Origin of the sequence: Vibrio owensii CAIM 1854 = LMG 25443 (assembly GCF_000817815.1) — a bacterium.
GTDB classification, from domain to species: Bacteria; Pseudomonadota; Gammaproteobacteria; order Enterobacterales; family Vibrionaceae; genus Vibrio; species Vibrio owensii.
In genome coordinates this window covers 1-49,043 of sequence record NZ_JPRD01000029.1, presented here as the reverse complement: position 1 = coordinate 49,043, position 49,043 = coordinate 1, and the positions used below count along the sequence as shown (strand labels likewise).

At 40.8% G+C, this 49,043-nt stretch carries 47 protein-coding genes and 2 pseudogenes; 13 read left to right on the top strand and 36 right to left on the bottom strand.

The window, feature by feature from the left end; translation table 11 throughout:
- Nucleotides 1-55: 55 nt before the first annotated feature.
- Nucleotides 56-385, bottom strand: a complete 330-nt coding sequence (locus H735_RS17475) for a hypothetical protein (protein WP_005440588.1) — start codon at nucleotides 383-385, stop codon at nucleotides 56-58.
- 110 nt (nucleotides 386-495) lie between these two features.
- The gene (locus H735_RS17470; RefSeq protein WP_009707688.1) at nucleotides 496-837 is read right to left on the bottom strand and encodes a DUF2799 domain-containing protein; all 342 of its coding nucleotides are present in this window, start codon (nucleotides 835-837) and stop codon (nucleotides 496-498) included.
- Nucleotides 838-1,153: 316 nt separating this feature from the next.
- On the opposite strand from H735_RS17470, the gene H735_RS17465 reads away from it, so the two are divergent.
- The 3 genes from H735_RS17465 (at nucleotide 1,154) to btsR (ending at nucleotide 5,207) form a co-directional block, all read left to right on the top strand.
- Nucleotides 1,154-2,638, top strand: a complete 1,485-nt coding sequence (locus H735_RS17465; RefSeq protein ID WP_005440585.1) for a carbon starvation CstA family protein — start codon at nucleotides 1,154-1,156, stop codon at nucleotides 2,636-2,638.
- Between the two features lie 138 nt (nucleotides 2,639-2,776).
- A complete protein-coding gene (locus H735_RS17460) occupies nucleotides 2,777-4,447 on the top strand; it encodes a sensor histidine kinase (protein WP_020196204.1) in 1,671 nt (556 codons plus the stop codon).
- 31 nt (nucleotides 4,448-4,478) lie between these two features.
- Nucleotides 4,479-5,207, top strand: a complete 729-nt coding sequence (btsR, locus tag H735_RS17455; RefSeq protein ID WP_020196205.1) for a two-component system response regulator BtsR — start codon at nucleotides 4,479-4,481, stop codon at nucleotides 5,205-5,207.
- An 81-nt stretch (nucleotides 5,208-5,288) separates the two neighbouring features.
- Here btsR and ispH read toward each other — a convergent pair whose 3' ends face one another.
- From ispH to murJ, 6 genes are all read right to left on the bottom strand, one after another.
- Nucleotides 5,289-6,254: a 4-hydroxy-3-methylbut-2-enyl diphosphate reductase gene (gene ispH, locus H735_RS17450; protein WP_005440578.1), complete on the bottom strand. Its 966-nt coding sequence runs from the start codon at nucleotides 6,252-6,254 to the stop codon at nucleotides 5,289-5,291.
- A gap of 24 nt (nucleotides 6,255-6,278) precedes the next feature.
- Complete coding sequence (fkpB, locus tag H735_RS17445; protein WP_020196206.1) at nucleotides 6,279-6,710, bottom strand: FKBP-type peptidyl-prolyl cis-trans isomerase; 432 nt, start codon at nucleotides 6,708-6,710, stop codon at nucleotides 6,279-6,281.
- Nucleotides 6,711-6,870: 160 nt separating this feature from the next.
- A complete protein-coding gene (gene lspA / locus H735_RS17440; RefSeq protein WP_005440576.1) occupies nucleotides 6,871-7,377 on the bottom strand; it encodes a signal peptidase II in 507 nt (168 codons plus the stop codon).
- Between the two features lie 73 nt (nucleotides 7,378-7,450).
- Nucleotides 7,451-10,279, bottom strand: a complete 2,829-nt coding sequence (gene ileS, locus H735_RS17435) for an isoleucine--tRNA ligase (RefSeq protein WP_020196207.1) — start codon at nucleotides 10,277-10,279, stop codon at nucleotides 7,451-7,453.
- Between the two features lie 64 nt (nucleotides 10,280-10,343).
- Entirely contained in the window at nucleotides 10,344-11,279 is a 936-nt protein-coding gene (gene ribF, locus H735_RS17430) for a bifunctional riboflavin kinase/FAD synthetase (RefSeq protein WP_020196208.1), read from the bottom strand.
- Nucleotides 11,280-11,349: 70 nt separating this feature from the next.
- A complete protein-coding gene (gene murJ, locus H735_RS17425; protein WP_027726694.1) occupies nucleotides 11,350-12,912 on the bottom strand; it encodes a murein biosynthesis integral membrane protein MurJ in 1,563 nt (520 codons plus the stop codon).
- 294 nt (nucleotides 12,913-13,206) lie between these two features.
- Here murJ and rpsT point away from each other — a divergent pair, with 294 nt between their 5' ends.
- On the top strand, nucleotides 13,207-13,467 hold the full coding sequence (gene rpsT / locus H735_RS17420; protein ID WP_005440571.1) for a 30S ribosomal protein S20: 261 nt from the start codon (nucleotides 13,207-13,209) through the stop codon (nucleotides 13,465-13,467).
- A gap of 130 nt (nucleotides 13,468-13,597) precedes the next feature.
- Here the strand turns inward: rpsT and H735_RS17415 are convergent, their stop codons facing one another.
- Together H735_RS17415 and nhaR are read right to left on the bottom strand one after the other, a co-directional pair.
- Nucleotides 13,598-13,900 carry an ArsR/SmtB family transcription factor gene (locus tag H735_RS17415; protein WP_005440568.1) on the bottom strand — a complete coding sequence of 101 codons (303 nt, stop codon included), beginning with the start codon at nucleotides 13,898-13,900 and terminating at the stop codon, nucleotides 13,598-13,600.
- 126 nt (nucleotides 13,901-14,026) lie between these two features.
- Nucleotides 14,027-14,917 (bottom strand): transcriptional activator NhaR, encoded by an 891-nt coding sequence (nhaR, locus tag H735_RS17410; protein WP_005440567.1) that lies wholly within the window; start codon nucleotides 14,915-14,917, stop codon nucleotides 14,027-14,029.
- Nucleotides 14,918-15,303: 386 nt separating this feature from the next.
- Between nhaR and H735_RS17405 the strand changes: the two genes are divergently transcribed.
- Complete coding sequence (locus H735_RS17405) at nucleotides 15,304-16,449, top strand: Na/Pi symporter (protein WP_027726695.1); 1,146 nt, start codon at nucleotides 15,304-15,306, stop codon at nucleotides 16,447-16,449.
- Between the two features lie 314 nt (nucleotides 16,450-16,763).
- Here the strand turns inward: H735_RS17405 and H735_RS17400 are convergent.
- A pseudogene (locus H735_RS17400) lies at nucleotides 16,764-17,291 on the bottom strand (thymidylate synthase); the annotation flags it as partial.
- A gap of 177 nt (nucleotides 17,292-17,468) precedes the next feature.
- On the opposite strand from H735_RS17400, the gene H735_RS17395 reads away from it, so the two are divergent.
- Entirely contained in the window at nucleotides 17,469-18,320 is an 852-nt protein-coding gene (locus H735_RS17395; RefSeq protein ID WP_020196700.1) for a thymidylate synthase, read from the top strand.
- Nucleotides 18,321-18,400: 80 nt separating this feature from the next.
- Here H735_RS17395 and H735_RS17390 read toward each other — a convergent pair whose 3' ends face one another.
- The 7 genes from H735_RS17390 to H735_RS17360 form a co-directional block, all read right to left on the bottom strand.
- Nucleotides 18,401-19,309, bottom strand: coding sequence for a hypothetical protein (locus H735_RS17390; RefSeq protein WP_020196701.1), 909 nt, complete (start codon nucleotides 19,307-19,309; stop codon nucleotides 18,401-18,403).
- Nucleotides 19,309-21,102, bottom strand: coding sequence for an ORC-CDC6 family AAA ATPase (locus tag H735_RS17385; RefSeq protein WP_020196702.1), 1,794 nt, complete (start codon nucleotides 21,100-21,102; stop codon nucleotides 19,309-19,311). The genes H735_RS17390 and H735_RS17385 overlap by 1 nt, the downstream gene beginning before the upstream one ends.
- Nucleotides 21,095-22,291 (bottom strand): metallophosphoesterase family protein, encoded by a 1,197-nt coding sequence (locus H735_RS17380; RefSeq protein WP_020196703.1) that lies wholly within the window; start codon nucleotides 22,289-22,291, stop codon nucleotides 21,095-21,097. The genes H735_RS17385 and H735_RS17380 overlap by 8 nt, the downstream gene beginning before the upstream one ends.
- A gap of 118 nt (nucleotides 22,292-22,409) precedes the next feature.
- On the bottom strand, nucleotides 22,410-22,772 hold the full coding sequence (locus tag H735_RS17375; protein ID WP_020196704.1) for an HVO_A0114 family putative DNA-binding protein: 363 nt from the start codon (nucleotides 22,770-22,772) through the stop codon (nucleotides 22,410-22,412).
- Between the two features lie 232 nt (nucleotides 22,773-23,004).
- Entirely contained in the window at nucleotides 23,005-23,202 is a 198-nt protein-coding gene (locus H735_RS17370; protein WP_020196706.1) for a hypothetical protein, read from the bottom strand.
- A 64-nt stretch (nucleotides 23,203-23,266) separates the two neighbouring features.
- Entirely contained in the window at nucleotides 23,267-24,586 is a 1,320-nt protein-coding gene (locus H735_RS17365) for a HipA domain-containing protein (protein WP_020196707.1), read from the bottom strand.
- A complete protein-coding gene (locus tag H735_RS17360) occupies nucleotides 24,576-25,115 on the bottom strand; it encodes a hypothetical protein (RefSeq protein ID WP_020196708.1) in 540 nt (179 codons plus the stop codon). Before H735_RS17360 ends, H735_RS17365 begins: the two co-directional genes overlap by 11 nt.
- Nucleotides 25,116-25,220: 105 nt before the next feature.
- Here H735_RS17360 and H735_RS17355 point away from each other — a divergent pair, with 105 nt between their 5' ends.
- From H735_RS17355 to H735_RS17345, 3 genes are all read left to right on the top strand, one after another.
- Nucleotides 25,221-25,430, top strand: coding sequence for a helix-turn-helix domain-containing protein (locus H735_RS17355; RefSeq protein ID WP_020196709.1), 210 nt, complete (start codon nucleotides 25,221-25,223; stop codon nucleotides 25,428-25,430).
- Between the two features lie 158 nt (nucleotides 25,431-25,588).
- Nucleotides 25,589-26,482 carry a hypothetical protein gene (locus H735_RS17350; RefSeq protein ID WP_020196710.1) on the top strand — a complete coding sequence of 298 codons (894 nt, stop codon included), beginning with the start codon at nucleotides 25,589-25,591 and terminating at the stop codon, nucleotides 26,480-26,482.
- Nucleotides 26,475-26,876 (top strand): hypothetical protein, encoded by a 402-nt coding sequence (locus H735_RS17345; protein WP_020196711.1) that lies wholly within the window; start codon nucleotides 26,475-26,477, stop codon nucleotides 26,874-26,876. The genes H735_RS17350 and H735_RS17345 overlap by 8 nt, the downstream gene beginning before the upstream one ends.
- A gap of 326 nt (nucleotides 26,877-27,202) precedes the next feature.
- On the opposite strand, the gene H735_RS17340 is transcribed toward H735_RS17345, so the two are convergent.
- Complete coding sequence (locus tag H735_RS17340; protein ID WP_020196712.1) at nucleotides 27,203-27,391, bottom strand: hypothetical protein; 189 nt, start codon at nucleotides 27,389-27,391, stop codon at nucleotides 27,203-27,205.
- 325 nt (nucleotides 27,392-27,716) lie between these two features.
- Here H735_RS17340 and H735_RS17335 point away from each other — a divergent pair, with 325 nt between their 5' ends.
- Both H735_RS17335 and H735_RS31430 read left to right on the top strand, forming a co-directional pair.
- Nucleotides 27,717-27,926 carry a cold-shock protein gene (locus H735_RS17335; RefSeq protein ID WP_005380677.1) on the top strand — a complete coding sequence of 70 codons (210 nt, stop codon included), beginning with the start codon at nucleotides 27,717-27,719 and terminating at the stop codon, nucleotides 27,924-27,926.
- 202 nt (nucleotides 27,927-28,128) lie between these two features.
- Nucleotides 28,129-28,284, top strand: a complete 156-nt coding sequence (locus H735_RS31430; protein ID WP_020196713.1) for a hypothetical protein — start codon at nucleotides 28,129-28,131, stop codon at nucleotides 28,282-28,284.
- 805 nt (nucleotides 28,285-29,089) lie between these two features.
- Here H735_RS31430 and H735_RS31425 read toward each other — a convergent pair.
- The 15 genes and pseudogenes from H735_RS31425 to rppH all read right to left on the bottom strand — a co-directional run bounded on the left by H735_RS31425 (nucleotide 29,090) and on the right by rppH (nucleotide 45,378).
- Nucleotides 29,090-29,248 (bottom strand): hypothetical protein, encoded by a 159-nt coding sequence (locus H735_RS31425; protein WP_020196714.1) that lies wholly within the window; start codon nucleotides 29,246-29,248, stop codon nucleotides 29,090-29,092.
- Nucleotides 29,249-29,313: 65 nt separating this feature from the next.
- Nucleotides 29,314-29,514 carry a hypothetical protein gene (locus tag H735_RS17330; protein WP_020196715.1) on the bottom strand — a complete coding sequence of 67 codons (201 nt, stop codon included), beginning with the start codon at nucleotides 29,512-29,514 and terminating at the stop codon, nucleotides 29,314-29,316.
- 119 nt (nucleotides 29,515-29,633) lie between these two features.
- Nucleotides 29,634-29,846, bottom strand: coding sequence for a transcription antiterminator/RNA stability regulator CspE (gene cspE, locus H735_RS17325; RefSeq protein WP_005380667.1), 213 nt, complete (start codon nucleotides 29,844-29,846; stop codon nucleotides 29,634-29,636).
- Nucleotides 29,847-30,366: 520 nt separating this feature from the next.
- The gene (locus H735_RS17320; protein ID WP_020196716.1) at nucleotides 30,367-30,795 is read right to left on the bottom strand and encodes a hypothetical protein; all 429 of its coding nucleotides are present in this window, start codon (nucleotides 30,793-30,795) and stop codon (nucleotides 30,367-30,369) included.
- On the bottom strand, nucleotides 30,785-31,717 hold the full coding sequence (locus tag H735_RS17315) for a hypothetical protein (RefSeq protein ID WP_020196717.1): 933 nt from the start codon (nucleotides 31,715-31,717) through the stop codon (nucleotides 30,785-30,787). Before H735_RS17315 ends, H735_RS17320 begins: the two co-directional genes overlap by 11 nt.
- 376 nt (nucleotides 31,718-32,093) lie before the next feature.
- Nucleotides 32,094-33,878, bottom strand: coding sequence for a hypothetical protein (locus H735_RS17310; protein ID WP_020196718.1), 1,785 nt, complete (start codon nucleotides 33,876-33,878; stop codon nucleotides 32,094-32,096).
- A gap of 374 nt (nucleotides 33,879-34,252) precedes the next feature.
- Nucleotides 34,253-35,602, bottom strand: a complete 1,350-nt coding sequence (locus H735_RS17305) for a tyrosine-type recombinase/integrase (protein WP_020196719.1) — start codon at nucleotides 35,600-35,602, stop codon at nucleotides 34,253-34,255.
- Between the two features lie 8 nt (nucleotides 35,603-35,610).
- Nucleotides 35,611-36,189, bottom strand: coding sequence for a hypothetical protein (locus tag H735_RS17300; protein ID WP_115385741.1), 579 nt, complete (start codon nucleotides 36,187-36,189; stop codon nucleotides 35,611-35,613).
- Nucleotides 36,179-38,305, bottom strand: a complete 2,127-nt coding sequence (locus H735_RS17295; protein ID WP_020196721.1) for a site-specific integrase — start codon at nucleotides 38,303-38,305, stop codon at nucleotides 36,179-36,181. The genes H735_RS17300 and H735_RS17295 overlap by 11 nt, the downstream gene beginning before the upstream one ends.
- 13 nt (nucleotides 38,306-38,318) lie before the next feature.
- Nucleotides 38,319-40,538 (bottom strand): hypothetical protein, encoded by a 2,220-nt coding sequence (locus tag H735_RS17290; protein ID WP_020196722.1) that lies wholly within the window; start codon nucleotides 40,536-40,538, stop codon nucleotides 38,319-38,321.
- A gap of 67 nt (nucleotides 40,539-40,605) precedes the next feature.
- Nucleotides 40,606-40,935 (bottom strand): annotated as a pseudogene (locus tag H735_RS17285) (thymidylate synthase); the annotation flags it as partial.
- A gap of 9 nt (nucleotides 40,936-40,944) precedes the next feature.
- The gene (lgt, locus tag H735_RS17280; RefSeq protein ID WP_005434890.1) at nucleotides 40,945-41,766 is read right to left on the bottom strand and encodes a prolipoprotein diacylglyceryl transferase; all 822 of its coding nucleotides are present in this window, start codon (nucleotides 41,764-41,766) and stop codon (nucleotides 40,945-40,947) included.
- Between the two features lie 39 nt (nucleotides 41,767-41,805).
- Nucleotides 41,806-42,597: a sulfite exporter TauE/SafE family protein gene (locus tag H735_RS17275; RefSeq protein ID WP_005434891.1), complete on the bottom strand. Its 792-nt coding sequence runs from the start codon at nucleotides 42,595-42,597 to the stop codon at nucleotides 41,806-41,808.
- A 6-nt stretch (nucleotides 42,598-42,603) separates the two neighbouring features.
- The gene (gene ptsP, locus H735_RS17270) at nucleotides 42,604-44,850 is read right to left on the bottom strand and encodes a phosphoenolpyruvate--protein phosphotransferase (protein WP_027726738.1); all 2,247 of its coding nucleotides are present in this window, start codon (nucleotides 44,848-44,850) and stop codon (nucleotides 42,604-42,606) included.
- Nucleotides 44,851-44,859: 9 nt separating this feature from the next.
- Nucleotides 44,860-45,378 carry an RNA pyrophosphohydrolase gene (gene rppH / locus H735_RS17265; RefSeq protein WP_005434895.1) on the bottom strand — a complete coding sequence of 173 codons (519 nt, stop codon included), beginning with the start codon at nucleotides 45,376-45,378 and terminating at the stop codon, nucleotides 44,860-44,862.
- Nucleotides 45,379-45,996: 618 nt separating this feature from the next.
- Between rppH and mutH the strand changes: the two genes are divergently transcribed.
- Nucleotides 45,997-46,677 (top strand): DNA mismatch repair endonuclease MutH, encoded by a 681-nt coding sequence (mutH, locus tag H735_RS17260; protein WP_020196724.1) that lies wholly within the window; start codon nucleotides 45,997-45,999, stop codon nucleotides 46,675-46,677.
- Here mutH and H735_RS17255 read toward each other — a convergent pair whose 3' ends face one another.
- Entirely contained in the window at nucleotides 46,678-46,989 is a 312-nt protein-coding gene (locus H735_RS17255) for a DUF6482 family protein (RefSeq protein ID WP_005434899.1), read from the bottom strand.
- Between the two features lie 154 nt (nucleotides 46,990-47,143).
- Here H735_RS17255 and H735_RS17250 point away from each other — a divergent pair, with 154 nt between their 5' ends.
- Entirely contained in the window at nucleotides 47,144-48,178 is a 1,035-nt protein-coding gene (locus H735_RS17250; RefSeq protein WP_020196725.1) for an NADP(H)-dependent aldo-keto reductase, read from the top strand.
- Between the two features lie 119 nt (nucleotides 48,179-48,297).
- On the opposite strand, the gene H735_RS17245 is transcribed toward H735_RS17250, so the two are convergent.
- Nucleotides 48,298-48,549, bottom strand: a complete 252-nt coding sequence (locus H735_RS17245; protein WP_005434903.1) for a hypothetical protein — start codon at nucleotides 48,547-48,549, stop codon at nucleotides 48,298-48,300.
- Nucleotides 48,550-49,043 lie beyond the last annotated feature (494 nt).

Below are 49,043 nucleotides of genomic sequence, written 5' to 3'. Positions count from 1 at the left end.
TTAAGTGAACGGCATTAGACCTCGTGGTCTCCTTTTTTGTTTTAGGTATCAAGATTTAATCTTCATACAACCATTCATCAAACTCTTGGTTAAGCTTGTCATTTGCTTTACGTTTGATGTGATCAGGATTCGTTATGTTCTTAACGTTCTCTACTTTATTGGTGTACTTGCGAGTGGTTTGGTTTACTTCTCGCTTCACTTGGTTCTCGACATAAGTACCGTCAGTGACTTCTTTAATATTACGCTTGGTATTGTTGATGGTATTGGTAATACGATGCTTATCGTGATCGTATTTACGCTTCATCTTAATCGACTCTTTCAACACGTTGGTCGCACCGACCGTTAAGGGCAACAATGCTAATGCGACCAAAAAATACTTCTTCATGTTTTCATTTCACTTCTGATTGAATCTCAAGCCATAAGTACAGCAAAGCAATAAAATTCAAATGTCAGAAGATCAACAAGCAAAACCACAGTCTTGATTATGAAACAGATCTAGTTGCTGTATTCATTCCAGCCACGTTGCCATTCCATACGGAATTTTTGTGCCCCAGGCGTTCCCTCACATACACCTTCATAATACTGACCAGACAGGCCCATTTGGTAAGCAAAATCAGGATTACAATATTCCGTTACCCCTTCGAGGTAACCTTGGTCATAATCGCCTTGCTTTACATTTCCTAACGAGCGAAGTTCTTTCATGGTACGAGAGGTATGCCCAGCGACACCATCTTGATAACCGATCTGGTACCAATCTCCGGACTGCGCCAGTTCTTCCGTTGTTGCTGCACACCCTGCTAGTAAAGCCAGCGCCAAGCCTAACGTTGCCTTTTTCATCATTCTTCCTTAACTAATTGTTTTCAAAACAAGCTTACCACTAAAGCCTGTGCTTTGCCGCTTATCTGTTGATTTCACCACTTAACTCTTGAGCTCGCCGCTCACTCTTAATAACCACCGCTTAATGGTTAATAGAACCACTCAGTCCTAAGCACGACCACTAAGCAAACGATAAAACCACTTAACCGTTATATCGACCACTCGCTTCTCTATTCGACCACTCATCCATAGAGCGAATGCACTTAACAAAAGAGATGAATACCATAAATCCTGAGCTTAAAAAATTACCCTACCTAACAAACCAAGGACAATTGCTATGATGTGGTTTCTAACCTGTGTCGCAGCCCTCATCGGCGGATACTTCATCTACGGTGCTTTCGTTGAGAAGATTTTCGGCATCAATGAGAATCGTCAAACGCCAGCTCATACTAAAACGGACGGCGTTGACTACGTTCCAATGTCAACCAAGCGTGTTTACCTTGTTCAGCTTCTGAACATCGCAGGTGTTGGTCCTATCTTTGGCCCAATTATGGGTGCCCTATACGGCCCTGCTGCAATGCTTTGGATTGTTGTTGGCTGTATCTTTGCAGGTGCGGTACACGATTACTTCTCAGGCATGCTTTCTGTTCGTAACGGCGGTGCATCAGTACCAACGATTACGGGTCGCTACCTAGGTAATGGCGCAAAACACTTTATGAACATCTTTGCCATTGTCCTATTGCTTCTTGTTGGTGTGGTATTCGTATCAGCGCCAGCAGGCATGATCACAAACCTAATCAACGACCAAACTAGCTTTAGCGTAAGCATGACAACCATGGTTGTGCTGATTTTCGCTTACTACATCATCGCGACAATTGTTCCTGTAGACAAAATCATTGGTCGTTTCTACCCATTGTTTGGTGCGCTACTGATCTTCATGTCTGTAGGCCTAATGACTGCTATTGCTTTCTCTAGCGAACACACTGTGATGGGTGACTTCCAAGTAAGCGACATGCTAACTAACTTAAACCCGAACGATATGCCTCTATGGCCTGCACTATTTATCACTATCGCATGTGGTGCTATCTCTGGCTTCCACGCAACTCAGTCTCCACTGATGGCGCGTTGTATGGAGAATGAGAAGAACGGTCGCTTCGTATTCTACGGTGCAATGATTGGTGAAGGCGTTATCGCGCTAATCTGGTGTGCTATCGCTCTGTCTTTCTTCGGTACGCTTGATGGTCTTGCAGAAGCAGTGAAAAACGGTGGTCCTGGTAACGTGGTATACAGCGCTTCATTCGGTCTACTGGGTGTATTCGGTGGTGTGATTGCTTTCCTTGGTGTTGTTATTCTGCCAATCACATCAGGTGACACAGCATTCCGCTCAAGCCGCCTGATTCTTGCTGAGTACTTCGGTATGGAACAGAAAACACTGCGTAACCGTCTTCTAATGGCTCTACCATTGTTCGTTATCGGTGGCATTCTGACTCAAGTAGACTTCGGTATCATCTGGCGCTACTTCGGCTTCGCAAACCAAACAACAGCAGTAATGATGCTTTGGACTGCATCGGCTTACCTACTACGTCACAACAAACTGCATTGGATTACGACTATCCCAGCAGTATTCATGACAACCGTGTGTGTAACTTTCATTCTAAACAACAGCACGCTAGGTTTTGGTCTGCCAATGCAAATCTCAACCATCGTAGGTATTGTGTTCTCACTAGCGGTAACGGCTTACGTTATCAAGATTTCTAAAGGCAAAGGTGAGACTGAGCTAGCAGATGACGAGAAGCCACAAGCAGCCTCAGAAACCGCATAATGAATACCTTCGCTTGCTAACCGATTCATTATCGATGTCTGGATAAACCAAGAGCCTGCCCTTTGCAGGCTCTTTTTGTTTCTCTTCGAAGATTTAATTCACTTACAATAAAAACATCATTTTTAGGTTAGGTTCGTTATGGAACTGGTCATCTCCCTTCTACAACAAATGTGTGTTTACTTAGTGTTGGCTTACATGCTGAGTAAAACGCCGATCATTTTGCCCCTGCTGAGCATCTCTTCACGCCTCAGCCATCGGCTCATTTGTTATGTACTCTTTTCTGGCTTTTGTATCCTAGGCACCTACTTCGGCTTACAGATTAACGACGCCATCGCCAACACGCGTGCTATTGGTGCGGTAATGGGCGGATTGTTTGGCGGGCCTGTTGTCGGCTTTGCGGTTGGCCTTACTGGCGGTATCCATCGCTACACATTAGGGGGGTTTACAGACTTAGCCTGTGCTATATCGACCACAGCAGAAGGCTTAATTGGCGGTTTATTGCATGTTTACCTGATTAAACGCAACAAAGGCGCAATGCTGTTTAATCCAAGCGTGGTGTTCAGCGTGACCTTCGTAGCAGAGATCGTACAGATGATTCTGTTGCTTGCCGTTGCCAAACCATTCGACCAAGCCTATGAACTCGTTTCAGCGATTGCTGCCCCAATGATCATCGCGAACTCCGTTGGTGCTGCTCTGTTTATGAGCATTCTGCAAGATCGTAAAACCATTTTTGAAAAGTACTCGGCGACCTTTTCCCGCCGAGCATTAAGCATCGCTGACCGCTCAGTTGGTATTCTTAGCACCGGCTTTAACAGCGAAAACGCCGATAAGATTGCCCGCATCATTTATGAAGAAACCAAAGTAGGCGCAGTCGCCATTACTGACCAAGAGAAGATTCTGGCTTTCGTTGGCATCGGTGATGATCACCATAGGCCAAATACTCCAATCTCGTCGCAAAGCACACTCGATTCAATGGAGAAGAATGACATCATCTACCTTGATGGCAGTGAGCGCCCTTACCAATGCTCATTAGCGAAAGATTGTAAGTTGGGCTCTGCGCTGATCATTCCTTTGCGCGCAGGTAAAGAGGTAGTGGGAACCATCAAACTCTATGAGCCAAAACGCAAACTGTTCTCTACTGCGAACATGTCAATGGCAGAAGGCATTGCTCAGCTTCTATCGAGCCAAATCTTGTATGGTGATTATCAGCAACAGCAAACCCTATTAGCTCAGGCAGAAATCAAACTGCTGCACGCTCAAGTGAACCCACACTTTTTGTTCAATGCTCTTAATACCATCAGTGCCATTACTCGTCGTAACCCTGATAAAGCACGAGAACTGATCCAAAACTTGTCGCACTTCTTCCGCAGTAACTTAAAACAGAACATCAATACGGTGACGCTGAAAGAAGAGTTAGCACATGTGGATTCTTACCTTTCGATTGAGAAAGCGCGTTTTACTGATCGTTTGGAAGTCGAGATCGACATTGAACCAGAACTGCTCGATATCAAGTTACCGAGCTTTACTCTTCAACCGCTAGTTGAGAACGCCATCAAACATGGTATTTCCAATATGCTAGAAGGTGGCAAGGTAAAGATTTACAGCCAAACACACCCGCAAGGCGCACTGATAACGGTTGAGGACAACGCAGGAAGCTACCAGCCGCCAAAAGAGAATCATTCTGGTTTAGGCATGGAAATTGTCGACAAGCGCTTATCGAATCAATTTGGGCGTGATTCAGCGCTAAAAATTACCTATCAGCAGCACCAATTTACTAAAATGAGTTTTATCATTCCCCACTCGCGATAAGCACAGTTAAAACGCATAAAGGTAATTTTGGATGTTAACCGCTCTCGTCATTGATGATGAACAGTTTGCTCGTGAAGAGCTGGCAGAACTATTGGCTGAAACGGGTCACATAGAAGTGATTGGCGATGCGTCAAACGCCATTATGGGGCTTAAGAAAATCAATGAGCTGAAACCGGATGTGGTTTTCCTAGATATCCAAATGCCTCAGGTGACGGGCATCGAGCTACTGGGCATGTTAGATCCAGAGACCATGCCCTACGTGGTATTTGTGACCGCTTACGACCAATATGCGATTCAAGCTTTCGAAGACAATGCGTTTGATTACCTGCTGAAACCCGTCGATCCATGTCGTTTGACGAAAACAGTAAAACGCCTTAATAAAGTCATGAGTCAATCCGCGCTCACTCAGCAACTGTCTGCCATTGCCCCAGAGAGCCTAGATCAGATTCCTTGCATTGGACACAACCGCATTGTGATCATGGCAACCGAAACGGTTGAGTGTGCTTACAGTGACATCAGTGGAGTGCATGTACGTTCCACCAGCCAAACAGCCAGCACACAGCTCACGCTAAAAACCTTGGAAGAGAAAACCCCATTGGTGCGTTGTCATCGACAGTATCTGGTTAGCATCAAAACCATCAGCGAGATCAAGCTATTAGAAAACGGATTGGCCGAAATCATTACCAAAACAGGTTTTGAGATCCCGGTGAGCCGTCGTTACCTAAAGGTGCTCAAAGAGCTGTTAGGTATCAGTCACTAAGCGCAAATTCTGGCGAAATCGTGTAGAAATTCCCAATGAAAAAGGCGACCTTGTGGTCGCCTTTTTGGTGTTTGATTCGTCTTAATCGACTTGCTTGATTTGCAGTTCTTTTGGTACTTCGAAGAACATGTTCTCTTCACGACCAAGCACTTCATCAACGGCTTCTGCGCCAACCAACTCTTTAATGCGATCTAAGATTTGATTCACCAACTCTTCTGGTGCAGATGCACCCGCCGTCACGCCAACTTTTACTTTACCCTCAAACCACTCAGGCATGATGTCTTCTGGGCAATCTGTTAGGTAACCCGGTGTGCCTAGCTTTTCAGCCAGTTCTTTTAAACGTGTTGAGTTCGATGAGTTTTTAGAACCCACAACAACCATCACATCTACATCAGCAGATAGCTCACGCACCGCATCTTGGCGGTTTTGCGTCGCGTAACAGATGTCATCTTTACGAGGACCTTGAATGTCTGGGAATACGCGGCGTAGCTCTTCAATTACGTCAGCGGTTTCATCAACAGACAGTGTCGTTTGACTCACGTAGTGCAGATCCGATGGATCTTTCACGATCGCTTTTAGCTTCTCAACATCGGCTGGCGTTTCCACAAGGTACATGCCGCCTGTATCACTTGAATACTGACCCATAGTGCCTTCCACCTCAGGGTGACCAGCATGACCGATCAGTACCACTTCCATATTGCGACGGCTTGCACGTGCCACTTCCATATGTACTTTGGTTACCAGCGGACAGGTCGCATCGAATACCGTTAGATCACGAGACTTCGCTTCTTGGCGAACAGCTTGAGATACACCATGAGCGGAGAAAATCACAATGTTGTTGTCTGGCACTTCATGCAGTTCTTCAACGAAGATAGCACCACGCTGTTTTAGACCTTCAACCACAAAACGGTTATGCACCACTTCATGTCGAACATAGATAGGTGGCTGATACATCTCTAGCGCACGCTCTACGATGCTAATCGCGCGGTCAACACCAGCACAGAAACCACGTGGGTTAGCTAACAGGATTTTCATTTCATTGCTCATGGAAGTTATCTTTTATTTGGTTCGCTATTCTACTGACAAAATTTCGACTTCGAAAGTCACGTCTTGTCCCGCGAGTGGATGGTTGAAGTCCACAGTTACTGAGTCGCCAGCAATTTCAGTAATGATGCCCGGGATTTCCATTCCATCAGGACCGCTAAATGCCATGACTGTGCCGACTTCAACTTCCGCTTCGCCAACAAATTTAGTGCGGTCCATGTGGTGGATATGGTCTGGGTTTGGCATGCCAAAAGCGTCCGCCGCTTTTAGTTCAATTGCTTTCTGCTCGCCTACTTGTAAGCCTAGTAGGCATTGCTCAAAGTTTTCACTCAAGCTGCCATCGCCCATAATGAACTTAGCAGGCTTGCCCATATTATGTGTGCTGTCCGCTACAGAGCCATCTTGCATTTTGATGGTGAAGTGCAGCGTTACTGCTGAATCTTGATTTATTGTTGTCACGTTACTGCTTCCTTGTTCTTGGGTTTCCTGCGCTCTATCTGATCACGTACTGTGATTGCTTTTTATTGTACGAAGATGCGCGGATTGGGCTCCAACATAATAAAAAGCGTCGTCCGAATCAACGGACGACGCTTAGGGTTATTCGATATATCGCAAAAGATTACTTGTCAGCGTCCTTTTTGCGGAAGCCATCAAGAATGATCATTGCCGCACCAATACAGATAGTTGTATCTGCAAGGTTGAATGCTGGCCAGTGGTAGTTACCCCAGAAGAAGTCTAGGTAATCAACAACAAAGCCGTGAACAACACGGTCAAACACGTTGCCCACTGCACCACCAATAATCAGTGCGTAAGCGATGTTGTTCCATTTTTCTTTGGCTGGAAGCTTGCTCATCCAGTAGGTCAAAAGACCTGTAACAACAAACGCGATGCCTGTGAACAACCAGCGCTGCCAACCCGCTTGATCGCTCAAGAAGCTGAATGCTGCACCGTAGTTATGAACATAAAGTAGGTTGAAGAATGGCAGCACCTCAATTCGGTTTGCCCATCCGTAGCCCATGTTGTCCATCACCACCAATTTGATGCCAATATCTGCAATAAATACCAGAATTGCTAACCAAAGCCAGCGAACTCCAGATTGCTTTAACGTCAGTGCTTTTTCACTCATTACTTTACCTACAAACAGCCCCAGTAAATACTGGGGCTGTTAATTTTAAAAAAAGTTCAGTCGTTCTAGGCAATTACGCGAATTTACGTACTTCACCTTCGCCGTCTACGTTAGACACACAACGACCACAGATCTTCTCGTGACCTTCGATTGTGCCTACGTCTGGCGTGTGGTGCCAACAACGGTCACACTTCTCGCCTTCAGCTGCTGCTACTTCAACAAACAAGCCTTCGATATCTGTCGCTTGTGCTGCATCCGTCTTCTCACCTAGAGGCTTAACTTTCGCAGCAGATGTTAGTAGAACAAAGCGCAGTTCATCTTCAAGCTTGTTGATCTTCGCCGCTAGTGCGTCATCAGCAAATAGAGTCACTTCAGCTTGTAGTGCACCACCAATGGTTTTCTCTTTACGCGCATCTTCTAGAAGTTTGTTTACTGCACCACGAACCGCTTGGATCTCAGTCCAGAATTCGTTGTTCAGCTCTTCACCTTCGGCAAGACCGAATAGGCCGTCGAACCACTCACCAGTGAATACGAACTTGTCGCGTTGACCTGGCATTTCGTTCCAGATTTCATCTGCAGTGAACGACATGATTGGCGCCATCCAACGAACTAGCGCTTCTACGATGTAGTAAAGTGCTGTCTGACAGCTACGTTGAGCGTTGCCGCCACGTTTTGCTGTGTACTGACGGTCTTTAATTACGTCTAGGTAGAAAGAGCCCATTTCGATTGAACAGAATTGCATTAGACGCTGAGTTACACCGTGTGTGTTGTACTCTTCGTATGCTTTAACGATCTCTTCTTGTGCTGCTAGTGCACGACCAACCGCCCAGCGATCTAGCGCAACCATCTCTTCAACAGGAACGATGTCTGTTTCAGGGTTGAAGCCGCTTAGGTTAGCAAGGAAGAAACGCGCTGTGTTACGGATACGACGGTACGCATCTGCGCTGCGTTTTAGGATTTCATCAGAAACCGCAACTTCACCAGTGTAGTCAGTAGATGCAACCCATAGGCGAAGAATGTCAGCACCTAGCTTGTTCGTTACGTCTTTTGGCGCAACCACGTTACCGATAGATTTCGACATCTTACGACCGTGACCATCAACCACGAAACCGTGTGTCAGTACTTGTTTGTAAGGCGCTTCGTCTTTCATCGCGATAGATGAAATTAGAGAAGACTGGAACCAACCGCGGTGTTGGTCAGAACCTTCTAGGTATAGGTCTGCACTGTTGCCGTTGTACTCTTCACGAGCATCAACAACAGAGAAGTGTGTTACACCAGAATCGAACCATACGTCTAGCGTGTCTAGTACTTTTTCGTACTGGTCTGCTTCGTCACCTAGTAGTTCTGCTGAATCAACATCCCACCATGCTTGAATGCCTTTCTCTTCAACCAACAGAGCAACCTTCTCGATAAGCTCTAGTGTGTTTGGATGAAGTTCTGCTGTTTCTTTATGAACAAACAGAGCAATTGGCACACCCCAAGTACGTTGACGAGAGATACACCACTCAGGGCGACCTTCGATCATACCTTCGATACGGCTTTGACCCCACTCAGGCATCCACTCTACGTTCTTGATTGACTCTAGTGCTTTAGCACGTAGGCCAGCTTGGTCCATAGAAACGAACCATTGAGGCGTAGCACGGAAGATGATTGGAGTCTTATGACGCCAACAGTGTGGGTAGCTGTGCTCGTAAGCGTGGTGGTGTAGTAGTGCACCTTTTTCTTTCAGTACTTCTACTACTGCATCGTTCGCTTTAAATACGTGCTGACCAGCAAATAGCTCTGTATCTGGTAGGTAAACGCCGTTTGAACCAACTGGGTTTGCTACTTCTAGGTTGTACTTGTTACCAACCGCGAAGTCTTCTTGACCGTGACCAGGTGCAGTGTGAACAACACCAGTACCTGAATCAGTCGTAACGTGATCACCAAGGATCGCCGGTACAGTGAAATCGTAGAATGGGTGTTGGAATTGAGAAAGCTCAAGATCCGCACCTTTAGCAAAGCCAAGGTTGTGGAAGTGCTCGATACCTGCACGGTCCATTACGTCTTTCGCCAGCTCAGCAGCAACGATGATACGCTCAGCGTTGTCGCCTTCTGTTTGGATAAGTACGTACTCTAGATCATCACGTAGACATACTGCGCGGTTTGCTGGCAGTGTCCAAGGTGTTGTTGTCCAGATAACGATAGATACGTCACCGTGACCTTCATGACCTTCTGTCAGTTCAAACTTAGATAGCAGCGCCGCTTCGTCAGCCGCTTTAAAACGAACGTCGATAGATGGCGATACTTTATCTTTGTACTCAACTTCTGCTTCAGCAAGAGCTGAGCCACAGTCTGTACACCAGTGAACTGGTTTAAAACCTTTCAGTAGGTGACCTTTGCTTGCGATCTTACCAAGTGCACGGATGATGTTCGCTTCAGTTGCGAAATCCATAGTGCGGTATGGCTTGTCCCACTCACCCATGATGCCAAGACGCTTGAAGCTCTCTTTTTGACCTTCAACCTGACCTGCAGCGTACTCACTACATTTCTCGCGGAACTCAGCTGCTGTCACTTTTTGACCTGGTTTGCCGACTTTCTTCTCTACCATCAATTCGATTGGTAGACCGTGGCAGTCCCAGCCTGGGATGTAAGGTGCGTCAAAACCTGAAAGTGTTTTGGATTTAATAATAATGTCTTTAAGAATCTTGTTTAGTGCGTGACCAATGTGAATGTCACCGTTCGCATAAGGAGGGCCATCGTGCAGTACGAATGACTTTTTGCCTTTTTTAACTTTACGGATTTCACCGTAAAGATCTTCTTTGTACCAACGCTTAAGCATTTCTGGCTCACGATTAGCCAGGTTACCGCGCATTGGAAACCCTGTTTCAGGTAAGTTCAGGGTATATTTATACTCACTCATCGATTCTTAATTCCGTTATATTGGGCGAAAATTAGACATTATGTTGAACGGTGGAATAAACCGCTCAACGCTTAAGCTGACGCAGCCACACCCTTGCTGCTTCAGCATCCAATACGATTTGTTGTTTAAGTGCTTCAAACGACTCAAACTTTTGCTCGTCTCTAAGTTTATGCAAAAGTTTCACTTCTAGCTGTTTACCATATAAATCAGCATGAAAGTCGAATAAGTGTACTTCTAACTGTTGGCGAACACCATTAACTGTCGGTCGTTGACCAATGTTAGCGACGCCACCAATCGGCTTATCTCCTAAGCCAAGCGCTTGAACAACATAGACTCCGGAAACCGGAGAAACACAGCGCTTCAACGGAATATTTGCCGTTGGGAACCCAATGGTTCGACCTAGCTTTCTTCCGTGTGAAACACGACCGCTGATACTGTAATCTCTTCCCAGCATCTCTTGCGCGGAATGCAAATCATCACGAGCCAGTGCTTTGCGAATCGCAGTGCTACTCACTCGTAATTGCTGTAAACAAAAGCTTTGGGTACTTACGACTTCAAAGCCGTACTTTTCCCCTGCTTCTTGTAACATCGCAAAATTACCTGTTCGACCTTTGCCGAAACAGAAATCATCGCCAATGACAAGAAACTTAACACCCAATCGACCAACCAACAAGTCACGGATAAACTCTTCCGCCGTTAGGTCAGCAAAATGACGATTGAAGTTAATGCAAAGCAAGCGATCAATGTCGAGCTTACTCAGCTGAACAAATTTATCACGCAGTCGCGTTAACCTCGCAGGTGCCTTATCTCGAGCAAACAGCTCCATAGGCTGAGGTTCAAAGATCATCACAACCGAAGGCAACGAAAGTTTCTCCGCTTGTTCAGACACTTGCTGCAATACTTGTTGATGGCCTCTATGTACGCCATCGAAATTGCCAATAGTCAGCACGCAACCATGATGGCGCGACTTGATATTGTGAATGCCTCTGATCAGTTCCATTGGATACTGCTTTATGCCTCTGTTTTTACTTTGCACTGTGTGAAACTGACGGATTATATACCAATCAACCTTATTCTGTCCCAGCTTTTAGGTCTTTTAAACGTACGCCGAGTAAAAACATAACGGCTAGGTAAACGACAGCACCAAGTCCAATCAACATTCCTAGCACGCCACTACGGTGAGCAAAGCTCCAATCCAACCACACAGACATGTCTTCAAGTTGCCATAAGATAGCCGCAACCATCGCTGCACCAGCTATCATCAAACGTATAATAAAGAAGACAGTTCGCTTAGTGATTTGGTACACACCGGCAATGTGCAAGCCGCGGTATAGCAGCGCCATGTTTACAAAAGCAGAAAGCGCCGTCGCAATAGCAAGACCAACGTAACCGTAGAAGTACGCAAAGATCGCGTTGAAGACCATATTCGTCACCATTGCAATGATGCCGTACTTCACTGGGGTTTTGGTGTCTTGACGCGAGTAGTAACCTGGCGCAAGCACTTTAATCAGCATGAAGTTAAGCAGACCAGAAGCATACGCTAATAAAGAGAGAGAGGCTTGATGTACGTCTTGCGGAGAAAACTCACCGCGCATGAATAGCACCATCAACATTGGCTTCGCTAGTACCATCAAACCAAGCATTGCAGGAATACCTAGTAAAGTAACCATGCGTACGCCCCAATCCATGGTGTGTGCAAAACCTTCACTGTGTGCGTCTACGTGTTTACGTGATAATGCAGGAAGGATCACCGTGGCAATCGCGATACCAAACAGGCCTAATGGGAATTCCAATAAGCGATCGGAATAGTACAACCAACTGATCGAACCGGTTTGTAGGAAACTGGCAATAAAGGTATCAAACAGTAAGTTGATTTGGCTTACCGACACACCAAACAGAGCAGGAATCATTAGGGTACGGATCTTCACCACACCCGGATCGCGCCAGCCCCATTTAGGCTTAACCATCACTCCCGCTTTAATAAGGAAGGGAATCTGGAATAGAAACTGAACAAGGCCACCTAGCAATACGCCAATCGCAAGACCGATTTCTGGTTGCGACATCTGAGGCGAAATAAACCACGCCGCCAAAATGATCATCACGTTGAGGAAGACAGGCGTAAAAGAAGAGACCGCAAACTTACCTAAGGTATTGAGGATCGCACCAGAAAGCGCAACAAAAGTGATGAACCATAAATAAGGAAAGGTAATCTTGAGCATGACGCTAGCAAGTTCGAACTTCTCAGCCGCCGGGCCGCCATGCATCCAGTCTAGGAACCAACCAAAGCCAAACAGCGCCGTTACTACACCGGAACCCAAAACCCCGAGTATGGTAACAATAGAAATAATCACACCTAGCGTACCGGCCGCACGAGCAATCAACTCACGGGTTTTATCCATATCCCCTTGTGCGTGACTTTCGGTCAGTACTGGCACAAAAGCTTGAGAAAACGCGCCTTCAGCAAACAGACGGCGTAAAAAGTTAGGGATTTTATTGGCAAAGAAGAAGACGTCGGCACTCGCGCCTGCACCCATCAAGTTTGCTACTACCACATCACGAACTAAACCTAGGACGCGCGAAATTAATGTCATGGCACTGACGATCATGCCAGACTTGAGCAGTCGTTTACTCACTGTAACCTCGGAATATCACCAAAAGATAGCCAACCCTATTCCTCTAAGCCTTTGAAAGCTACAAATGGGCGTTAAAAATATATCCGTTTATTGTTAGATCTAGGCGGATAATTATTAGCAATGGTCTAAAAATGCTGTTAGAATCCCCGCCATCTTAACCGCGATGACCTTTGTTACCAAAATTTGTTTTGGTTTCGATTGGTTTTTGCACAAATCATTTGACATTTAGGCGCAAATGAGGGATAGTCCTCGCCCTTAAATTGTCATAGAAATAAGTTTTTGGGAGTTAGACCCTTGGCAAATAGTAAATCTGCTAAGAAGCGCGCTATCCAAGCTGAGAAACGTCGTCAGCACAATGCTAGCCGTCGCTCAATGATGCGTACTTACATGAAGAAAACTGTTGCTGCTATCGAAGCAGGCGACAAAGAAGCTGCAACTGCTGCATTCGCTGCAGTTACACCTATCCTAGACCGTATGGCGACTAAAGGCCTTGTTCATAAGAACAAAGCAGCACGTCATAAGTCTCGTTTCGCTGCACAAATCAAAGCTCTTTAATAGAAACTTGATTTTACAGTGAAGAAAAAACCGGCTCTTGCCGGTTTTTTTATATCTAAAATTCGTGTAGCTCGAATTCAAGACAATAAAAAAGCTGGCAATGCCAGCTTTTCTTGTATGTGACCTGTCATCACATGGCTTCTGCACAATAAAGACCATGAAGTGTTTGGATTAATGCCTTCACTTCATCACTCTTTAATGTGTAGTACACCGTTTGTGCTTCTTTTCGTGTCGCAACCAATTCATCGCGTCGAAGCCAAGCTAAGTGTTGAGACAATGCCGACTGGCTCAACTCTAGTTTTGCGCAAAGTTCTCCAACCGAAAGCTCTTGGTTATGCAGCATGCACAGGATTTGTAGGCGTCTTTCATTTGCCATTGCTTTGAGCAACACGACAGCTTTAGCGGAGTTTTTCTCCATTTCTTGTAGATTCATCTGCAGGACCTCTAGCTACAACTTACTTTCCCCAACCCTGGCCAGTTTGTTGTGTTACAAAGATTTTATAATTTCGAGTTATAATTTTTTCGATAGTAATCTATTTATTTGCGCAACGGAACGTGTTCATTCAAACATTTGGCTAAAATCTGCATCGCAAACGTTCTTTACTGCTGGGTGTTGGATCATTCGCTCAGCAAAGATGACGTAATACTCTTCTTTAAGGTCGTCTACATGACCGATCAGCTGCAAATTACGGTCATCTTCAATCTCCGACATATAAACCGTTGGTGCCAAGAAAATCACATCATCACGGTAACGAGCAAAAGCCTTCATTAGCGCTACGTCATCAAACTCACCGAGTACATCAGGTTGTAATCCTTGGCGATCAAACCATTGAAGAACTTTACGTCCCATTGCGGTTCGGCTAGCAGGAATGAGCAGCTTTTTCTTTTCAAGGATTTCAGGGAACTTCACATCGGAGATTTCAGAGGAGGCAAAAAAGCTCATGCTACTTTCGCCAAGCTTTTTACTGTACAAGCCAGGACTTTGTGTCGAATCTACCGGGCAATCGGAAAGTATCATGTCGAGCTTATGTTGCGACAAACGTTCTAGTAGTAGTTCGTGCGTCGACTCGTAACAGCGTAAGTGAATGCTGTTATCTTCCGGTACTGTCGTCATTAATACTTTGCTGACGAGTCGTTTTGACAATGCATCAGCGACACCTACTTCAAATAGGATATTGGAGTGCTGGCTATAGTTGACGATATCAAGCATCTCGTAGCTCAAACCAAACATACGATCCGCATATTTAAATACCAATTGTCCAAGCTCTGTTGGCTCAACCGTTCGCCCATTCCGCTTGGTCAACTTCCCCTTCATACGATCTTCAAGTGCTTTAATTTGCCCTGTAACAGTTTGCGGCGTGAGAAATAATGCATCTGCTGCTTTTGTTACTGACCCTTGTTTGCACACCATCCAGAAGTAATAAAGGTGGTTGTAATTTAAATGTGACATAGCCAAGCCCTATAAAGAAGATGACACTTTTTATATCAAATGTGACAACGACAAACAATAAGTTCGACAAAACCTACATAAAACTCGAATTAAAAGAGTTTTACCGAATATATCAGTTTCACACTGTCATAAAACTTGAAGCCAAACGCACTTTTTTAATCTTCTCTTAAAACTCGTTAACAAAACAAAAGCCATACAAAACAAAATAAAATCAACAACTTATTTGATTGTAAATTTTTCTTCACGAACAACTATCAAAAAGAATAATAAAAATTCTCCATAGAAACCGAACTGTAATATTACTGAAATATTTCATCTCTAACATCGCCCTCAGTTTCAACAACAGACCAAATAAACGAACTGAAAGGTCCACGGAGAAAATTATGATGAACCAAGCTACTTCTACAGCAGCACCAATCTCGAGCACGACTCGCTGGTTACGCTGGGCTAACTTGGCATTCATGTTGTATCTGCTTCTTCTAGCAGTATCTATGGTTGGTAGCGGCTTCAAATGGGCAACTGGCGATCAAGCTAAAGTACTCTTTGAATTTGCGTCTCACCCAGTCGCAGGTCTAATGATCGGTTTGGTGGCTACGGCACTGATCCAATCTTCAAGTACCGTAACTTCTATTATTGTAGGTTTGGTTGCGGGTGGTCTACCTGTAGAAACCGCTATCCCTATGGTAATGGGTGCTAACATCGGTACAACCGTAACAAACACACTTGTTTCGCTTGGCCACGTACGTTGTAAAGAAGAATTCAAACGTGCATTCGCTAGCGCAACAATCCACGACTTCTTCAACCTACTTGCGGTTCTGATCTTCCTACCATTGGAAATGATGTTCGGCATCCTAGAGAAAATTTCTCACTGGTTGGTATCACCTCTACTAAAAACAGGTGATATGAGCATGGGTGGTTTTGACTTCATCAAGCCAATCACTAAGCCTGTAGTAAGCGCGATTAAAGAGCCTCTATCTACATTTGGTGACACCATGGGTGGTGTAGCACTGATCGCTCTAGGTATCGGTACTATCTTCGTAGCTATCACTGTTATGGGTAAGCTAATGAAGAGCCTAATGGTTGGTCGTGCTCGTGACATTCTTAAGAACGCAATCGGTCGTGGTCCTATCCACGGTATCGTATCGGGCTCTGTAGTAACTGTTCTTGTTCAGTCTTCATCTACGACAACAAGTCTAATGGTTCCACTAGTAGGCTCAGGCGTTTTAAAAGTACGTGACATCTACCCGTTCACTCTAGGTGCAAACATCGGTACATGTATCACGGCTCTACTAGCAGCAACAGCGGTATCTGGCGAGTTCGCAGTATTCGCACTACAGATTGCACTAGTACACCTAACGTTCAACATTCTGGCGACATTGTTCATCTTCGGTATCCCGTTCCTACGTGAGATTCCAGTGAAATGTGCAGAAGTGATTTCAGAAATGGCTATTAAGAACAAAGCAGTTGTAGCAGGTTACCTACTAGCAGTATTCATCGTACTACCAGGCTCTATCCTTGCTCTGACAGCATAATAATAAGATTACCATCGCTTATTTTAGGCTCCACTTCGGTGGGGCCTTTTTTCGTTTTGGCGAAGCGAGAAGCGAGAAGCGAGCTTATTTTGTTTTTCTGGGGATAAGTCCTGTCAACACCTTTCGGAGCCAAACGGCTTTCATGAACCCTTCAGCATCCGCCTCTCGACTCCTAGAGCGAAGCACTCTCGAATCTCGTATCTCACATCTCAAAGCGCAGCGTTCCACAGGGCAAAGCCCGCTCCCTCCTATCCCCACTCTTCGGGCGAAAAAAAAGCCGCCCATAAAGGCGGCTTAGAAACTCAATATACTCGTTAAACTGAGAACGGGTACTGAATTGGGTCGTGATGCTCGTAGCCTTCCACCCAGAAGTCATCTAGGGTTACCCATGTTTCCAAATCTTCTAACGATTTGATCTCTGGGTTGATGTGGAAAGTTGCGGCTTTTAGTGGCTCACGCTTCAACTGGATATCACGCATTGGCGCAAGCTGATCTTCGTAGATGTGTGCATTCACAATCTTGTGGTACGCCTGACCAGGTTTCTTGCCCGTGATTTGCGCCATGATTGCCAAGAACACATACACTTGAACCATATTGAAGTTCAGACCTAGCGGAACGTCACAAGAGCGTTGCGTGCTGTTTAGGTACAGCGTGTCACCTAACAGTGAGAAGTGATGGCTGTACATACACGGACGCAAACAGCCCATGTGGAACTCGCCAGGGTTGTAGAAGTTTAGGATTTCACCACGGTCATCAACGCCGCGCGTTAAATCATCCACAATCTTACGCAGCTGGTCGATATGACCACCGTCTGGCTTCGCCCATGAACGACCTTGAACGCCGTTTTACCTTTTGTCACTTTTTGTTGTCCATATCACATAAAGTGACTTTCATAATCCATTATAGCCATAAGCACTTCTGTCTACCATCAAGCACCGAGTAAGAACTGGGAGTATTTTGCTCGAATAAGGGTTAGTTCCTTTGGTACAATTGAATAAAAGAAATGTAGGAATGAAAAAGTGAAACAATATCTAGATTTATGCCAGCGTATTATAGATGAAGGCGTTTGGGTAAAGAACGAAAGAACAGGCAAACGTTGCCTAACAGTTATAAATGCAGATTTGACTTACGATGTCAGTTCTGGTGAGTTTCCTTTAGTAACGACACGTAAGAGCTACTGGAAAAGCGCCATCGCAGAAATTATTGGCTACCTTCGAGGTTACGATAATGCCGCAGATTTTAGAGCACTAGGCACCAAAACATGGGATGCAAACGCAAATTTAAATGAGAGCTGGCTTGCGAATCCTCATAGAAAAGGGACAGATGACTGCGGTTTCATTTATGGAAAGGTTGCCAGAGCGTTCCCGAAACCTGATGGCGGTGATGTGGATCTTGTAAAAAAAGTTGTTAATAACCTTAGTAAAGGCATTGATGACCGTAGTGAGATAATAACATTCTATCATCCAGGTGCTTTTCATTTAGGTTGCTTACGTCCTTGTATGTACAGCCACCATTTCTCAATTTTAGGCGACACTCTGTATCTAAACAGTACACAACGTTCTTGCGATGTACCGCTCGGCCTAAACTTCAATATGGTTCAATGCTACTTTTTGTTAGCGATCATGGCTCAAATTACAGGCTTAAAAGCGGGAAAAGTTTTTCACAAAATAGTAAATGCACACATATACGAAGACCAATACGAGTTGATGCGTGATGTACAACTTAAACGTAAACCATTGAAATCGCCAACATTCCATATCAATCCAGAAATTAAATCTCTAGAGGACTTAGAAACGTGGGTTACTCTTGACGACTTCAAAGTAGAAGGTTATGAACATCACGAACCAATAGCTTACCCATTCTCAGTATGATTATTGCAGGCCAAGATCGCCAATCTTGGCCTGCAATAATATTGACGTAGTCGAAATATTGAACATCAAAGAATGCTAATTTATATTCTTAAGCTAAGTTCATACATATGCCCACTAGAGCGACGATCAACTGGTACTTCATTGTGTTCTGAAGATACTCTCCAAATAGGTAAAGAGTAATCCATTTCCTTACTAAGAATAACACATAGCGCACTTAAGATCTTGGGACCTAAAGGGACAACAATAGGTCTAGACACTTCAGAAATTGCAATTAATAATTCTCTCAGATTTAAATAACTAACATAAGGATTACATACATCATATTCAAATATGCAGTTTTTTGATGTACTTTCAATTAACGACTTATTATTTGAATAAATATCATCTTCAAAGCGAGAATCTATAGACTTAGGAATCAACAGATATTGTTGTTCTGTATCTAAGTAATTGCTGATCCCAATTGCTTTCCCTAGTTCATATCCCAATCCTAATACAATCGAACTAGGTAATTCAATATCGCCCATAGAGCCTGATAATGATTCAATTATAGGACCAATTTTTCTTATTGGTGATATTTCCTTCGATGGAGAACTATACTCAGCCAGTTCATAACAAATCCTAATGGTAGAACCTTTCTTTAAATTCTCCATTAACAACATAAGAATTGTTGCTAAGCGAGTGCGACTCATCACTGTTATATCCAATAAACAATTTATTTGTCTATTTGCCCAATCAGTGTTAATTATAGAATGGAGCTTCTTAAAAAGTTCTTGATCATTTTCTTCGATAATATTAGCATTTACTTCCTGATAGAAACTATAGTTCGATTTATAACTGTATGCAGATGTATGCTCTCTATATCCAACTGCTATTATACTGTTGAGGTTATCTTTAACAGAATTACACGTTGTAATAGCTCTACTTTCATAGCCTAGCCCTACTATAGCTAGATCATAATAGTTTACAGTAGTTCCTTTTAATACTTTCATTACAAGTCCAACCCCAACTGTTTAGAGTTCTCAAAACCATATGCATTAACTAATGTAATTGTTGAAGCACTAATATTATTAACATCCATTATTTTATTTAATTGAATTTTCTTTTGCTTTGTAAGTAGCAACCCATAATGATGAGAAAATAAATAAGAAAGCCTGCATGTTAAAACCTTATCCATCGAAGATCCGATACCATTATTATCAGGGGTTTTTACCGAAATCATGGCTCCCGCATTCAATGCAAAACCTATTGCATCTCTTAAATCTGATGGTGTATTTTCGTCAATAACTAACATACCTTTAGGCTCTGGATTAAATCTTTCTCCATATATTTCATCTTTAAAATAGTTTGCTATCAAATCTACAAGATTGTAAATATTATTTACTCGAACATCACTCGAATCAACAGCTATAGTACTTAGTAACGATCTAAATGAATCAAAATATGTTTCTAGTCCCGATATTTGCTCAGAAATAGAAACTAAACCTTTTTCCTTAATTATTGGAATAAACATATTCATAATCCCTATCAACATTCTAGGATTATATTCTGTAGATTTACATATATTTTCAAAACCAGCATAATAGTCAGCAGCTCTTCTACGCGGTTTTAATTTACCATTTTCTTTTTTACTATGATCTCTAAGATAAGATATAAATTTAATCTTCCTGAACTGAGATTGTTTTTCCTTCGCTTCGATATAGCTTAACCCATTCAGATTTCGATTATTTAAATACTGTTCAAACCCAACATCTTTTGCAACTAGAGAATCAAAAACAGCATCAATATCAATATCTTTTGGCTTTTCAAAACAGCTATCTATCGATTCATATATCGATTTTTTAATAAACAAATTCAGACATAGCTCTTTACAAAACTTAATACCTTCACTTTCAGAAAGTTCAGTTAAGTTAATATAGCTCAAATCTTGATCTTTCATTGAACTGTCTGGCGAGTTCGTAACATCAACTCCTTTATGATACGGAGACAATGCTAACTTAAGAATTATATCTGGATGACCACCTCTCATACTATTTATAAGAGGTTGAACTATTTCGTCAGGCGCTAGCTCTAACTCATCAAACAAAAATGCCCATTTTTTACCATCTTCATTTAAATATGTATTAATAATAGATATAGATGAATCTAATATACTTTGTATTTCACCATAAACAACATTTGGTCTTAGAACACTCGAACCAACAATTAGAGAGTTATTAAGGTACTTAGAAACAAGATTCTTTTTGATCACAATACTAGAAATCAAACTTTTCAAAGAATTAATTCTAGGTTCAACGCACCAAAGAGTAGATAGTTCTTTTACTAATTCAGACTCGTCAGACTTTTCCAAAAACACATGTCTATATTTATTTTTCTTTTCTGTAACACGGCAAGTTCTAAAGCTAACAGTCATTGCTAGTTGTTGAAGAATATGGTAAATAAACTGAGAATTAAGAACTCTCAGGTCTTCTTTTGATTTAATTCTCTTACTAGTGTTTTCAAATTGGGTTTTCCACACTCGATCTGTTGGAATGAACACTCCAGAGAAGTCAATCAAATTTCTAAATTGTTCTGCAACCTCATTTTCCCATAGCTCCAAAGATCTAACTTCGAGCATTCTCATTAATGTTGTTTTACCACTTCCTCGTGGACCCATCATAATAGTATGGCTAGATGATGCTAATCTATTATAATATTCATTAATAATAAATGTATTACATAACTCGGCAGTAGATGTGTTTTTCGCATTAATTGACTCGTTTATACTTGGTGTATAGTTATTCATAACGCTTACCAACTTCAGTTATTTCACCAGAAAATTCACGAGATATCATAAAACCATTTTTTTCTAAAAGTTTTTCTAAACGCTTAAACTCAAAAGGGGGTAAATTAAATATTTTATCTCTAAATTCATTTAATTCATCACCTTCAAGAAAGGAGTTAGATTCATTAATTTTTGACTTCAAGTGATTTAATATTTGTTCTGGAGTATAGAGTGACCCAAAACCACCACAAGCAGGAAGGTTATGGGATTTGGAAGGCTGCCATTGATGTAACTTATTCGATTCATAAGTTTCAAATCTTCCTACAACCTTTCCATTTTGGCTGCTTTTATCGATATCAATTTCAAGCAAGTAAAACTGATTGGATGTTCGGCTATCTATTGAGTCATATAAAACCGCAGATAAACTACCTGCTGATAAAATGGTAGGAGGTGTAGAAGTTCGTGAGTTTCCGTAGCTTATAGTCGCATAGTGTTTATGACCATGTATAATCAACCAAGGACCTATGTCAGCTGCCTCTATATTTGATAGCAAATAGTCGGCTCCTTCCATAGCCTCGCCATCATAGCTTACATCAACATAATCCATTTTTTGTGGATGATGATGACAAATTAAAAGATTTAACGGCTTGGATTTAACATCTTCTTGACTAAGCCTATCTTTGATTTGTTTGCTAACCTCTAAAGCAACTCTCCCGTGCCTAAACTCACTTCCAAATCCATGATAAGCACTACTATTTATTGATATACAGTTATAGTTTTCAGACTGAGTCAACTCCCAGTTCCATGCCCAAAAATGTGTGTTTTTATAATAGTCATTGAAAGGAAAAGGGGGATCTGTGAATTGAAGCTCATGCTTCGGAGAAAAGCCACTAGGGTTTGATTCATCTGATGGACGGGATTGATGGTCATGGTTTCCTGGAACACACAATACATCATCGATAGAAAGTTCACTTGCCAACGCATTTAGAAAGCTCCATCCAGCTTTAAACGTCTCCTTACATCCCTTATTACCGATGTCTCCAGCACATACAAGGATATCAATTTTTCTTTCAAGTTGTTTCAAGTACTCTATCAATGCCTGCCCATAGATATTGGGAGTACCGTTAACAATGAGCTTTGTATCAAGCTCGTGCTCCTGACTAGTCCCTACATGTAAATCTGAAACCACCAATATGCTTAATTTATTCATCTCAACGCATTTTTCTTAATACAACTGTATGCATTATAAATGCCCCCCACTTGAGAAGACTACCTCGTGAGTCGGATTTCTTGGTGTTGCACTCCATTTCTAGCTATTAAATTGTAATTTAAAGTTGAAGGGAGCTGCCCATAACGATCTCGAACGTTGTAAACAACGCTATCGGTCGAGATTGACTTCCCTTCTTCTCTATATGAGCAAACCCCTTGGACGAAAGTGCTTCAAGAGTACGGTTAACATCGTTGATAGCACGCCCACTCATTTCAGCAAGTTCATCAAGACTGTTTGGTTTTTCGCGAGCAATCAAATTCAGTAGTTCAATATTTTCGTTAGACAACAGTCGTGAAAGCGCAGCTAGTGACTCAAACAAAAAAAGAGGGTAAGACTCTTCATGCCTCACTTTTCCTTGTGCAATGCGAATCACTCGATTACGTGCAATCTCTTCTGATAGAATTCCGATTTTTGCCTTCATACAATCCTCACTCCTAAAATTTATCATCTAAATCGACTGAATAGTCGCCGACGTTCACTCATCCAATTATTCTTTCATTTTTTGAGAAGTAATGACTGATTCATCTGTATGCTGCTGTATGTCTTTTTCGAGCGAGTTTAGAAAGCGCTCAATGTCTGGTTCTCACAAGAAGGTTTCGATAGCTCACTACTTTTATCTTTCTCATCTTTCTCATCTTTCTCATCTTTCATTGCTAACTACTCCCGTTTTTTATTGATGCAATCACCTTCAATATATCTGTAGTGATAGCTGGGCATTTGTCGTTCATAAAAACCGTTACTTCATCACCAAATTTCATAGTTACAATACCGTTCTTATCGACACTTAGCAGAGCAAAAGACTGCTGCAAATCAAGAGTCGTATTATTTTCTTGAGCAGTGCTGCCTGTCATATATCCCCCATCATTGGATCGGAAGTATGTTTGCAAAAAGAGTAACAATTGTTACCCGCGATGTTTATTTGATTGTTCTGTTCAACTTCTCAACGTTTTCGGTGGAATGTTGAAATATTGCGTCCTTTACTAACGCAAATTCCGCTGCTGGAAACTGTTTGTCTATTGAGCTGAGTGCGTTACTAAATTGAGCGAGAAAGCCAGATACGACCTCGTGGCATTCATCATTGCTGATATCGAACTGACTAGCGGTCTGCTCTATATGTCGTAAGTAAATCTTGTTGATGTTGTATTTATATCCTTTAGATGCTTTCAGGCCGATCGATAACTTTAGTTTTCGCTTATTTAATCCTTTGGGACCTACAACAGGATAAGCTGATAGCAAATCGTAGAACGGTGTAAGCTGATAGTGTCCTTCTGGATCAATATGCACTGAAAAGTTTTTGAGATGACCATCGGTAGCACCAAGAAGATACTGTAATATCATAAACTTAAAAAAATCATGAGTATTTACATTGCTTTCCGCTGAGAAATTTAAAACATCAGCAATGCTGGTGATTCCTAACCCATTCTCCGATTGATATTTTCGATGTTCAGGAACGCCAAGAATCTGGCAAAAGTCTTCTTGATGCCTGCAAGATACGCTCCTTTCACCAAAACTCCTGTCAAACCGCTCGACAGCAAGTGCTTTAGCTCCTGATTCAGTCGCTATTATCTCGACATTGGGTACTTTAAATCCAAGCTCTTTGGCTATTTGAGTGCAGATGAATTCGTTCTCAATGCTGCTACTCATATCTAGTACAGAGCTACTTTGAGTAATCGCATCCATCGGATACTTGATAATGTGGCTGCTAATTGATTTACCTTGGGGTACATACCATTTGCCATTCAACTTCATCAGTGTTGTTTTTCTCTGTGTCCCCGAAATACACGGACGGTAATCAACAAAGAAAGGAAGAAATGACTTACGGTTAGTTACAAGTTCATCTAACTCACTTGTAGAGATCTCTCGGTATTCCCATCCTATGCTTAGAGGTTCCTTGCTGTCGGTAAACATAACGCCACCGATGCAATCGTGACCAATTTTAGAGAGTAAAGTGAGTGCATCGACGGATTGCACACCCACTGAGTGCGCGAGATCTAGTCGGTCTTCCATTACGTCAGGAAGGAGATTATTTATAAAATTCAATACATTAAACGATGAATTCTCACCTTTTATTAGTGGCAGGCTAAGCGAAATCGGGAAGGCTGAATCGTGTGCTAACCATTCATCAGAATATGAGAATGACAAGTTGTTCTTCGACTGTTGAATGAACTGCCCAACGAGCATGCCGTTGTTTGTGGCATATACGTAAAGTATAGAGTTGTACAAATTAACTCCCATTCTCTACTGGTTGCTTTATGTTTTTGTAGAAGGTAATGGCATTTTCTACAGCTAGCATTTCCGCTTTGATATCCAATCTACAATTGTCATGCTCGGATATATATTGGTCTAAACACGGCCGAAGTTCTGAGTGTTGAGCACACAACTGATTGAAATGCTTCCATGCCCTTTTATGAAGAGAATAGGACTCTGACAGAGCTGACTGTTTATCTTGCAAAATCGTCAAGAGACTTTCTCTCTTGAGAGAAAGATAATTCGAATCCTCACTATAATTGTCGTAATCAACAACCTCCCAGTCGATATGGTTAAACATAAAACCTTTGGAAAACATCTCATCACCATGCTTATCGAAACCGCACGAAAGGACTGCGCCGATAAACGACATTTCCTTCAATTTTTTTTCGACGTATTCATCCGATAAGTATTCTTTTTCATCACTGTCTAATGGAAAGGACTTTAAGTCGTTAGCTGAGAAATGTTCATTGTTATAAATAGCGAGAAATAACTCTTTTCTGATTTTTATCTTCATCTGATCAAAAATTAATCAATTACACCAATTATGAGGATTATAATCCGTGGTCATATAAGCCGCAAGCATGCATTGTTCAAGAAATTAATTTCATAAATAAAAAACATGAACACGAAACTTGCCGAAGCTGTAGGCCAACGTATTGTAAAAGTTAGAAAATCCAGAGGCTTACCTCAAGAAAAACTCGCGCTACTCGCAGAGATAGACAGAAGCTACATGAGTCGTATCGAACGCGGTAAAATCAATATCACGCTTGAAAAATTGTATAAGATTGCAGAGACCTTGGAATGTGATGTCAAGGAGCTTCTGCCCTAAGGTCTAACAGCTTAGTTTCATTTTTACTGAAAATATGAGGAAGATGTTGAATGAGGATCTTCTCAGAACAAAAAGTTATGAAGCTTTTTGAATTGGCCGATAGATAGATTCATGCATCATATGCTACGTTTTGTACAAACGACATAAAGAGCTAAAAAATGAGCAACTTACAGTTTGGGATAAAAATAGACTACTCGAGAGATGAAGAAAACTCGTCTCGTGTTTTTCATGCGATGGGAGACCTCATAGATGGCATAAATGAAATACAGCAAGCAGTTATTGACTCGACAGGCTTGCAATTGCGCTTATCTTCTAAGCTCTCTCGTACAATTGAAGGTTCTGTAGTTGGCGTTCAAAATAATTCATTAAAAAATACGGATGGAACAGCTTACGAAAAAGACAACTTTTTACTTAAGGTTCAAAAGAAGATAGAGAGTTTTTTGGGCAAACCTGCTGAACATAACACTCGAGAACCTTTTAAGAATCTAGCAAATGAACTTCATAAAGAAGTAGTTGATTCATTTGAAAATGATGCCAGCTCTGCTTTAAAAATCACCCATATAGATGATTACCGAATAGCTAAAGGTGCGGAAAAAGCTCTGAATGCAATAAGAATCCAACTAACAGAACAAGATAAAGTATATGTTGGTATCGGTGATAAAAGTGTAGAGCCAAATAAAAGGATTGGCAAAAGTATCTCAATTAGCAAGAGTGTTGATGAAATATACTCTTCCGAGAAAGACTTTCCGCATGAAAAAATTGCTTTAGAAATAGTAAACGCTGCTTTTAGTGGGAATACATGGCGATTTAAGTGGCTTTGCAAAGTAACGGGTAGACAAGAATTTAGTGCAAAAATCACACACGCAGATTGGCTAGAAAACTGGTTTAACCGACAAGTAACAATACTTCCTGGTGATGGCTTACGAGTAGATCTTAGAGTGTATATGACCGACAAAATGAAGCGGGTCAGGCACGAGATTGAGGCCGTTCACGGAGTAATTCCTCGCACAGAAATGATGCAATTGTTAATGGACGATCAAGAGAATGCTTAGCCGTGCTATTAATGAGCTAGTATTTATAATCCTCCCTTTTATCGCAGTGCTGATGTTTCGTTTAGCAGAAGGTAGCGCGACTGAACTTTTTTATATCTCAGATCCTGCTATCGCATCATGCATAATGTGGGGTCAGCTTGCAGCCAGGTATGAGGCTTTAAAGGGCTATAAGGGAGAGAACGCTGATAATTTTGTTCTGTTTACAAATTTATTGCGGTTAGTTGCCTCCGTAGCTCTGATTTTATATGTGTTATTACTGACAAAAGAACTTGGTTTTTGGTGGCATGTTGTTAAAAATATATTCTTCGCATTTACATTGTTTAGTTATGCATTCTTATCTCATTTAGCTTTCTCCATGCAAGCTAAAATAGCAAGTTTGTCGTCCGATACATGAGTAGTCATTACACCCACAATTACTAAAAGCAGGCTTTGCTTTTTAGTTCTTCGAGTTTAACTAAGGTAAAAATGCTTGGAGTAACAACAAGCAGTATTCCTGGGCTAAAGTGCTTTTGTGCAAAACAGAGCTAGGCACGGCAGCTAGCTCTTTTTTGGACATTTCTGAGTTACCCCTTTACCTAAATTAGCACTTCATGGATTACCAATGGTATTACAAGATATCTATTCTAGTGACTAAATTAACTATGCCACTATACTGGTGCAGCTCAAGATAAGATATATGATTACAGGAGACATAGGGGGCTATGTCTCCTATTCAAACATTTATTTTCTTCGTTTTTTCAGGTTAGTAAAGTACTCATCAAGGTCTGCTACATCTTTTTCTAATTCATCAATATCTGGAAATGCGCCAGCAACTTCCTCTGCCATATCATGTCCGTGCAGTTTTGCGTTACGATGATCTACCCCGTCAGCAAGCCGTTGGACAAAGGCGAGTTTGGCAGCCGCAAGCAAGTCTCTCTCAAAAAAGGCCGTTTGGCAGTATTGATTTATTGCTTAATGTTCCCAACTGCAAAACGTCGGAATCAAGATGAACCCTTTGTGATAAAATGCGTTTGAATAGATGATATAAAAATTAATTTAAAATAAAGGTATATTTTTTTTAATTAATCTGTATAGTGGTCTTTGCTCTGACACAGAGTTGTTTCAAGATAAAATATAAAGAAAGTTTTCCAGCGTCATCCCTAGCAAGTTTCTCTCTGTAATCTCCTTAATGCTCTATCCTAAAATAATACCTATGTTCAGTGCACCTTAATTTTAATTTTATAAGGGGCATAATATGTCTAATCAAGTAATTGGTACAGTAAAGTGGTTTAACGAAACTAAAGGTTTTGGTTTTATTTCTCAAGAAAATGGCGATGATTTATTTGTTCATTTCAGAAGCATTTTAGGCGATGGCTTTAAGAAGCTTATTGAAGGCGAGCAGGTTTCCTTTACTGTAGGTAAAGGTCCTAAAGGCCTTCAAGCAGAAAATGTAACGACTATTTAGTCTTACAATTGAATTTACACTGCCTCGTCATACGCCTGGCGAGGTAGTTGCTCTGACAAAGATTTGTTTCAAGATAAAATATAAAGATAGTTTTCCAGCGTAATCCCTAGCAAGTTTCTCTCTGTAATCTCCTTAATTACCTATCCTAAAAATACTTATGTTCAGTGCACCTTAATTATAATTTTTTATAAAGGGGCATAATATGTCTAATCAAATATTTAATAATGAGAATAGAAATAATAAAAACAAATCTATTCAAAATAAAGAAACATCAATACATAAAAAAATAAAGATGAATAGCCTTCTCCAAAGGATTGCTAACGGTGAGACTGGTGTTGTTTTGGAGGAACTACTTTGAAAAATCACGGTAGAAAGAAGATCTGGTTTAAGTTAAAAAAGTGCGAATCATACACTAAAAAAATTTTATTATATTGAATGTAAGGTTTGTACAAGGTTGCTCATAGAAAGACTATGCTCTTCAACAGATGAGCTTTGGAAATAGCAACAACGAAATATCTGGGGCACACATCATATTATGACAAGTGGAACGTTAAGTTGCTTAAACTGTAGAAGCGATGAAACATACTCGTAGTGCTCAGGTTTGTGAGATGAGGTAATAACCATTCTATGATGGTTTTTTGCCGTCCATACTCCTTGATAATCAGTTGCTTGCCTAGTCCAGCTTTTAGGCAGAAACCAAGTCAGTTCGAACGTTTAAGCGTGAAACAATGCCATATTGAAAGCATCACACCACTACGTCTCCTCAAAAGGAATAGGACCATGCCGACCTAAAACACACCGTGATGGATAGCGAAACTATCTTCATGAAAAGTCTAACGAACGCCAAGCGCTCAGCTGAGCATCATGCGCCAGAGGGTGCAATACTAATTAAGATTAGAGATTTAATGGATCAGATGCTAAGTCGAATAACGCTTGATGCTTGATGATAGCTGGGTAGATAGCTGTGAAGACTGACGTTGGTTAGCAATCATGATTCGTTTTTCGTAGTAGCCTTTGACACAGTTTGGATTGTTTGTCTGACAAGGTTTGCTCACGATTAAGTTGATCTCGTAAACTTGTCAGCATGTCTCGGTCCAAGTTGCTCAGCTTTTCGGAATGTAAGAGGAGTGTCGTATTGATAAGCTCAGAGAGGTTTCGTGAACTCATAGTCCCCACTCTTTATCCCACTTTTTTTGTTCTTCAATCTCTTCTATGCGTTTGCGAACACCCATTTTTTTCAACTCTTCTGGTATTCGTTTAGTCCCTTTCTGATTAATACTAAATTGCTTCTGCTTTTGTGTCGGTTTAGGTAACTTGCTCATATATCATCCTATTGATGCTAAGAAAGATGATTTTATTCAGATTAGAATAAAGCCATTTCAATTCATTATCTCTTATTAATGTATCGTTCCGCGTTTGCAAAAAGTTTATCGCATGCTTTTTTCTGTGCTAAATATTCTGATGAACTTTCAGTCATAGAGTCGAGAATTTCTTTCGCTTCTTGATATTCTTTTACCATCGCGGCGAATCGTTCTTCGAAGTTGTTTTTCTGTGTTTTCTTGCTTGATTTTCTTACTGGTTTTCTCATATTGCTTCTTATCTTATCGATCCAAAAATTTATTTTATTCGTATTTCGAACGTTCAGAATCTTTATTAAAAAATAAAGTAAAAAAGTCTCCTCGACAGAAGAGACTTTTTATAAATATCTTACACTAACGTAACATTATCCGCTTGAGGACCTTTGTTACCTTGTTCAACAACAAAAGAAACCTTTTGGCCTTCAGATAATGTTTTGAAGCCATCACTAACAATTGATTTGAAGTGAACAAATAGGTCAGAACCGCCGTTATCAGGAGTGATAAATCCAAAACCTTTGGATTCATTAAACCATTTTACTAAGCCTGTTGATTTATTTGACATAATATATCTCGATACATTGATTAAGTTAAAAAGAAAGCTACTAAATAAGGAATGAAGAAAAAGGTATCGCAGGATAAATATGACGAATTTAATCGAATAAAAACTGAGAAGATCTTGAACTAAATATTTTACTAATAGCTCATCGTTTGAGCTTCTGACACTATACACTATATGAACATAATAGATATCTATTTCTTGATTGATTTTTATTGTCCATAAAATCAATGACATAAAAAGTGAAAGGCTGAATTGAAATCAACAGCATCATTAAAAATAATTATTGCAAAACAGATATTCGATACAAGCATGATCCCTAATTCTAACTTTGAATGGGGCATAAATGAGCCAGCACAGATCTAGCTGGCTCGAAGATGGACAAAACCTTGTCAGTGCCTTCTCTAATTTAGAAAGCTACGAATAATCACAGGTATTGCAAAGTTGTTGTGAAGGGCTAGTGCGATGAGCAACATCGCACCAGAAAAGTATTGGCTGGGTTCGGATTAAGTGCCGTTAAGTTCAATCATCGAGCTTTAACGTACATCAAGTGCACTCCTGTTGGAGTGACTTTTGTTAAATCTCGGCTGTATACGTACCCATATTTTTCTAACAAGTCGATAGAGTGATATGTCCAGCCAGCAGCAAATGCCACGCCTGCCAATGCAAAATAAATACTAATTTTGTTAGCTAACTGCATAGCTCTTTGAGAATAAAGTTCATTAATCTTCTTCCCATATAGCAATGCTTTAGGTGTCATAAAAAGCACACACACTAAAGCCCCAAAAACACCAACAGGAACCCACAAGGTAATAACGGAAACTTGCACAGTATCGGCTCGATTCAATAGCTCAAGGTAATCCAAATAAACGCTATAAGAAGGATAAAACCAACACAACAGCATTAGTGAAACAAAAAATAAGCCAGCCAAACGGATTTTAGTTTTATATCGCACTTTCTAACCTTTCAACTATCGTTTGAGAAATTTTGTATTCGCCCCAAGCCCATTCAATTAGAAGATATGTCGCTGTTACAGCAATTGCACCGATAATTATCGGTTGACCTAAGACAGCAGCAGCAAACAATGCGGCTTCACCAACTGCGCTTTGGAGCATAAATTTGAACATGTCAGAGCCAACATTCCCAAACCAATCCACTAGGTGGTAATCATCTTTGAACACTAGGTCACTAGTAGCAATACTCGCCGATACAACAAACGTTAAAACTCCTGCACCTTTAAAGTTTGCAACCCTAGATTTCGGGCTAAAACCAGTTTGCATTGCTTTAAATGAATTAAGCGGGTATTTTTTTCCGTTCATGTTGATACGAGAGCCATTCACTAACGCATGTTTGAGTACTTTCCCGTTCTGATCTGTCCCATTGAATGCGACAAAGATTTGTCCTCTGCTCTCAACAAGATCCGCCTTAATGTTCATATCCCCGAATTGCTTAGCAATAGACGCGGCGTCAAACATCGGCTCTGTGTGGTTGAACCATGATTTTGCTGTATTAATACTCGCTGCAAGAGCTGCAACGTCTTTACCAGAATCTAGCCAAACGTTATGCAATATCTTGTGCGCATCTTCTAAATCAGTAATAAGTACATGCTGATGATTCTTCGCCATTTCATCGTCAAGTGAACACTGTAGCCCGATAGAATCGCTTAGAATTTGAGGCGTTTTTAAACCTTGAGAGATTTGACCTAATCCAGCCTCTTGTCTATCTCTAAGAACCCTCTCTCTAATTTCTGCCCATCGCTTTTCATCGCTCGCGGTATACCTCAACTCTTCCTGACGCTCTCTACGTTGGCGAGCTGCTCGCTGTCTAGTTGTTTCTTGTCTTTCTTTTGGGGCTACAGGAGCGGATTCATATCTCATGGAAGTCGGTTTTACTGATAAATAAAAACGATAATAACAATATTTTCAAGTATTTATCATCCACAAGAAGACAATCTGATGATTTAACCAATCAAATAGGCAATCTGACAGGCTAAATAAGTATAATGTAGACTCAATCGTGTTGAGTTGCATTCTATCGAATAACTTTTTGTAGGATAAAATGAACGAAACAGATCTTGTAGAGTGTTTGGTCTAGCGAGTTTTGGGGCATTTTCGTGTTTCATGCCCCGTCAGCACACTGTTGGACATTTCTGAGTTAGCGATGTTGCTAAATTAGCAATCAATGAATGAGTTTAAGTATGGAAAAATCGCTTAACTCAGTGCCCAGTACTTAAAGGTACAGATCAACAGCTTGTTATAACTTTCTAACAAACAGCTCTGAGTTCTTCTTCAATTTTCGGTCTAACTTTATGCCAACCTCTCCTTCATTACAGGTATCTACTCCCTTACCATTAACTTGCAAGGATTCGACTTTAGCTCTTGAATAATCTCCTTGTTTTCTTACGATCAAGGTGTCGCCTACAGCTAGAGTTATATCATTTAAATTTACGATAGCAACTTGACCGTTCATGAAGAGTTCTTGAGGAACACCAATAGATACTAGGTCTGTAGGCTCTAGAGTAATTAGCCCTGTTTTAAAAAGTGATTCTCTAACATCTGATTTTTGCAAAATCCCGTCTTCAATCAGGAAATATGCTTTATAAAGATCGTATGTGGTTAAAAGCCCTCGCTTATCGTGGCCTGCATCTTTGACTTGATTCTCGGTAAACGGGGGGTTGGATCTCGATTTTGGTGGCATGTATCGCTGGTGATTGACAATATATAGTCCGAACACATCAAATTTTCCTCGTTGCTCGGCGCGTCTATACCTAATCTTGCTAATTTGAGAGCAGTCTTTGTCTGTCGATGTACCTCCAATGCCTTTAATCTCGATGACTAAAAACCGATCCCCACAATCAACCTGAATATCCTCTTCAAGAATATCTGGATTTGTATCGTCAAAGTTAACTACCGACTCAAACTCCAACCACTTGAGATAATGTTCAATCGACGATACTAATGCATCACCAGTTTCAGAAATTAAATCTGTCAGAAACTTGAACTCACTCTTTAATTTGAGCAGAGAGTTCTCGTTTTCAGTAATATCTTTGACGTATTTTTCCTCTATATCGGCCTTTTCTTGCAATAACTCGCTCTCTCCAGGCAACAAATAGTCCCCACTTTCTAACCAGCCGAATTCACCATGAAATGGGAATATATCTGGCATTATTTCTGGTAGGTATGTCTTAAGGAGACTAGCAACAAAGCTTCCTTTGTTCTCAATGTCTGGGAAGACTAATACCAGTGACTCGTTTTGGAAATGCGCGTAACTTACAATTTCATCTCTTTCATTAAGTAACAGTGGTATAAAATTACGGTCTTTCTGGTACTTTCCGTCCTCCCAAACATCAGGGTGGTTAAACACACTTCGGTACTCAATTCCATCTAAGTGTTGATTAAACAGCGGAGATAGTTTTGAGCCTTTTTCTGGGAGGGCAACCTTACGGCCATGTCGGTTTTTAGAGCCAGAAAAGCCTTTATAGAATGTATGGTTAGAATATGACTCTCGGCGTGTAATACTAGCCTCGTATGCTGTTATTTCTACAAATTGGTATTCAGAAGAAATTGCACTCCCGCAAAATGCGATCACTATTGCCTTCTTCCATGCCAGCTCATTTATTTCATCAGAAACGATATTAATGGATAATGGCCTAGGGTCGAAAACTTGTTCGGGGTATATGCTAAGCAAGGCATGAGCTTTGTTTCCAGTTGTATTTTTTAGGCTATGCAGGCTAGCATCAAAATCTTCTGATTTCTCAACAGTCAGATCCAACATAACGATGTCAAATTCATGTAGATTGCTAGGATAGTCATGGTGCAGCTTCAGGAGTTTTTCTTCATGACGTTTGTTCGCAACTTTCACAGTTGAACCGAAACTAGCAGTTACATAGTTAAACCTTAAGTTTTCCAGTTCTTTTTCTACATCTTCCTCGAAATCAAAAAGGCATATCATGGGATGTTTGTGGGGTTCTTCCACAACTACGGCAGTCACTTCTTCTATGGACTCATCCTTGCTTTTTGATTTGTGTATTTTGAACATTACCACTCCTACTGATGTGAATTCTGACTCGCTGATTTCTTTGAGATATGACGCTTTTTAGACAGAATCTTTCTGCTTTTGCTTTCGGACTATCTTGCTACTATCACGTATGCAACTCAAGCAATATAAGCACGTTATGTGATTGTTGGCCTTGCATGACGGAAAGAGTCCACCTGAAACTCTTACGCTGTACAATTAGGTTTAGTAAGGCAAAAAGAGATGAACAACATATGAATAAGTTTTTAGTCTAAGTAGAAACGGGGCAGAAAGATGGTTCAATCAATCGGATTTAATCGAGAGGCCATTGGAATACAGATATGTTTAGTTTAGTGCAGACTTACTGCACAACAGTTGCTGGGCTGTCTACCCCATACTTAGCCCGATAAAGCATCTAGATCTTTCTGCATTGCCGTCCTGAGGCTTTGTAGTTCTTCCAGATACTCTGACACTACCATTCCATCTTTTAATTTAGATTCAAGTTCATCTAGCCCCCTATCGAAAGCTTCATATGCCATTCTTTGACGAACTCTATTTTCAACACCATCGACATCTACCAATTCCGCAAATGCGAGATCAATATAATGATCAAGGCTATCCAAACTCTTATGGTTAGTATATTGCTGGACTTTCTTCTTAAATATACTACCATCAAGTAGAGCGAGCTTTAATTCTGACTTGTTTGAAGCATTAAATTCCTTTATCAAAGAAATAAACAATTTAGTTATAAATCTATGTCTAAACATTTGAGCACAGGCTTTTTCTTCAATCCCAGCCGCTCTTCTCAAATTTCCCACTTCATCGCTTAAATATTTTGCTGTTAATTTTATGCCTGTTTTTACACTTATAAAAACAAATCCATGATCATTTGACTCTCCAATCGTATCTTCGATTAACTTGCTTCTGTGTATTTCTATATATTTAATTAATGCTCTTAAGTCTTGATGTAAGATTGGTATAAATCTATATCCAGAGTCGTTTTTTTTCGTTATTAATTTAAGCATGGGGTTCTTCATTTCCTCAGCTTTTAAAACATCTTCAACTTTCAACTCTACAAGCTCCGCAACTCTTCCTCCAGTTGATTCAAGACCTCTTAATAAAGCTTCTCTACGCCTAATTAGTGCTTTATCTGACGTTACATTGATAATTGCAGAACGTAATGCATCAATCGATGCTTTTGAGATTGGTTTTCTTTTTTTCAGAGGACTAGGTGTATCAAATGAGCAATGCCACCATACTTCTTGTTTAACTATAGTTTTACCCTTCCTGACATTTCTGACCCTTTTGCTCGCCAATATCCTAGCTGGTAAAAATGTTGAGTCATCATTCTCCTTCGCTATAAAATCAAGAAAATCAAGCCAACGCCTAGCGTTTGAAATTAAAGTATTACTGACTCTTTTGGGCGTTAAAGAGTTGGTTTTCTCATCTCTTTGAATCTGCATGAGTTCAGAAAAATGATCGGAAGTTAAGTCAATAAAATCTACTTTATGCTCATAGCAATATCTAACTAATGCACTTATTGAAGATGCATATTGCTTAACTGTACCTTCCGATTTTCTTTCAGATACTTTTATTAAATACTTATTTGCAGCAACGCAGGCCTTCCCACTTGGTAATGTCATAAAAGGGAAATTTTTGATCACTTTTACTACAGGTTGTAAATCCCTTCCAACAAAATGGATGTTCCGATACTCTGGTATAATTTGCCACAACTGAACTTTAGACATAGACACCTCTAAATTTCAGAAACATTATTTTCCTTATCACTATCTTCAGGAAAAATATCTAATAGAGATAATGTCGAATTTAACTTTTTAACTGCATTTTTAGCTCGATGTTCCCTAAGTTTTTGGTCATCTATTTTAGAAATAGATAGGATTTCAGATTTAGCTCTATCGATTATCTGAATCCATACCAAATGCTCTTCTTTGTACAAATCGACCAAATTATCCCTTGATTTCAATGCATTATATAGACCTTGTTTAGTTCTTCTGTTCTCTTTTTTTTCTACACTTGGAGATGTGTTCAAGGTTTCTAATGCACTGATCCTCAAACGATTTATATACTGATAACCTTCAGAAAATAATATTTTTGCTTGTCTCTTTTGAGTATTAATTGAAGAAGGTGATACTTCTAACCTTTCCCCATTAATAACAATATGGCCTTCAAATCTAGCCAGACCGCCTTGGGACTCTAAAGATTTAATGAGATATGTAGATTCATGATATTTCTCTGGTTCTTTAATGATATCTTTTAAAATCAATTCAATATTTTTTAACGAATTAACTTTTTTCTCTGATAGCTTATTCATCATTTTCACCAACTATTTTAACTAATAGTTTATGCTTTTTCCCTTCAAAATCAGTTATAAACTCATAATCAAATATAATCGATCCTTTTGATGCTTGGTAATTTATATAATCTTCAAGCTCCTCTGAATCAAGTAACTCCACATTATTTACATTGTATTTTTGACATATATATGACTTGAGCTTTGGAAAGCTATCAATGTGTTCTGAAACATACTGAACCTCCACATCACGTAACACCTCACCTGTAACTGACTCTGTAATATAACGGTGGAGATGTTCTATATCTGTCTGCCCTAAAAACCAACGTAAAACATCTAGCCCCTGTTGGGATTCACCTGAAGACCATACGTAAAGTTGAACGAAAAATCGTCTTAGTTGATGCGGACGTAGATAATATCGCAGTCCATCTACTACTTCTGTTTCAAAATAGTCACAAGCCTTATCCATCGCTTGATATAAAGAATTATAAAAATTTGCCTCAGAAATTCTGACAGGATTAATATACGGATAGGAGAAAATATGAGGGATACTAGATAAGTATCCACAATCAATTAGTACTTTTTGGATTCGCTCCAAATTTTCAAGCATAGAAATACATAGCTCATCCATTGGGCGAGCAATTTTATCCCGTAATCCTCCTAAATTTTGAGTCGCTTTTTCTCTATCAAATATCACATAACGATTTTTTTTATCAAATGCACTACCATGCTTGATGGATAGATATTCACCAACTCTCCTTGCGGCTAAAGCTCCAAATATAATGGCCACTAGCCCAAAGTATACCGATATTAAATCAATTAAACTTTTGTTCTCCCTCAACTCTTTCGCAGTCCACCTCTGACCTCTTCCGAATTGATTACAACCTAGCTCTTTTATTTTAGGATGAATGCAAGTTATGAACTCTCTATCCGATATGAACTCTCTGAGCCGAGTTCTATCTTCTGAAGAACTTTTACTAAGTGCTTTATCATAATCTCGACTAGCTACTAGCCTAACCACACTATCGTATGATGAGACTAACTCTTCACCGTAATTTAAATGAAAATCGATGCATTTCTCGATCATATTAAATACAATAGGAAATGGAATACTTTTAAACCTTCCTGAGTTCTTAACTTTAACACGAGAAAAATCCACACAATCAATTATATTATCTTCAGGTACGTAGATTCCATTCTTTCTAAAGTCATGGCTAGATAACAACTTTAATGATTGCCAAGCAGAACGAAAATTAATAAAAGCCGTTTTAGATATTAACTCATCTTCTGGGGTATCTTGAACATTAATCCTTCTATACTCAATATGATATGGCGATTTATCAACTAGATGAAAAGCTTCAACCCAATCTCCCGATTTACTAATCTTCCCTCCCCAAATGGTTTTTGAACCAAGCAACTCCCTTCCTAACTTTGACACTTTTAAAACATATTTATAATCGGCGCTAGTTTTTGTATCTTCTCTAAAAAAGTCGTTAGATAGTAACCAACTTCTCATAATAGATAAATTATCTACATATTTACTATCAATCAAATCAAATGCATAAGAATTTTTACCAGTAAGTAAATCATAGCTAATATCAGACCTATCGGCACTATTATTACGAATAGAATTTACAGCATTAAAATAAATATATGACAACGCTCTATCTTTAAAGTTGTATATGGTCTCATATGTATCTTTTGAGGAAGATAAAATCGAGAACAATTGTATCACATCATCTTCAGATAATATTCTTAAACCATATTCTGATATTTTAATATATCCATCTCTTAGAATGAAATAATCAATTATTTTACAGATGTAAGGAAGTTTATCTCTTGTAGTTATTGGGGATGGCTTTACAATTAGCTTCCCGCTACTATTAGTAGATAGGTATGCTATTATCCACATCTTAAACGTATTTAGCAATGAACCATGACTTTCGCTAGTTAGCAACTCTCCATTGGGTAATGTGATATTAAAGTCTACTTCCGTGACAAACTTTCCTGTTGAAGTAGAAGTGTCAAACCGCCAAATATTTTCTATAAATTCGCTTTTAAGGTAAGGATGTTTCTTGAACCGCTCAACACCTGATTCAAAAATATTATTAAGAAAACCCAAGTCATCATGTAAATTCATGTCAAGCCCTTAACTATTTTTCCATCTCTTTCTCTGCCGTGTCTAAGTAGCTTTTTAGAAGAACATCATCTGAGTTTCTTATATCTTCCATTATAAGTTCACTAAGGCTGAGATAATAACTATCTTTGATAGATAACTTGTCGTCTTCAATAGTCCCATTTTGAATCGCTAAAAGAACCTTTAAAACTTCAACATTTATACCGACAAGAACTTTACCTTTCGCATCGTTTTCTGCAAAATCTTTACTATCACTTTTTTCAATTTTTAAGGAATGATTGAATAAAAACCTCTCAAGCTCTTTTATATTATTAAAGCAAGACGCCTTAAGAAGGTTTTTATTATCTTTCATTGCTTCACAAATAATTCCCTTTTGAAATATTCGAATCCAACGAGATTGAAAATACTTCAATATTGGGTCGGGTAAATAATGAGAAAGCAAGTCTTGTCTATATTTGTCATGCCCTAGATTTTTAGCCATTAATGATACATCTTTATCTTTCAAATAGCCTACAACAGCACATGATGCTCTAAACCTAGTTAAAGTAAGGTTTTTATTTAGATTATTCAGAGCCTCTTCACTTTTATTGGCATGTGCATTTTTTAGCTGTTCGAATCGAGATTTAATATATTTTTCAGATAATGAAGTAGAACCACTCACACATGGTCTTGGATGAAAAAATGCTTGACCAGTATTAATAAATAATTTTCTATAGTTATCATCCCCTTTCTTCTTTAAATATTCTCTTGGTCTAGAGGTGATAACCAATAGCTTTTCAACTAGCTCTTTTGAAACAGAATTTAATTTGATGGTTTGTTCAGCTTTGCGTCCATTTTTACGTAATTTATATCCCTGAAGATAATAATTATTATCAAGCTTATAAAATCCAACTCTATGCCCGTTCTTATCATATAAATCAAGGTTGTATAAGAAGCTATCCGTTATATCATTGTGTTCTTTTATCAGGAGTATTGATATTGGAATTTCGAAATACGATGTCGGCATTCCAAAACTTTCAGCCAATGATGTTTTACTACTATAAACCTTACGAATATTTCCATTAGAATCTATCAATCTTTCATAGCAATTAAGTCGATATTTGACGCGAAATTCATCTCTGGATAACTCAATATCCTCAAATTTAAACTTATGATTGTTATCTGAATATCTTGCCCATAAATCATTGAATTGATTTTTAGCCCAATTTATTACAATGTTATAATCATCTTCTATATCATCGAATATAGATTCTATAGCCTCATCATCAGTCAAATAAATCGGGACATCAGTAAGCAATTTTTCTTTAACCTGAATTATTTCCCCTGTAGGCGCATCTTTTATTTTCTTTATCTTTGCTTCTGAACCTGTCTTATACTCTGTAGGTATATATGTAATATCTATATTAGGTCTAGCAAAGAAGCCTGTTTCAAATAAAGTGTAGAAAAGAGCTGGAGAACCGTCATTCCAACGTTTCTTCGTTGTCATAAGGCAATTACCAGATTCTACATTTTTTTTAAAAAAATGAGCACAGAATCCACGCCAAATATCATCTGAAACATCCGAATTACTTTTTAAATCAAAATAATTTAAACCTTCGACTGAAGATAGATATAAAAAATATGCTGAAAATAAGGGGAGATGATTCTCTAATGCTTTAAATCCACCTAAAACACTGTTCGTATATTTTTCTAGTTGTCTAGCGGCATCAGCGCCTTCATTTTTCCATATATAAGTAAGATCTAGGAACCTCTCTTTACCACTTTTAGATTTTATTACCCACCAACTATAATAGTCCGCTTTATCACTATCTATAGTGGGCAAATCAACAGCGTCAAACGGTATATATATATCAATTAATCGCTTTTTCTTATGATAATCACCAATGCCAAATTTTGATGACAAAAATCTTAAGCATTTTCGTGAAAAATTGAGATATCCATCGAAGGTTGCAGGGCTTACATCGACCAAAATCCCATCTTTAATGCTCTTAAGAAATCGCCCAAGAAAGTCGGTAACATGCCCTAATTTTATCGATGTTTCACTTACACGGTCATCAAACACATCGGAATAGACGTACATTAATTTTGCATAAAAAACAATCGATGATTTACCATTGTTTAGCTGTTCGATGAGAGGGGAAAGAGTCTGAAGAAGAACATGGTCAGACTCCTCAATGTTCAAAAAGAGGAGTTTGTTTTTATTATGGACAATTGTCCGTTTTGATAGCTGCTCCATTTGCACCACAATGTCCTATAATTTCAATCCTATAGAACAATATAGACAACATTGGGAAAAAGGCAAAAACTCCATATACGCGTCCCATGTCGTCTTCACCCTTACGGAATGGGTTGTTCAACCATGCTTCATTTAGGTTTGCGTTCGCATCCCATGTTTTCGTACCTAGCTTACGGAAATCTTCAGCGTTGTCGTAACCACGGATATAACCAAGTAGCTCAGCAACTGCCGCTTTCCAAAAGCTCTTACGTGTCGTTACTAATGGGAATTGGTTGTTAGCAACATCGTAGGTCAAGTCTGCGTTGATCACCGTTAGGCAACGTTTGCTTGTGCGTTCGTTTTCAACCCAAGTGCCTTGGTCAACGATACGCTGACACAAATCTAAATACTGTTTCACACCAATTCCTTACTTCGTTTCTGCTTGGACTTTGTCTTGGTAAAGACCACGTTTGTACGCCCAAACCATCATTAGAACACCCAGAATGATCATCGGTGAGGATAGGATTTGTCCCATCGAAATGTAACCACCAAATAGACCAAGCTGTGCATCCGGTTCGCGGACAAACTCAACTAGGAAACGGAATGTACCATATCCAGCTAAAAATAGCCCTGATACCGCACCTAAAGGACGAGGCTTTTTGATGAACCAGTTCAGAATGAAGAACAGCACAATACCCTCTAGGAACATCTCATAAAGCTGAGATGGGTGACGAGGCAATGGACCGCCATTCGGGAAGATGATCGCCCATGGTACGTCTGTTACGCGTCCCCAAAGTTCGCTGTTCATGAAGTTACCCATACGGCCCATGCCAAGGCCAAATGGAACCAATGGCGCTACAAAGTCTGCTACACCAAAGAAAGTGCGACCATTCTTATGTGCGTACCAGAACATGGCAGTGATAACACCTAACAGACCGCCGTGGAATGACATACCACCAGTCCAAACTTTGAATAGGTATAACGGGTCTGCTAAGAACAAATCAAAGTTGTAGAAAATCACATAGCCAACACGGCCACCAATCACTACCCCAAGGAAACCCGCAAACAACAAGTCAGAAACTTGCTCACGCGTCCAACCACTACCCGGCTTATCTGCACGACGATTTGCCAACCATAGTGCGAACATGAAGCCGACTAGGTACATCAAACCGTACCAACGAACAGAAACAGGACCAATAGAGACTAAAACCGGATCAATATTGGGAAATTCAAAGTATCCCTGAGACATAAATCATTCTCTTCTTATTACTAATAAAACAGGTGGACTTTACAGCAGCATGGTCGCTGCAACAAACATCAAGAACACAGCAAAAATCTTCTTCAAGACCGCTGTTGGAAGGTTGGTTGCCATCTTCGCGCCGACTTTCGTCGTGAGCATCGACGTCATAGCAATCGCCGCTAAAGCTGGCAGGTAAACATAACCCACACTGTAGTCAGGTAACCCTTCTACCTTGTAGCCATGTAAGATGAATCCAATCATGCCTGAAATGGCAATCACGCAGCCGCACACCGAAGAGGAGCCAACCGCTTTACGCATTTCAATACCATGCTTGTTTAAGAAAGGCACCGACAGCGAACCACCGCCAATACCAGCAAGACTTGAAACCACACCAATTCCCGTTCCGTACATTACAGTGACCGGACTACTCGGCATTGGCTTCTCACTTTTGGTTTTAATGGAGCGAAACATCTGTATTGCCAAACACAGCACAATCACCCCGAACACTTTCGGCAAGTAATGAGTTGGGATCCACTCGGCAATATTGGCACCAACAAAACCGCCAATCACCACGCCAGGCATCAGCCATTTGACAACGAACATATCGACGTTACCAAGCTTGAGGTGATTAAGCGCCGATGAGCCAGAAGTGACGATGATGCTCGCTAATGACGTTGCTAACGCCATGTGCATGCTCATCTCTGGAGAGATACCAGCAAGAGGAAGAAGATAAAGTAGTGCAGGTACAACAATTAGCCCGCCTCCGATACCAAGAAGCCCAGCCATCACGCCTACAAAAGCGCCCAGCGCGAGCAATAATATGAATAAAGAGATGGTCACAATTACCTACTTCTTACCTGCACGAATAAAGCCGGCAAAACCTTGTTGAATAAAGAAATCATGCATCATTTGATGGATTTCTTGCCCGTAAGAGCATGACATGGCTTTTTCGACGAGTTTTTCTAATTCTTTTTTCTGGCTATGGCGAATCAAATATTTCACCTTAGCCACGTTTGAGGTGTTCATACTTAAACTGTTATAACCTAAGCCCAACAGCAAGAGCGCACCAAATGGATCACCTGCTAGCTCACCACAAATACACACAGGTACTTGATACTGGTGGCAAACATCATGAATTTGTTTTAACGCCAACAACACCGCAGGATGCATGGATTCATAGACATCCGCAACACGGGAATTGTTCCGATCGACAGCCAACAAATATTGCGTTAAGTCGTTGGTACCGACAGAAACGAAGTCCACACGATGCGCAATAGCAGGTAGCAAATACACCATTGAAGGCACTTCGATCATTACCCCAACTTTTGGCGCTTGAATGCGTTCATCCAATAACACCACTTCACTGTAGGCTTGATTGATAAGCGTAATCGCATCATCGAGTTCTTTAATACCAGACACCATCGGCAACAGAATACTCAGATTGCCACTTTCTGCACTCGCCCTTAGCATCGCACGCAATTGGATCAAAAAGATGTCCGGATGATCCAACGTAAAGCGAATACCACGCCAGCCTAAGAATGGGTTGTCTTCATCAATTGGCAGATACGGTAATGGTTTATCGCCGCCAATATCCAAAGTACGCATAACCACGCGCTGATTCGCGTAGCTATTGAGGATGGCTTGATACTGATGATACTGTTCATCTTCTGATGGAAAGTGATGCTGAAGTAAAAAAGCGATTTCAGTTCGGTACAAACCCACACCATCCACACCAGAGTTGATGGCGATATTGCTATCCGCACTCAAGCCCGCGTTGAGCATGACTTCAATGTGGCAATCATCTTGAGTGATCGCTGGCAATGCCAAATCTTTGTTCACCATGGCGAACAATTCAGACTCTTCACTAACTAAGCTGCGATACTCGCGCAGGAGCTGTCTGTTTGGCTCAAGATAAATCTCGCCAGTGTAGCCATCTACAATCCCTTTCTTGCCATTGACAACGCTGGTATTGATGTTCGCGCCCATGATGGCAGGAACACCCAACGCACGAGACAAAATCGCGGCGTGAGAGTTTGCCGCACCTTCAAGTGAGACAACAGCGAGTAGGTGCTGCTTTGGAATCGATGCGAGTAAAGTGGCGGTGAGTTCATTAGCAACCAAGATAACCGGACGGTCAATGGAAGCATGTTCTTGTTCACTGTTGTGCAAGAAGTACAACAGACGTTGCCCGAGTTCACGAATGTCTTGCGCACGTTCACGCAGGTAAACATCAGACATTCGAGCAAAACGGTTGGAATAGGTTTCGACAACCTGACGCAGTGCCCAGTCCGCACGATCACCTTTCTCGATCTGCTTCTTAAGATCACCACGCAACATAGGATCGTTCAGCAAGTGAGTGAAGAGATCGAAGATCGCTAACGCGTCTTTGTTTATTTCACTATCGAACTTCTTCCGCATGCGGCGGAAATCACCCAACGCTCGCTCGACGGCAACCGCAAGCAATTCATGTTCACGTTCTTTATCTAATGTCGATGTTGGAAATACGTCGTTTAGATTTGGCTGCGTATCATCAAACCAAAACTCACCGATTGCGACGCCAGTCGAAGCTGGAAGCCCCTTGATGACAGTAGGCTTAGAGGCGAGCTGCCAGTGACCTAAGTTTTGGGCATGCGCAATCAACACAGCAAGCTGCGCAGATAAAGTCACAAGGAAAGACTCTTCCATCTCACTAAACAAACGCGGCGTTTTCTGCTGGATCACCAACACACCTAATACTTGCTTGCGATGGATGATCGGCGTACCGAGGAAGGAGTGGTACACCTGCTCACCCAACTGAGGGAAGAATTTAAAATCAGGGTGAGTAGAAGCCTCAGCAAGGTTTAATGGCTCTGCACTTCGCTTCACCAAACCGACTAAGCCTTCATTGAAGTTGATATGGATGCTATCGCCTTCAAAAATCAGGCCTTGAGTTGCCATTAACTCAAGGCGCTGCATTTCGTCGTTAGCAAGATAGATAGTACAACATTCAGTGCATAGGGCTGCGCAAGTCTCTTTTACTAATATGTCGAGCGCCAGATGGACGTCATCGACTCTGGAGACTTTCTCAACTATTTCCCTTAGCTGACTGAGCATGTTGATCCTCTATCTACGTTGCTTTTTTCTTTTCCCTTTCGTCTTACGCTCTCGAAAAGGCATGGCTAAAGATGCAAACTCTTTCATTGCGCGACGGTAAACATCTCGCTTGAAAGAAACAACTTGCCTAACTGGATACCAGTAACTTACCCAGCGCCAACCATCAAATTCAGGGGATTTCCCACGCTGCATATTGATGCGGGATTCGTCGCATTCCAATCGCAGCAGAAACCATTTCTGTTTTTGGCCGATACAAACAGGCTTGGAGTCCCAACGCACCAATCGCTTTGGTAGCTTATATCTTAACCAATGACGACTTGTTGCGATGATCTTAACGTCTTTTTTCGTCAGACCGACTTCTTCATATAACTCCCTGAACATGGCTTGTTCAGGTGTTTCACCTTCGTCAATCCCACCTTGTGGAAATTGCCATGAGTGTTGCCCGTATCGTTTAGCCCAGAAGACCTGACCATGGTTATTACATATCACAATACCAACATTGAGTCGGTAACCATCGCCATCTATCACTGGCTAACCTCTATGAATAATTTTTTATTACCGTGATTTTTCCACATATCCCCATTACTAGCAAACTTACTGATGTGATATGAGCAAGATTTATTACCTTTCGGCCAGTTTTGGATATCTTTTGAACAAATATTATTTTATCAACACAAGACTGAGACATAGCCCACATTTATTCACCTTTTCTGTGAATAACTTTGTGAAGAAAACGCTATCAACAAAGAATTTTGTTCAAAACCATTATTGGCAACATTTATAAAGGCTTAAACCAAAACACATAAGAATATGATTAATAAAGATTTAAATGTAAAACTGATGATTTATTGATCTTATTTTTCCTGATGATCTTTTCATCAAATACAGATCGGTCAAAGATCGCACAATCGGTTATTTATCCACATTAGACAGGTAAGACTTCATGATATCTTAATAAAATCAAGTCTCAATCACGTATCAAACCCCTGTTTATTCATCCAGCCCAGCTAGAGATCCTATTGGTCACTTCCTAATCTGTGGATAAGTTATGGATTGATCATTCTTAATCCAGCTCGATGAAATCTTCGACAGAGGATTTTATTCAAATTTGTTAGACTAGATTTTTTCCAACACCACCTTGTCATTATGAAACCAGAACCACAATCCGAAGCAGAACTGATGGAACGCGCGCACGACATTGCGGGCTTAAGCTTTACAGAGCTTGCCGAAGAGGCAGGCATGACTGTTCCTGAAAACTTGAAACGCGATAAAGGCTGGGTTGGGCAATTACTGGAATGGCACTTAGGTGCGCCAGCTGGCAGTAAACCGCAACAAGATTTCGCTAAGCTTGGGATCGAGCTAAAAAGCATTCCGATCAGTTATTCTGGCAAACCATTAGAAACAACCTTCGTCTCTGTTGCGCCACTGACTGGTGTGCAAGGCTTAACATGGGAAACCAGTCACGTGCGTAACAAGCTATCTCGTGTACTTTGGGTTCCAGTGGAAGGAGAACGTGAGATTCCATTGGCTGAGCGCCGCGTCGGTAGCCCTCTGATTTGGTCACCGGATCAAGAAGAAGAGTTAATTCTGAAAAACGACTGGGAAGAATTGATGGAATTGATCGTTTTGGGTAAGTTTGATCAAATTTCCGCCAGACACGGAGAAGCGCTTCATCTGCGCCCTAAAGCCGCGAACGCAAAAGCACTGACGGAAGCTTACAGTTCAAATGGCAAGCCGATAAAAACCCTGCCCCGCGGTTTCTACCTCAGGACACAATTCACCGAACAGATACTATTGAAGCACTACATCAACGCTCAATCAGAGTGATCAATGCGTTACAAGTGACAATTCAATATCGCAGTAAGAGGCTGTACCCTCACTACCGAACTCATCGTATGCGTTGTGCAGTCTCAAATACGCTTTATCAATCCCCAACCTCAGCAGCTCTTCTTTCACCAAATCTAACGATCCAAAATGAATCGGATCTTCGCCATCTTTGATTGGCTCTAGTTGGTGTTTGTACTCCACTGCTAACAGATAGTCAGAGACATCAGAACAACCTATCACAAAGACCTTCGGAGTTTTATAGGAGTCTTTGTGGTGGCCATGCAACCACATGTCGAGTTGATGCTTCTGCATAATGCACCTCCTTCACAAGATCCTTTAAGTCTAGTTACCGTATTGATAAGTTTCGAGTTAACTACAAAGCGAAACTTAAATCATTTGCGACAGCAACTAAAAATCCCCTATATTGGAATGACTTATTCAGTCGGTAACTCTTCAAGGATGTGAAATGCAATATACAAAACTACCGCACTCATCACTCGAGATCAGTAAGATCTGCCTTGGCACTATGACGTTTGGTGAGCAAAATACCGAACAAGAAGCTTTTCAACAGCTCGACTTTGCCCTCGATCATGGGGTGAACTTCATCGATACTGCCGAGATGTATCCCGTACCACCGAAAGCAGAAACACAAGGACTCACCGAGCAGTATATCGGCAATTGGTTAGCGAAAAGCGGTAAACGCGAGAAAGTGGTTTTAGCAACGAAAGTCGCTGGTCCGCGCAACGTTCCATACATTCGTGAAAACATGAGCCTTAACCGTCGCCATATTCACACTGCGATCGACGATAGCTTAAAACGCCTGCAAACCGATTATGTCGATCTATACCAATTGCATTGGCCACAGCGTCAGACCAACTGTTTTGGCCAGCTCAACTATCCTTATCCAGATAAGCAAGAAGAGGTCACGCTGATCGAGACTCTTGAAGCTCTAACGGAGTTAGTCAACGCAGGTAAAGTGCGTTACATCGGTGTCTCAAACGAAACGCCATGGGGCGTGATGTCACTGCTACGTTTGGCAGAAAAACATGATTTACCGAGAATCGTCTCCATTCAAAACCCATATAACTTATTGAACCGCAGCTTCGAAGTCGGCTTATCTGAAATCAGCCATTACGAAGGCGTTCAGCTACTCGCATACTCACCGCTGGCGTTTGGCTGCTTAAGTGGTAAATACCTCAACGGAGCCAAACCAGAAGGTGCGCGTTGCACGATTTGGGAACGCTTTGCTCGCTACTTCACACCACAAGGCGTTAAAGCGACAGAAGCATACGTCAACCTAGCTCGTGACCACGGTTTAGACCCTTCGCAAATGGCGCTTGCCTTCGTGAATCAGCGTCCATTTGTTGGCTCTAACATCATTGGTGCGACTAACCTAGAACAACTGAAGTCCAATATCGACAGCATCCATGTTCATCTAAGTGAAGAATTGCTTAATGACATCCAAGCGATTGGTACGACTTACTCGAACCCCTGCCCATAGTGGGCGCCGGGCAAACAATACCAAACGTAATAACGAAAAAGGCTGACCATGAGGGTCAGCCTTTTTTCTTAGCCCAAATTGAATCGAATGTGTGTGGGAGTTTCAACTTGGGCTTTCGATTACGTCAGTATTCGCGAAGTTAACACACGACGAAGGTGACGAACTCGACGTTCAACTTTTACCGCGTCAGGTACGCTAGCTTGTGTTGAACGGCCATCTTTATCCAGGCCAATGTCTTTTAGTAAGTGCTCGTTAGTCCATGGAATATCATGAGAACTGCGACGAACCATACGTTGCCATTGCTTTTCTTCACGTTTCAGATCGGCTTTCAAAAGCACCGTGGCCAATTTTAGATAGATAGAGTGACGCATAATTTTTCTCCAAATAGCGATAGATAATCGACTGGGAAAAATAGTGGGGTAATTAAACAGAGAGATTCTGTTGAGACTAAGCCGCTACTTTTCCGCAGCCTAGTAAAATAGAAAGGTTACGGATTAATTTAATCTAATGAGCCAGTAAAATCTGGTTTGGTCGCATCAAAGGTTGAGCGAGCATCAGACATACGATCAGCGCAAGCAGTGGTGTTAACAACGTAATGTTTCATCTTGCGCCTCCTAGCTAAAAATTAATCCGTGATTGATGTGGTATAACTCTTTGAGTTACGGCTAAATTGTAAGCAACAGAGGATATTTATCAAACAATTTTTATCCTTTCGATTAAAAACAAACCAATAGGCTAAAATTAGGTTGCATATGGTTTTTTGAATAACATATTCAACTAAGGAATATATAAAATATCGAGTTTTATAAATATCAGGACGTTGCGTACAAAAAAGGAGCGCATCAGCACTAATGCCGTTCACTTA

What these genes read in the sequence shown, in the direction of transcription:
- H735_RS17475 (WP_005440588.1), bottom strand. Translation starts at nt 385, where the DNA reads ATGAAGAAGTATTTTTTGGTCGCATTAGCATTGTTGCCCTTAACGGTC.
- H735_RS17470 (WP_009707688.1), bottom strand. Translation starts at nt 837, where the DNA reads ATGAAAAAGGCAACGTTAGGCTTGGCGCTGGCTTTACTAGCAGGGTGT.
- H735_RS17465 (WP_005440585.1), top strand. Translation starts at nt 1,154, where the DNA reads ATGATGTGGTTTCTAACCTGTGTCGCAGCCCTCATCGGCGGATACTTC.
- H735_RS17460 (WP_020196204.1), top strand. Translation starts at nt 2,777, where the DNA reads ATGGAACTGGTCATCTCCCTTCTACAACAAATGTGTGTTTACTTAGTG.
- btsR (WP_020196205.1), top strand. Translation starts at nt 4,479, where the DNA reads ATGTTAACCGCTCTCGTCATTGATGATGAACAGTTTGCTCGTGAAGAG.
- ispH (WP_005440578.1), bottom strand. Translation starts at nt 6,254, where the DNA reads ATGAGCAATGAAATGAAAATCCTGTTAGCTAACCCACGTGGTTTCTGT.
- lspA (WP_005440576.1), bottom strand. Translation starts at nt 7,377, where the DNA reads ATGAGTGAAAAAGCACTGACGTTAAAGCAATCTGGAGTTCGCTGGCTT.
- ileS (WP_020196207.1), bottom strand. Translation starts at nt 10,279, where the DNA reads ATGAGTGAGTATAAATATACCCTGAACTTACCTGAAACAGGGTTTCCA.
- ribF (WP_020196208.1), bottom strand. Translation starts at nt 11,279, where the DNA reads ATGGAACTGATCAGAGGCATTCACAATATCAAGTCGCGCCATCATGGT.
- H735_RS17415 (WP_005440568.1), bottom strand. Translation starts at nt 13,900, where the DNA reads ATGAATCTACAAGAAATGGAGAAAAACTCCGCTAAAGCTGTCGTGTTG.
- nhaR (WP_005440567.1), bottom strand. Translation starts at nt 14,917, where the DNA reads ATGTCACATTTAAATTACAACCACCTTTATTACTTCTGGATGGTGTGC.
- H735_RS17405 (WP_027726695.1), top strand. Translation starts at nt 15,304, where the DNA reads ATGAACCAAGCTACTTCTACAGCAGCACCAATCTCGAGCACGACTCGC.
- H735_RS17390 (WP_020196701.1), bottom strand. Translation starts at nt 19,309, where the DNA reads ATGAAAGTATTAAAAGGAACTACTGTAAACTATTATGATCTAGCTATA.
- H735_RS17385 (WP_020196702.1), bottom strand. Translation starts at nt 21,102, where the DNA reads ATGAATAACTATACACCAAGTATAAACGAGTCAATTAATGCGAAAAAC.
- H735_RS17380 (WP_020196703.1), bottom strand. Translation starts at nt 22,291, where the DNA reads ATGAATAAATTAAGCATATTGGTGGTTTCAGATTTACATGTAGGGACT.
- H735_RS17375 (WP_020196704.1), bottom strand. Translation starts at nt 22,772, where the DNA reads ATGAAGGCAAAAATCGGAATTCTATCAGAAGAGATTGCACGTAATCGA.
- H735_RS17370 (WP_020196706.1), bottom strand. Translation starts at nt 23,202, where the DNA reads ATGACAGGCAGCACTGCTCAAGAAAATAATACGACTCTTGATTTGCAG.
- H735_RS17365 (WP_020196707.1), bottom strand. Translation starts at nt 24,586, where the DNA reads ATGGGAGTTAATTTGTACAACTCTATACTTTACGTATATGCCACAAAC.
- H735_RS17360 (WP_020196708.1), bottom strand. Translation starts at nt 25,115, where the DNA reads ATGAAGATAAAAATCAGAAAAGAGTTATTTCTCGCTATTTATAACAAT.
- H735_RS17355 (WP_020196709.1), top strand. Translation starts at nt 25,221, where the DNA reads ATGAACACGAAACTTGCCGAAGCTGTAGGCCAACGTATTGTAAAAGTT.
- H735_RS17350 (WP_020196710.1), top strand. Translation starts at nt 25,589, where the DNA reads ATGAGCAACTTACAGTTTGGGATAAAAATAGACTACTCGAGAGATGAA.
- H735_RS17345 (WP_020196711.1), top strand. Translation starts at nt 26,475, where the DNA reads ATGCTTAGCCGTGCTATTAATGAGCTAGTATTTATAATCCTCCCTTTT.
- H735_RS17335 (WP_005380677.1), top strand. Translation starts at nt 27,717, where the DNA reads ATGTCTAATCAAGTAATTGGTACAGTAAAGTGGTTTAACGAAACTAAA.
- H735_RS31430 (WP_020196713.1), top strand. Translation starts at nt 28,129, where the DNA reads ATGTCTAATCAAATATTTAATAATGAGAATAGAAATAATAAAAACAAA.
- H735_RS31425 (WP_020196714.1), bottom strand. Translation starts at nt 29,248, where the DNA reads ATGAGCAAGTTACCTAAACCGACACAAAAGCAGAAGCAATTTAGTATT.
- H735_RS17330 (WP_020196715.1), bottom strand. Translation starts at nt 29,514, where the DNA reads ATGAGAAAACCAGTAAGAAAATCAAGCAAGAAAACACAGAAAAACAAC.
- cspE (WP_005380667.1), bottom strand. Translation starts at nt 29,846, where the DNA reads ATGTCAAATAAATCAACAGGCTTAGTAAAATGGTTTAATGAATCCAAA.
- H735_RS17315 (WP_020196717.1), bottom strand. Translation starts at nt 31,717, where the DNA reads ATGAGATATGAATCCGCTCCTGTAGCCCCAAAAGAAAGACAAGAAACA.
- H735_RS17310 (WP_020196718.1), bottom strand. Translation starts at nt 33,878, where the DNA reads ATGTTCAAAATACACAAATCAAAAAGCAAGGATGAGTCCATAGAAGAA.
- H735_RS17305 (WP_020196719.1), bottom strand. Translation starts at nt 35,602, where the DNA reads ATGTCTAAAGTTCAGTTGTGGCAAATTATACCAGAGTATCGGAACATC.
- H735_RS17300 (WP_115385741.1), bottom strand. Translation starts at nt 36,189, where the DNA reads ATGATGAATAAGCTATCAGAGAAAAAAGTTAATTCGTTAAAAAATATT.
- H735_RS17295 (WP_020196721.1), bottom strand. Translation starts at nt 38,305, where the DNA reads ATGAATTTACATGATGACTTGGGTTTTCTTAATAATATTTTTGAATCA.
- H735_RS17290 (WP_020196722.1), bottom strand. Translation starts at nt 40,538, where the DNA reads ATGGAGCAGCTATCAAAACGGACAATTGTCCATAATAAAAACAAACTC.
- lgt (WP_005434890.1), bottom strand. Translation starts at nt 41,766, where the DNA reads ATGTCTCAGGGATACTTTGAATTTCCCAATATTGATCCGGTTTTAGTC.
- ptsP (WP_027726738.1), bottom strand. Translation starts at nt 44,850, where the DNA reads ATGCTCAGTCAGCTAAGGGAAATAGTTGAGAAAGTCTCCAGAGTCGAT.
- mutH (WP_020196724.1), top strand. Translation starts at nt 45,997, where the DNA reads ATGAAACCAGAACCACAATCCGAAGCAGAACTGATGGAACGCGCGCAC.
- H735_RS17255 (WP_005434899.1), bottom strand. Translation starts at nt 46,989, where the DNA reads ATGCAGAAGCATCAACTCGACATGTGGTTGCATGGCCACCACAAAGAC.
- H735_RS17250 (WP_020196725.1), top strand. Translation starts at nt 47,144, where the DNA reads ATGCAATATACAAAACTACCGCACTCATCACTCGAGATCAGTAAGATC.
- H735_RS17245 (WP_005434903.1), bottom strand. Translation starts at nt 48,549, where the DNA reads ATGCGTCACTCTATCTATCTAAAATTGGCCACGGTGCTTTTGAAAGCC.